Source organism: Rhizobium sp. PRIMUS64, from assembly GCF_023006465.1.
Lineage (GTDB): Bacteria > Pseudomonadota > Alphaproteobacteria > Rhizobiales > Rhizobiaceae > Rhizobium > Rhizobium leguminosarum.
The window spans coordinates 1-55275 of sequence record NZ_JALBGX010000015.1 but is presented as its reverse complement, the minus strand read 5'-3'; the positions used below and the strand labels follow the sequence as shown (position 1 = coordinate 55275).

Sequence of the window (55275 nt, the reverse complement as noted above, 5' to 3'; positions counted from 1 at the left end):
CGACATCATTTTTGGTCGGCTGACCCCCGGACAAAAGTTGAAGCTGGAAAGCTTGAAGGAGTCCTACGAGACCAGCATCAGTACACTTCGAGAAGTGCTCAATCGGCTGTCGTCCGAGGGGCTTGTCGTTGCCGAGGGACAAAAAGGTTTCGAAGTGTCTCCAGTGTCCGTTTCGGACCTCAAGGAGACTGCGGCGCTGAGGCTTCTGCTGGAAACACATGCGCTAGAGCAGTCGTTCTTGCATGGCGACGTGGAGTGGGAAGCTCCGCTGGTATCGGCGCATTACAAATTGGCGCGGATGGAACAGGTGATGGCAACCGGCGACACCAGCAGGGCCGAGGACTGGAAGCGCTACGACTGGGAGTTCCACCAAGCGCTGATATCCGCCTGCGGGTCGAAACTACTGATGGAGACGCATTCGGTGATCTTCGACAGATATCTCAGATATCAGATGGTTGCCTTGTCCTATCGAGGCGATGTCGCGGCCAATGAACATCAGCAGCTTTTGGATGCGGCATTGCGACGTGACGCGGAGACGGCCAAGCGGGTGCTTGTGCTGCATATCCAGGGCGGGGTCGAACATGCGCTGGCAAGAGGGACGCTGAAATAGAAATGATCCGGACGTTTCTCATCGAGCTTTAGGTCCACCACGTAAATTGCATTTCGGCGAAACCAGGAAAAGCCATGCTCAAGCAAGTCCATGACCCGGCTGAAACAGTAAGCGATGTCGTCTTCCGGCAAATCCGCGAGGATATCATTTCAGGGACATTGCCGCCGGGGGCCAAGATCAAGCTGGAGCAGGCAAAGGAGCGCTACTCCATCGGCATTTCATCGCTGCGCGAAATTCTGAGCCGCCTGACCACGGAAAACCTCGTTGTCGCCGAGGGGCAGCGTGGCTTCGAAGTCAGCCCTGCTTCGCGCCGCGAACTTCTGGAGCTCGCCGACCTCAGGATCGTTCTTGAAACACATGCGATCGGCCTTGCCTTCGCTGCGGGAAATCTTGAATGGGAGGGGCGCATCGTCGCCGCACATCACCGACTGGCTGCTGCTGAACGCAAGCTCCTCGCCGGCGATGTCTCGCGGACCGTCGACTGGGTCCGATACGACTGGGAGTTCCATCAGGCGATCGTCTCTGCCTGCAATTCAGCGACGCTGATGGCGACATTGTCATCCGTCTTCGACCGCTTTCTTCGTTACCATATGCTGGCGGAGAGTTTTCGCGGAAAGCCTGTTGTCGATGACCATAGACTTCTGTTTGAACTTTCCATTCAGCGTGACGTTGCCGGCGCGACCGACGTCGTCAGACGGCACGTTCAAAGCGGCGTGGACCATGTGCTCAAGAGCGGCCGGATTGCTTAGAGCAATTCCAGGAAAAGTGCGACGCGGTTTTCCGTCCGGAATGCGCAAAACAAAAGGTTAGAGCGGCCTGCGCTTTCATGAAAAGCTGAGCCGCTCCTAAACAATAACTCAAGAGGCGTCTTTCGGAATTCCTTCCGGACGCATCTGTTTCTTCAGAGCGGCGATCCGGAAAATAGCGTTCGGCGCGCCGTATCCGCGGTAGCCGCGGCGCTCGACGATCTCGAAAAAGAAACCCTCTCCATATGTTCCGCTATAGAGCTGGAAATATTCGCCATGCTCGTCTCGGTCATAGAGGATGTTTTCCGCCTTCAGCCGCTCGGTCATTACAGGATCGAGGCCGAAGCGCGCTTCGACGTCGTCGTAGTAGTTCGGCGAAATGTGCAGCGATCTGAAACCGCAAACACGAAGGCTTTCGGCGGTTGCAAAGATATCGTCGGTCAAAAACGCCAGGTGCTGTATGCCGGCCCCAAATTTCTCGGCAATGAAATGCCCCGCCAGGGTACGGCGATTCTCGGCTCCGTTCATGGTAATGCGCAGCGCGCCGGACTCGTTTTCGACAACTTGGCTGCGGACCACCCCGGCTGGATCGATGATATCGACCATAGGGGTCTTCCGCGTGTCGAAAATGGACGTATAGAACAAAAGCCAGGTGAGCATTTCATCGTAGCCGACCGTCTGGGCGACGTGATCAATGCGCAAAAGGCCTGCCGACGGCGCGTCGCTGTCGTCCGTAACCGGCTGAAAGTCGATTTCGGAGAAGCGACCCAATGCGCTGTTGTCGTCGATGAGATAGATGATCCCGCCTCCCACGCCCCGAATGGCAGGCAGCTCGAGCTCACCCTCCGCGACGGGCTGGGTGAATGGCTCGGCATCCAAGGCGAGCGCGCGCTCATATGCCTTGACGGCATCGTCGACGACCAGGGCCATGGCATATGCAAAAGTACCGTGAACGGCGTAGGCCGCATTCGCGAATCCTGCCTGATCGACATTGACGAGGATCCGTATCTCGCCCTGCTCGAAAAGAGAGACCTTTTTCGTGCGGTGGACCGCAGTCCTCTTGAACCCGAGGGTGCGCAGCAATGCAACCAGCTCGACTTCATCCTGTTCGTCCGTGGCAAACTCGACGAAGCCGACTCCCTTTACGGAGGGCCTTTCCGGCATCGCCGCTCCGGTCATGCTGCCGATGCCGAGATGGCGGCGCACCTGATCGCCAAGATAGATCAAGGATCGATGGCCATCGGCCGCAATCGCACGCGACAAACCGCCTCGAAACTGATCGTTGAAGATCTCCAGGGAGAAATATCCATCATAACCGGTTGCCGCGACGGCTTCGGTGAACGCCGTGACGGGAAGGTCGCCTTCACCTGGCATGTTTCGGAAGTGGCGGCTCCAATAGAGCAGGTCCATGTCGATCAATGGAGCATCGGCAAGCTGGACGATGAAGATTTTCTCTTTGGGAATCGAGCGGATGGAATTGACGTCGATCTTGCGTGACAAGGTGTGGAAGCTGTCGAGGATAAGACCGACATTCGGATGATCGGCGCGACGCACGATCTCCCAGGCGTCGCGGTGGTCGCTGATGTGGCGACCCCAGGCAAGCGCCTCGTAGCCCACCCTCAGTCCACGCCTGGCGGCACGTTCGCCGAGTTCACGGAAGTCGTCTGCTGCCCGGTCGATGCCGCCGATGGCTGCCGGCGAGACGTTTGAACAGACGAGCACAAGGTCCGTTCCCAGCTGCTGCATGACGTCGAACTTTCGTTCCGCACGGTCAAATGTCCGGCTTCGCAGCGGCTCCGGCATGCCCTCGAAATCACGAAATGGCTGAAACAGGGTGATCTCCAGGCCATGGTCGCGGACGAGTTTCCCGACATCAGCCGGGCTTCCGTCGAAGGCAAGGAAGTCATTCTCGAAGATCTCGACACCATCGAAGCCCGCCTGGGCGATCGCCTCGAGCTTCTCCGGCAGTTCGCCGCTGATCGTTACAGTCGCAATCGAGGTCCTCATGTCAAAGCCCTTCCGATATCCGTGCGAGATTGAACGAGCGCCGAACACGACGATGCGTCCAGAAAACCGCTCGCGACTATTATGGCAAATGTCGTGAGGAATTCAAATAGCGTGTCTTATTATAAATTCTCATATGATTTTGAAAAACTCTGTTGATTTGAGTGCTCGTCTCTGGCAATCATTCCTCTCACAGTCAAAAGGTGAGGTGGCTGTCCGGTCGAATGACCGCCAAAGGAGGAGGTATTACATGTTCAAGTCTTTGCTAACGCGCCGAAATGCGATGCTCGGAGCCGCGGCCCTGGTGGCTGCCGTCACCTTGGCGCAACCGGCCGCCGCCGTCACGCCTGACGAAATCAAGGCTCGCGGCAAGATCATCGTCGGGATTCAGGGCGACAACCCGCCCTGGGGCTTTGTGACCAGCGGCGGCAAACAGGACGGCCTCGATGCCGACATCGCAACGCTGTTTGCAAAGGAACTGGGTGTTTCCGTCGAGTTCGTGCCGCTTGAAGTCAACAACCGCATTCCCGCACTGACCGCCGGCCGCGTCGACGTTTTGTTCGCGACGATGGCGATGCTGCCAGATCGCGCAAAGGCCGTGCAGTTCAGCAAGCCCTATGTTGCCAACGCCATCGTTCTGATTGGTCCGAAATCCGCAGAGATCAAGATGAATGCCGACATGGCCAAGTACACGGTCGGCGTGGCCAAGGGTGCAGCTCAGGACACGCAGGTCACCAAGAACGCACCGTCAGGCACGACCATCCGACGCTATGACGGAGACGCCGCAAGCGTCCAGGCGCTCGTGTCCGGCCAGGTCGAGACGCTTGGTGGCAACATCTTCTATATGGACCGGGTGGAGAAGGCCCGTCCGGGCGAATTCGAAAACAAGCTTGAGTTCCAGAAGCTCTATAACGGTGCTTGCACGCGTCTCGGCGAAAAGGAAATCAATGCGGCGATCAACACCTTCATCGACAAGATCAAGGCCAACGGCGAACTCAAGGCAGTCTACGACAAGTGGATGAAGGTTCCGGTCCCGGAATTCCCAGCTAGCCTCGAGGGCATTCCGTTCGCCGCAAACTGAAAGCTCCATAAACCGAGCATTTAGCCGTGGAGGCGGGCGTCCCTAGTGATGCCCGCCAACGCTACCATCATGTTTCGAGACCGGCTTCGGCCCGCGTCCGGGAGCGCGATCATGAACAAGTCAATCTTTGTGCTCAATGGACCGAACCTCAATCTTCTCGGTCAGCGCGAGCCGGCGATCTATGGAACCACGACGCTTGCCGACATCAGGCAACGCTGCGTGACTAAGGCAAAGGCGCTCGGATTCGACGTCGAGTTTCGGCAGACCAATTTCGAGGGCGAACTCGTCGAAAGCGTGCACCAAGCCCGGACTGACGCCTGTGGTATCATCATCAATCCTGCCGCTTATACGTTCACATCGATCGCCCTTCTCGATGCGTTGAAAATGTTCGACCCGCCGAAAATCGAACTGCATATTTCGAATGTTCATGCGCGCGAGAGCATCTACCACAATTCGCTGATCTCGCGCGTTGTCACGGCCATCATGATCGGCTTTGGAGCCGACGGCTATGAACTCGCTGTCCAGGCGATGGCAGGCATGGTCAAGCGGGACTGAACTTTCAGGAAGACGGACCGAAGGATCGCCATGAACTATAAGTTGGATTTCACCCCGGTCATAGATGGCCTGCCGAGCCTTCTGCTTGGCTGCCTCGGGACATTCTTGCTTGCCATTTGTGGGATGCTGCTGGCGATCATCATCGGAATTGGCGGCGTTGCGCTGCGCGACTCTGCGCTCAAGCCGGCGCGATGGCTGGTCATCGCCTTCGTCGAATTGATCCGCAACACGCCTTTTCTGGTCCAGATCTTCTTCATCTATTTTGCGCTTCCGCTCACCGGCATCAGGCTGGATCCGACGCCGACGGCGATTATCGCGCTCGGCATCAACGGGGGTGCCTACGCAATCGAAATTATTCGCGGTGGCGTTCAGTCGATCCCGAAGGGACAGATGGAAGCGGGTCTGGCCCTTGGTCTGCACAAGGCTCAGGTTTTCCGGCTGATCATCCTCAAGCCGGCATTGCGGGCGATCTATCCGTCCCTGACCAGCCAGTTCGTCCTCCTCACGCTGACCACCAGCATTGCATCGGCGATTTCGGCCTACGAGCTGACTTCCGTTTCGCAGCGCATCGAGTCGGAGAGCTTCCGCAGCTTCGAGGTCTACTTCACGGTCACGATTTTCTATTTCGTGATCTCCTGGCTGATGATGCGCATCTTCGCGCTGTTTTCGGCGCGCTACTTCAAATATCCGGTCAAGTAGGAGGAATTCCATGGGTCACGACGAATTCGTCTTCCTCCTGATCGGCTTGAAGTGGACCGTGGTCCTGTCCGCTGTCGGCTTCGTCTGCGGCTGCATTGCAGGGCTCGGCGTCGCCCTTGCGCGCGCCTCGGGCATACCGCTGCTGGAACGCCTGACGGCCGGCTATATCGCTATCTTCCAGGGAACACCTCTGCTGATGCAGCTTTTCGTCGTCTATTACGGCCTGGCGCTGGTGGGGCTGATGCTCGATGCCTGGGTGGCCGTTGCCATCGGCCTGACCCTGCATGCAAGCGCCTATCTGGGCGAGATATGGCGCGGCTCGATCGAAGCGGTTCCGCGCGGCCAGACGGAAGCGGCAAAGGCTCTCAGCCTCAGATATGTGTCGCGCATGAAGGATGTCATCCTGCCGCAGGCGCTGCGCATCTCGCTGCCTGCCACGGTCGGTTTCCTCGTGCAGCTGATCAAAGGTACCTCGCTTGCATCGATCGTCGGCTTCACCGAGCTGACGCGGGCCGGCAACATCATCTCCAACCAGATCTTCCAGCCGCTGACGGTCTTCGGCATCGTCGGCATTCTCTATTTCCTGATGTGCTGCCCACTGACGATTCTTGGCGCGCGCCTCGAACGAAAGTTTGCCGTTTCTGCGCGCTGATCCGCATCCCTGTTCTTCGATGCGATCCAGCCGCCAACGTGGAGTTCATATGATGACCAGTCCCAATCCTGCTCAAGGCGCAGAGACCATGATCACCATGGAGCGGGTGGAGAAGTGGTATGGCGCTTTTCAAGCCCTGCACGACATCAACATATCGGTTCGCAGCGGCGAGAGGATCGTCTTGTGCGGGCCTTCCGGCAGCGGGAAATCGACGCTCATTCGCTGCATCAACCATCTCGAGACCTACGAGAAAGGGGAAATCCGCGTTGGCGGGATTCTTCTCGGTAACCAGGCCAAGACCATCGATGCGATCCGCCGTGAGGTCGGCATGGTCTTCCAGCAGTTCAATCTGTTTCCGCATCTGACCGTGCTGCAGAACTGCATGCTGGCGCCGATGAAAGCTGTCGGCGTCGGCAAGGCGGAGGCCGAGGAACGGGCACGCGGGCTGCTCGAGCGGGTCAAGATCCTGGAGCAGGCCGACAAATATCCGGTGCAGCTTTCTGGTGGCCAGCAGCAGCGGGTGGCCATCGCCCGCGCGCTTTGCATGCGGCCGAAAGTGATGCTGTTCGATGAGCCGACGTCGGCGCTTGATCCGGAGATGGTCAAAGAGGTGCTGGATACCATGATAGCGCTGGCCGATGAGGGCATGACGATGATCTGCGTCACGCACGAGATGGGCTTTGCCCGCCAGGTCGCCGATCGCGTGATCTTCATGGCCAGCGGCGCGATCGTCGAGGAAGCCCCGCCCGCCGAATTCTTCACAAACCCACAGCATGAGCGAACCAGGAAATTCCTCGGAGAAATCCTGCGGAAGTAAGGCGTCTCAGGGTCGATGCGTCTGGCAAATTATGGGAGCCGGCAATGAAGCCGCTAGAGATTGCAGTCATGGGAGCCGGCCTCATCGGCAGGCGCCACGTCGAGCGAATTATCTCAGAGCCGGGAACCGTTCTCTCGGCGGTGATCGATCCTTCTGCCCCCGGTCGCGACTTTGCCGAGAATGTCGGCGCCCGATGGTACCGGAGCTTCCTAGACATCCGCGTCGAGGACAGGCCTCACGGCGTCATCGTGGCAACACCGAACCAGCTCCACGTTGAGAACGGAACGGAGATCGTCGCTGCCGGCATCCCTGTTCTGATCGAGAAACCGATCGCCGACGATGTCGATGCTGCAGGGGCACTGGTTGCCGCCGGCGAGAAGGCAGGCATACAGGTGCTGGTCGGCCATCACAGGCGCCACAATCCGATGATCCAGGCGGTCAAGCAGATCGTCGACGGCGGAAGGCTTGGCCGGATCATCACGGTGCACGGCACGTTCTGGGTCGCCAAGCCCGACGAGTATTTCGACATCCCCTGGCGGCGCGAAGCGGGCGCCGGCCCTATCTTCGTCAACCTGATCCACGATGTCGATCTCTTCCGATATTTCTTCGGCGAGGTCGAAGCCGTCCATGCGATGGAATCCCACGCCGTGCGGAACCATGCTGTCGAGGATACGGCTGTCGTGACGCTGCGTTTCGAAAGCGGGGTGCTTGCCACTCTCAACGGCAGTGATGCGGTGGCGGCGCCCTGGAGCTGGGAGATGACCACCGGGGAGAACCCTGCTTTTCCCCGTTACGATCAATTCTGCTACCAGATCGGCGGCACCAAGGGCTCGCTCGGAATTCCTGATCTGACACTGTGGACGAGCCCTTCGAGGCCCGATTGGCTGGAGCAGCTTGCCCAGGAGCGGGTGCCCTACGCAGCAGCCGATCCCCTTTGCGTTCAGCTCAGACATTTTTGCGACGTTATCCGTGGTGATGCCACGCCTCTAGTGAGTGGCCGGGAGGGCCTTGCTACTCTCAGGGTCGTCGAGGCGATCAAGAGATCGGCGCGCTCGGGGCAGATGATCCACCTCGCCAAGGCCAGCGCCTCTTCCGATCCCCAGAAAGTCTGACCACATGATCACCGGGACGACCAAACTCATCGCTCACCTCGGCTATCCGACGGAGTCCTTCAAGGCGCCGCTGATCTACAATCCTTACTTTCAGAAGACCGGAATTGATGCCGTCGTCGTGCCGATGGGCTGCAGGCCGGAGGACTATCCGGCGTTTCTGAAACTTCTGTTCCGGCTATCCAATATCCACGGCGCTCTCATCACGATGCCGCACAAGATTTCGACGATGGCGCTGCTCGACGAAACGTCGACCAACGCGAAAGTCGCCGGCTCGTGCAATGCAGTCCGTCTCGGTTCGGACGGCAGGCTGATCGGTGACATGTTCGATGGCGAGGGCTTCGTTCGAGGCGTGTTGCGCAAGGGCAAAAAGGTTGAAGGAGCCCGTGCGCTCATCGCCGGTGCCGGCGGTGTCGGCTCGGCGATCGCGGCGTCGTTGGCACAGGCGGGCGTCGCCCATCTTGCGATCTTCGACGCCAACGAGACGACCGCGACCGCGCTGCTGGACAGGCTGAAGAAATACTATCCGCATCTTGAAGTGACGGTCGGCTCCGCCGATCCGACAGGTTTCGACATTGTCGTCAACGCAACGCCTCTCGGAATGCGACGGGGTGACCCGCTGCCAATCGATATCGACCGCATCTCCCCATCGACCTTCGTCGGCGAAGTCGTGATGACGAAGGAGATAACCCCTTTTCTCGAGGCCGTGCGGGCGCGCGGCTGCGCATTTCAGGTTGGGACCGACATGTTGTTCGAACAGATCCCCGCCTATCTCGAATTCTTCGAATTCCCGACAACGACGGCCGATAACCTGCGTGCCATCGCCAAACTCGGATGATGCGAATTCAGAGCGTGATGCCGAAAAGTGTGAGCGGTTTTCGGACGACATCATGCTCTAACCATATAATATAGAACAGGATTCAGATTTAGGCCGATCTGGCCTAAAATCATCCTGTTCTAGAGCGAGGCGGTGATGCCGCCGTCGACGGTCAGCATGTGGCCGTTGACGAAGGAGGAGGCATCCGAGGCTAGGAAGACGGCAGCGCCGACAAGCTCCTTGACCTCGCCCCAGCGGCCGGCCGGCGTGCGGTTTTCAAGCCAGCCGGAAAACTTGGGATCATCGACGAGCGCCTGATTGAGTGGGGTGCGGAAATAGCCCGGCGCGATCGCATTGATCTGCAGGCCGTATTTCGCCCAGTCGGTCGCCATGCCGCGCGTGAGGTTCTTCACCGCGCCCTTGGTGGCGGTATAGGGCGCGATGCCGGGACGGGCGAGTTCGGCCTGGACGGAGGCGATGTTGATGATCTTGCCGCGGCCGCGTGAGATCATTGCCTGGGCGACCGGCTGGCTGACATAGAATAGGCTGGAGACGTTGGTCTTGAAGATCTCGTCCCATTTATCGACCGGGAAGTTCTCCAGCGGTGTGCGAAACTGCATGCCGGCATTGTTGACGAGGATGTCGATCGGGCCGATCTCCGCCTCGATATAGGTGATGGCGGTGCGGCTGGCCTCGGCATCGGTGACGTCGAAGGCGGCGCTGACGGCATGGCGATGGCTGCGACGGATATCCTCGGCGGCGGCTTCCGCCTTCTGCGCGTTGCGGCCGTTGATGATGATCGAAGCGCCATGCTCGGCAAGCCCGACCGCCAATGCGCGGCCGATGCCCTGACTGGAGCCGGTGACGAGGGCGCGGCGGCCGGAGAGGTCGAAGAGGGGAAAGGTCACAAGGCTGCTCCTGATTTCGTTGCACTCTGCATAACCGGTTTCCGGCACTACATGCAAAGGTGCTGGATCAGGCCCTTCCAAGCCTCTTGATATTTCCTGCAAGCTCCCCGGCGAGCCGCAGGCTGGCGGCGGTTGCCATCGTCATTTGCGGCAGGAGCAGCCATTCGAGCGTCCAGGCAGCACCGGAGCGTTCCTGTTCGTGGACGAGGGACTGGTGGATGCCTGATAGAACAGTGGCGTTGAAGCGGGCGAGCGAGACGAGGACTTCGGCCGAAACGGGGTTCTGCTTGTGCGCCATCGCCGACGAGGTGCCGCCGCCCGAGATTTCGATCTCATCGCCGGCCTGGGCAAGCAGCGCGATATCCTGCCCCATCTTGCCGAGACTGCCCGATATCGACGCGAACAGGCCGGCAATATCGGCGATCGGCAGACGCCCGCTCTGCCATTGGTGTGCGTCCGTGAGGCCGAGTTCCTGGGCCAGCGAAGCGCGGATTGCGGAGGCGTGCGATCCGAGCTTGTCCAGTGTGCCGGCCGCACCACCGAACTGGACGGGAAAGCTCTGCTCGGTCAGGCGGTCGCGATAGGTCGTCAACGGTGCGCGCCACGCATTGAGGCGATCGGCGACGGTGATCAGGATCGCCGCCTGCATGCGGGTATGACCCATCAGCTGGTTCCGGCCGAACAGGCGGTCGAGCGCATCGAGTCCTGCGGCAATAGTGGAAAGCCGGCCGGCAAACAGGAAGACGACGGCCTTCAGGCGGATCATCAGGCTGGTATCGATGACATCCTGGCTGGTCGCGCCGAGATGCAGGCTTTTTGCCGCCTCCTCGCCGACATCAGCGCGCAGCTGCTTGATGAGGTCGGGAACGACGACACCGTCCCTTGCCGTCGCCGATCGAAGACTGGGCACATCGGCTGAGAAGGCAGCGCAGGTGTCAGTGATACGCCTTGCCGCTTCGGCAGGGATCAGGCCATGAGCGGCTTCCGCCTTGGCGAGCGCGGCCTCGAAGGAGAGCATGGCTCGGATATCCGCCGCGGCGGAGAAATAGGGCGCGATTTCATCGTCGCCGAGCAGGCCGGAGAGGAAGGGGTGGTCGAAGGGCGATGCGGTCATGAGCGTCTCGGTTTGTGGTGGCGGCCCCCTCATCCGGCTGCCGCCACCTCTCCCCTCGGGGAGAGGGTAGGGTGAGGGGGACGCTACCTACACAGAGCCCTGTGAACAAGCGACTTGCGCGGCTGGCCCTCAGATATCCAGAAACACCGTTTCCTTCGGACCCTGCAGATAGATGTCGAAATGACAGGTCGCGCCGTCGCGCGTGGCGATCATTGTTGCGACGCGCTCGCGATGTTCGATGCGGGAAAGCAGCGGATCGGCGGCGTTGGCCTCCGTCTCCTCCGGGAAATACATGCGTGTGTGCAGGCCGATATTGATGCCGCGGGCGACGATCCAGAAGGTGATGTGCGGGGCCATTTTGCGACCGTCCTTGAAGGGAACGCGGCCGGGCTTGACGGTCTCGAAGCTGTAGACGCCGTCCTCAGCGCGGGTCGGGCAGCGGCCCCAGCCGGTGAAATTGGGGTCGGCGGCGCCGCGCATTTCCGACGGGCTGTTGTAGAGGCCGGCGCTGTCGGCCTGCCAGATCTCGATGACCGCATCGCGCACCAGCGCCCCGGCGCCGTCGAAGATCCGGCCGGTGACGGTGATACGCTCGCCGAGCGTCTTGTCGTTGACCATCTCGATGCCGAGATCGGTGTCGTAGACGCCCGTTATGTCGCAGAAATTCGGCGTCAGGCCGATATGGACATAGGGACCGGCCGTCTGCGACGGGGTTTCCTTGAGGTAGCCCAGCTGCTGCATGGTCAGTTGCCCTCCAGTCTGTTTTCGAACATCGTCGAGCGACGGCCGCGCAGCACGATATCGAATTTATAGGCACGTGAATCCATTGGAATGGTGTTGCCCCAGTCGAGCGGCGCGATCAGTTGCTCGATCGCCGCCTTGTCGGGGATCGTGCCGACGATCGGACATTTCCAGATCATCGGATCGCCTTCGAAATACATCTGGGTGATCAAGCGTTGGGCAAAGCCATGCCCGAAGATCGAAAAATGGATATGGGCGGGACGCCAGTCGTTGATGCCGTTCGGCCAGGGATAGGCGCCGGGGCGGATGGTGCGGAAATGGTAGCGGCCGTCCTCGTCGGTGATGGCGCGGCCGCAGCCGCCGAAATTCGGGTCGATCGCCGCCAGATAGGTTTCCTTCTTGTGGCGATAGCGGCCGCCGGCATTGGCCTGCCAGAACTCGACCAAGGCGCCTGCAACCGGCCTGGCGCGCTCATCGAGCACGCGGCCATGGACGATGATGCGTTCGCCGATCGCACTTTCGCCGGGCTGCGCGTAGTTCAGGATCAGGTCGTTGTCGAGTTCGCCGATCATCGCATGGCCGAAGACCGGACCGGTGGTCTCGGAAATCGTGCCGTCGAGAGAGAGCAGCGCGCGCTGCGGCGCGCGCAGCACCGAGGTCTTGTAGCCGGGGGTCAGCGCTGGCGCATGCCAGGCGCGGTCGCGGGCGAAGAAGCCGCCGGTCTCGGGCTTGCGGTTCGGTCGTTCGGACATTTTTCTCCCTCAGGCCGCCTTTTCGGCGTCCATCTGTTCAAAAGCCTGCTTTGCGATCTTGATCGCGTGATTGGCGGCGGGAACGCCGGCATAGATTGCAACATGCAGCAGCGCCTCGCAAATATCCTCGCGGGTTGCCCCCGTATTGGCGGTGGCGCGCACATGCATGGCGACCTCGTCGTCCTGGCCGAGGGCCGCGAGCAGAGCGATCGTGATGATCGAGCGCTCGCGCTTCGTCAGCGCCGGGCGCGACCAGACATGGCCCCAGGCAGCTTCGGTGATCAGTTCCTGGAAGGGGCGGTCGAACTCCGTCGATGTGGCGGCGGCGCGGTCGACATGGGCGTCGCCAAGCACGGCGCGGCGGGTCGCCATGCCCTGGCGATAACGTTCGGAGGAGGACGCGGTCTCATTCATGGGCGGACTTCTCCAGGCGGAATGGATGTGAGGAAGGCGCGGATGATCGCCGTCAGCGCCTCCGGCTGCTCAACGCAGGGAATGTGCGCGCAATCGCGGATCACTTCGTAGCGAGCGCCTGATATCAGCTTCGCGGTCGAAAGCACGAGATCGGGCGGCGTCGAGCCATCCTGGTCGCCAACGATGCAGATCGTCGGCACGGTGATCGTCTTTGCGATTTCGGTAAAGTCGGCATCGCGGATCGCGGCGCAAGCGGCGACATAACCCTCGACGGGCTGGCGCGTCAGCATGTTGCAATAGCCGGCATAGGCGGTGTTCTCGGGCCGGCGGAAGGCGGGTGTGAACCAGCGTTCCATGATGGCGTCGACAATGCTGCCGATACCGTTTTTCTCGACGGCGGCGATGCGGGCGTTCCAGCTCTCTGAAGTGCCGATCTTGTGGGCGGTATCGCAAAGGATCAGTGCGCCGACCAGGTCGGGTCGGCGGTGATAGAGCGACTGGGCGATGAGGCCGCCGACGGAGAGGCCGCAGATGACGGCATCCTTGACCGACAGCAGATCGAGAAGGCCGGCGAGATCCGTCGCATGATCCTCGATCGATGAGGGGAGCTGGCCGACATCGGAAAGGCCGTGGCCGCGCTTGTCGTAAAGCACGATGGCAAATTCACCGGCAAGCCGTACCACGACGTCGCGCCAGATGCGGAAGTCCGTTCCGAGCGAATTGGTAAAGACGATCACTGGCCTGTCGGCGGGGGCGCTGATGACCTGATAGTGGATCGTCACGTCGTTTATGCGGGCGAATTGCACGTCACTCTCCTCCTGAATGGTGAAATTGACTGGTTGATCCGGTTAAGTAAAATGATATTTATTGGCGTTTCGATAACCTTGGAGTTATGCGAACGATGATCGACAGCCGGGTCAAGTTCCGCCATCTGCAAACCTTTGTCGAGGTGGCGCGGCAGAAGAGCGTCATGAAGGCCGCCGAATTGCTGCATGTCAGCCAGCCGGCAGTCACCAAGACGATCCGCGAACTGGAACAGGTGCTGGGTGTCGATGTTTTCGAGCGCGATGGCCGCGGCATCAAGATCACCCGGTACGGCGAGGTCTTCCTGCGGCACGCTGGCGCTGCGCTGACCGCGCTGCGCCAGGGTCTCGATTCCGTTTCGCAGGAGCAGTTCGCCGATGCGCCGCCGATTCGTATCGGCGCACTGCCGACGGTGTCATCGCGCATCATGCCGCGGGCGATGGAACTCTTCCTCAAGGAGAAGACCTGGAGCCGGGTGAAGATCGTCACTGGTGAGAACGCGGTACTGCTGGAACAGCTTCGCGTCGGCGATCTCGATATCGTCGTCGGACGTCTGGCAGGCGCCGAGAAGATGGCGGGCTTTTCCTTCGAACATCTTTATTCCGAGCAGGTGGTGTTTGCCGTGCGCGCCGGCCATCCGCTGCTCGACGGCCGGCAATTGCTGTTTGCCGGCTTCGGCAACTATACGGTGCTGATGCCGACGCGGGGGTCGATCATCCGGCCGGTGGTCGAAAATTTCCTCATCGTCAACGGCGTCTCCAGCCTGCCGAACCAGATCGAGACGGTGTCGGATTCCTTCGGCCGCGCTTTCCTCAGGGCAAGCGATGCGATCTGGATCATTTCCAACGGCGTGGTGGCCAACGATGTCGCCGACGGGCGGCTGGCGCTTCTGCCGATCGATACCGGCGAGACCAAGGGGCCGGTCGGGTTGACGATGCGCGCCGATGCCGTGCCGTCGTTGCCGCAATCGATCCTGATGCAGACTATCCGAGAGGCGGCAGGTGAGGTTTCCTGAAGTAGCGGAGATCGGACCAGGATCAGAAGAAGGATCTGGGCGACGGAAGCGACAGTGAAATTCGTCCCTGCCTTTGCCGGAATTGCTGCGCGGCTGCTGGACGAGGAGAAGCATCTGACAAGAGACCTGCCGGGTTATGACGAATACCGCCGCAAGGTCCGGTACCGGCTGCTGCCTGGATTATGGTGACGGCTAAATCGGTGGTCAGCAGAACCAGCTCTTTAAATTCGCTTGTTGAGTGCCCAGATTTGGACTATGTCTAATTCAAGACAGGAGGCCCTTATGCAACATGCGCGACGGGAGCAACGAGAAGGCCAGCGGCCACAGCGGCTGGAAACCGAGCGGTTTGCTCCGGCAAACCGCAAGAGGCTGAGCGCCCCGGCCCTGCGAACCTTTCTGGCGATCGCCGATCTCTGGGGGCTGACGGAAGAGCAGCGTCTGCTCGTGCTCGGTTATCCCTCTAGGTCGACCTACCACAATTGGGCCAAACAGGCGCGCGAGCACGGCGCTTTCACGCTCGATGTCGATACGCTGACCCGCATCTCGGCCGTGCTCGGCATCCATCAGGCACTCGGCGTGCTTTTTTCGGATGAACGCGCCGGCGTCGCCTGGCTGCGCACTCCGCATCAGGCGCTCCTTTTCAGCGGGCATCCGCCGCTTGATATTCTGACGAACGGGACCCAGGACGGGTTGATGACTGTACGCCGCTTTCTCGATGGCGCGCGCGGTGGTCTCTACATGCAGCCAAATATGCTCGACGAAGCCTTCACGCCTTACGAAGATACGGACATCGTCTTCCGGTGAGGGATCGTTTTGCCCAGGCGCCGCGTCCATCGTACCGGCTGATCCCCTCGCAATTTCCGCCTATCGGACTTTTTGAGACGGTGACGAGGGTGGCCGATCTCGAAGCCGTGATGGAGCTCGTCGGCTGGACCAACGACCGGCTCGTCGCCGACCGCATCCAACGGCTTCCCGAGGACCAATGGGTCTATGGCGTTGCCAATGCCAGTATTGTCATGGCGGCATTCCTGCATGTTGCGCCGGGAGGAATGCGCTTCAACGGCCCTGATCTCGGTGCCTGGTATGCAGCCGACGATCTCCGCACAGCCGCCGCCGAAGTTGGCCATCATCTCAGGCGCGAAGCGCTCGCGCGCGGCGTCGCGACGATGGCGCGCACCTATCGAAGCTATTCGGCCAACCTGATTGGTGATTACCTCGACATTCGCGGCGAAGAGAGGCTGCGGCCCCATGTCTATGACGGCACCAGCTATGCGGCGTCGCAAGTGCTGGGGGAAGAGGTGCGCTCGAGCGGCGGCGCCGGTATCCTCTATGACAGTGTCCGGCTGAAAGGCGGAGTGGCCATCGTCGCCCACCGCCCGCGCAATATTCGCGACGTGGTGCAGGCCGACCACTTCGAAATCACCGTTTCCGCCACTGACCGGCGCATCGATGTCAGGAAGCTTGCTGCCTGACGACGGCGCCTGCCGGCGCCGGGAATGGTGATGCTCAAACCGGCAATCGTTCGGCCCATGCCTTCACCGCCTTCGCCATCGTGGCGAGGTGATCGGCACTGGAGAAACCGGAGATCGTCTTGCGCGGCTTGAGGTCGTGGTCGCCATCCTGGAGCCAGAGGATCTCGATTCTGTCGGACAGATCGTAACCCGGCACCTCGTCCCGCGTGCCGAATTCGTCGCGTGTTCCCTGGCAGATCAGCGCGGGCGTCGTCAGCCCGGTGAGATGGCCGGTGCGCAGTTTCTCCGGCTGGCCGGGCGGATGGAAGGGATAGCCGAGGCAGAGCAGGCCGGCAATCTTTCCCCGACGATGAAGATCGTCGGCGATCATGCTGGCAACCCGGCCGCCCATCGACTTGCCGCCAATGATAAGCGGGCCGCTGGCGCCGAGCTCGGCAATGGCCGCCTCGTATTCGGGATTGAGCGTTTCGGCCCGCGGCGGCGGCTTGCGGCCTTCCGAGGTGCGGCGGGCGGCCATATAGGCGAATTCGAAACGGGCCACACGGAAGCCGGCGTCGGCGAGCGCATTTGCCGCTGCTGTCATCGATGCCGAATCCATCGGCGCGCCGGCACCATGCGCCAGAAGGATCGTGAAGCGCGCATCCTGAGGCCCCTGCGATAGAAACCTGTCAAGCATCGGTAATCCTCCATACCATCGTCGGAACCATGTCGATGGCCGTGACTTCTTGCTGGAAAGGAGACTGACAATGTCGACGAATGATCAAAACGTAAAGCCCGAGCAACGGCGCCCCAAAGATGTCGGCGCCGTTCCCGACAAGCCGGAGCCCGCAGACGCAGAATCGATGGCGCCGCCGGCGGTGCAGCCGGCTGGCGTCAGGGACAAAAGCGAACGACCTGTGGTCAATCCGCTCACCGGGGTCGCCTCTTGATCGACTAGAGCATGATGGCGAAAAGTGTGAGCGGTTTTCGGACGACTTCATGCTCTAACTCTTTAATTTAGAACAGGATTCAGATTTTGGACGGACCCGGCCTAAAATCATCCTGTTTTGGGGTCAATTGTCGTGCAGAACCGCCTCTTGAAACCCCGGCGGAAAGGGTCCATATACCTGCCCTGCCTGAAAAATGGATGCGCGCGGTATCGACGTCGTCGAATTGTTCGTTGTCCGACAGGATAAGGGCGCTCCCCGCAAGGGTCGAGCGCCCTTTTTGCTTTACAGCCCTTGCGCCCATTCTGGCGCGTTCTGAACGTTCCGGCCGGAAGTGGCGGGCGCCTCATAACCAGGCCGCAGGTTCAATTCCTCCCCCGCAACCAAACTCAGGTACTTGGCCTAGATGAGCTGCCCTCGCGGGCAAAGGGAATCCCACGTATTTCCGGAACTCGGTCAATAGCAGCTTTGGCCTTGAAATATGCGGCAAGACCGAGGTTCAAAGCATTGGATGAAAATCACCGACGCCCGATAAGCGTCGGCCGCCAGTAACACGTACCTCACGATCAATCAGTTGCCCCAGCCAATTTGGAACCGATCAAATCGAACCTCGCTCAACGGCTTGTTGGAGGGGCTCAGCCTTACCGAACGAAGAACGAGACGAAGCTCGGGGGAATAGTATTGTTCAAAAATAATCGGAGGCAATTCCGTCAGTTCGAGACGGCTGTTGATGGCCCAAACTTTGTAAGAACAAGATGCAATAGTTTCCTCTCCCCAGCCGTCGAACCTAATAACAGTAGCGCCCGAAACGGATTTTTGGCCATTAATGAACAGTGTCGTCTCGGATTGCCAGTTCTTCTTCTTTGGTAGATCCTCTAACGCAATCGCATTCGCGTATTTCAGCTCATGCGTCCCGCTGGCACTAACCCTCTTTTCGACGAGCAAGGGGTGCAAATATACAGCCGACACCGGCTGCAGTGAATGGTTACGCTCCATCAGCCGTTGTTCGGTGAGACCCGGACCGTCCGGCTTGTAGAACACGGAATAGAAAGGTACTTCTCTGGTAAGCAGCACGCCCTGTTTGGTTTCTTTAGCGCTCAAACAACTGCTAGAGGCAGGCGCCGCCAATGTTATTCCAGCCAACAGCGACAAACTTCTCAGCAAGATCGACATTCCAGAGATCCCTCATCCAAATCCGCTACCGTGGCGCTTGGGCGAAATTCCATTCTCTTGCGCATGCCGTCCCCTACATCGCCATCTTCCTCGAGATCATGTAGCCTCATGCCTAAAGCTTGAGGTGACACATGACGAAAATCGGTTATGCCCGGGTCAGCACCATTGATCAGGATTTCGAAATACAGCAGCAACGGCTCTACGCCCAGGGGTGCGTGATCGTTCGGTAAAGTCTTTGGCGCGAGCCGTGAGGGCCGAACGGAGCTCGCAACCATCATTGAGTTTCTGGCAATTCCTTTTCGTTCCAAGCGGTTAAGACGCAGCAGAATCTAAATTTCAAGGCTAGGCCCGCAGGTCGGAATGGGCGAGATACCCCTTTTTGATAAATGTTCGCCATACGCGAACGCGGCTACGATATTTCGCGCGAAATGGCGGAGATTGGGGGCATGCGTCCGGCTTATCGCAATCAGCAGAAGAAATCGGTGCTGTTCAAGGCGCCGGGCTTATTCATCGGCGCCCTCGCGTTTGGTGCAGCCGGCGGCTGGACCGCGAGCGACTTGCTGGCCTCATGGAGCGTCTCAGGCGGCTCGGGACAATCGTGCAAAATCAAGGGCAATGTCAGCATCGCCACCGGCGAGCGCATCTTCCATGTGCCGGGGCAGCGACGCTACGCAGAGACGAAGATCAGCCCCAAGTATGGAGAGCGGTGGTTCTGCTCGGAATTTGAAGCGTGGGCGTCGGGCTGGCGGAAATCGAAATCGTGATGCTTTGGCGTGGGACGACCTAAGGTCAATAGGCAATGGCTACCCCTCGCTTCCTACGCCCGGCAAGACGGGTGCGATTTTGAGCGTCCAATTGAATGAGCATGTTCATCGACGCTCGCCAAGGAGCATCTCGGAAGGTCGAAAACATTGCACCGATACAACATACTACCTCGGAGCAGTTGGACGCCGTCGATGTGGCACTCTCCTGGCACGACGGCGATTCGCGCGCCACGATCGAACCGCTTTTGCAGGAGAGAAGCCAACTAGCGGTCGCGCACTCATTCCTTAGCAGAGGGGGCTACCCGTGGTTGGATCCCGAAACCAGAACGAGACGCCCGTCGTGGTAATCTCAACGAGCGCTCATGAACAGACGCTCGTCGTTCGCCTAGGTCATTCCATTGAAATTTGATCCAAGTTATGGTTCGATCAGTCCGTAAAGTGGTGCATCGAGTCTAACGTCGGACCCCAAGGACTTGCGCGGCTCTGGTCGGTCGGAAAGTTCCCCTATTGTATAACCCGGATTATCTAGTCATATTACTTAAGAGCTAATTGATTTATTGTTGCATGGATTTTAGTATCCCCAATCCGGGAAAATAGCCAAGGCAGCCCATACAAAGCTAACCATTTCTACGTCTTAGTGTCGCGGCAGCGGACTGAGCGACACTGCAAGCTTACTACATCACGTTGCGCCTCGGCCCCAGTTCGGCTAGGGCTGCGAACGATTTCATCGATGGCGACGCGGTCGGCGACCCGACGAAACCGCCCCTACAGGCGTTCTATGGTGGGCTTGGCATCGACACGGCAGTGTCCCACGGCCTCCGCGCGCAATATAAGATTGAGCCGCCGATGTCGCTGATGAATTCAGGCTGATGAATTCCGGAGGCGCAAGCGGAATGGACGTCGATGCAGACGATTGAGGATTGGCTCCGTCAACTCGGTCTCGGCCAGTACGCTGAAGCCTTCGTCAAGAATGACGTTGATCTTCGGGCGCTTCCTCATCTCGCGGAATCCGACCTCCAGGAGCTCGGTGTCTCGCTTGGTCACCGGAAGATTATTCTAGCTGCTATCAATGGACTTGCGCAGCCACGCCTAGCCGAACAGCCCCCTGCTTCAGCCGCTTCCGAAACCGCGTCCGAAGCTGCGGCTGACCGGCGACTGCTCAGCGTGCTCTTCTGCGATTTGGTCGGATCGACAGCGCTGTCTGCGCAGCTCGATCCTGAAGACATGCACGAGTTGATACGTCGTTACCAGGATAGCGTTGCCAGCGCAGTTACGCGGTTCGGAGGCTACGTCGCCAAATATCTCGGAGATGGCGTGCTTGCCTATTTCGGATGGCCTATGGCTTACGAGGATCATGCTGAGCGTTCAATCCGGGCCGGCCTCGAAGCAATGGCCGCCGTCGACGCCCTGCAGTCTCCGAACGCGCAGCAATTGAAGGCTCGCATCGGCATCGCATCCGGGCACGTGGTCGTTGGCGACACCGACGGCAGCGCGAAGGAGCGTGCATCGATCGCGGGAGACACTCCAAACCTGGCAGCACGCCTGCAGGGCGCAGCCGCCCCTGGCCAGATCGTGGTCTCAGACACCACCCGCCGCCTCGCCGGGCAGTCGTTCGATATCCGGAGCCTCGGCGGGCAGGACCTCAAAGGCTTCGTCTCACCCATTGCGATGTTCGAAGTCCGAGGTCAGCGAGCGGTGGATAGCCGTTTCGAAGCCGCGCATGCCAGCGGACTTTCGAAATTTGTCGGCCGCGTTAGTGAGATCGGCCTTCTGCTCGAACGGTGGGAGTTGGCGAAGTCGGGGCAGGGCCAAGCGGTCTTTCTGTCGGGAGAGGCTGGCATCGGGAAATCGCGCCTTGTCGAAGCTTTTGAAGAGCGCCTGCAAGGGACGCAACATGAACTCATTCGATTGCAGTGTTCACCCTATCACGCGACCTCGGCCTTCTACCCGATTGTCGAGCGACTGAGCCGGGTCGCTTCGTTCGACCCGGCAGATGACCGGTGCATTCGTCTCGAAAAGTTTCGCGCCCTAGTTCGCCGCTATGGCGAAAGTCCCTCCGAAGTTGGCGCGATCTATGCTGAGCTGCTGTCGCTCGACTTGGGCGACGAGTTCAGACCGCCGGATCTCTCCGCGCACCAACGCAAGGAACTTCTCGTCCGGACATTGGCTAATCGTTTGCTGCTTGCGGCCAAGATCGCACCGGTGCTCCTGGTCTTCGAAGATGCGCATTGGATCGACCCATCCACCAGCGAAGTGCTGCGGGAATTCGTCAGCCGGCTTCATGGCATCGCAGCCCTAGTCGTCGTGACCCATCGCCCGGAATGGAGAGCGGATTGGGCGAGCGGACTGGCGCAGGCGACGACGCTCTCCATCGGGCGCCTGACCAGGCAGCAAATGCACGAACTCATCGAATCAATGGTATCCGACATTCCCGAACAGCTTGCCGAAAGGATCGCGGAGCGAACCGACGGCGTGCCGCTGTTCATCGAGGAGCTCACACGCTCTGTCGTGGAGAGCGGAAAGGCGTCGTCGCTCAACGCTGAGATCCCGGACAGTCTGCAGGGCTCGCTGATGACACGTCTCGACCGTTTAGCGAAGACGACCAAGGAGATTGCGCAAATTGCCGCCGTGATAGGCAGGGAATTTGATCGGGGCCTTCTCTCAAAGGTCGCAGGCGTCGACGATCGAACGCTCGAGAAGGCGCTGAATCAGCTTGAGTCCAGCCAGATCGTCGTTGAAGACGGCGTCTTGCAGGATGCTCTGGTTTTTCGCCACGCGCTCATTCAGGATGCAGCCTATCAATCACTTCTAAACCGCCGCCGTCGACATTTCCACGAGGAGATCGCACGGGTTCTCGTCGACCAGTATGACGACGTCACTGCCACCCAACCCGAGCTCATCGCCCAGCACTACGAGAAAGCGCAGCGGACTGAGCTCGCGTTTCCCTTCTGGATGAGGGCTGGAGAACGTGCCCTTGCAAGGTCAGCCAACTATGAGGCGGTCGACCATTTCCAGAATGCCCTGGCGATCGCAGAGCGAATACCCAAGGGACCTGTCCGGCGAACGAATCTCCTCGCCGCGATCCTCAGGCTCGGGGACGCCCTTTTTGCTGCTGGCCGGATGACGGATTCGCTGGCGCAATACAGGCTGGCTGCGCAATTGGCACGCGAAGGGGCCGACACGCAGGCCTTTGTTCGCGCAGTCATCGGTCTCGACGGCTCCAAATTCCTCTCCTCGAACTCGCTTGCCGAAACCGTGCCGCTTCTCAAGGAAGCCCTGACGATGGTTCAACCAGCAGATGAGAGTTCCCGGTGCCAGCTTCTCAGCCGCCTTGCGCGGGGATACACCTACCTGAGCGACAGCAATAACGCCGCAAAATACGTTGTAGAGGGAATCGAACTAGCCCGACGGGTCGGAGATAAAACTGCGTTAGTGGAGCTCTCCGCTCTGCCATTCCTAACACCGGCACCGGTTAAGTCCGTCAGGGAGAGAAACGACCGGCTCGCTCGCGTAGATGAAATAAGACGCCTCGCGGATGAGATAGACGACGACGATGTGAAAAGCCGTGCGCTTTCAGTTGAGGCGTACGTCTCTACCGAGCTCGGCGATCGCGCCCGAGCCGATCGGGCGGTTGACGCACTAGACGAACTTGGGACCAAGCGGCAGCATCTCAACATCCAGTTCTACGCTCGTATCGCAAGAGCGATGATGGCTATCCTCGATGGACGATTCACCGCCGCAGAGGCGCTTGCTGACGAAGCTCTGATGCTGGGCATGCGTACTCTTGGCGAGGCGGCCGAGGGCGTCTATGGAATGCAGATGTTCGCGATCCGGCGGGAGCAGAGCCGCCTGTCGGAGGTCGCACCGATCATGAAATTGTTGATCGAGGAGAATCCGGAGGAAGTCACGTGGTTACCAGGCTTTGCGTTGGTCGCCTTTGATCTGGGCTATCGGGAAGCGGCCCAGCGGAGGCTGAGCGAGCTCGCCCGCACCCGCTTCGCTCTTCCGATTGACGGTAAACGAAGCGCGTCTCTCTCGTTCCTGACGGAAGTCGCCGCCGGTCTCGGCGACGCGGATGCTGCTCAGACCCTCTATGAGCTTATGCTCGACTACAAGGAGATGACCGTCACAATAGGTATGGCAACCGTCTGCTTCGGCGCGGCAAGCCGCTATTTGGGAGTGTTGGCCGCCGCGCTGGGTGAATTCGACAGAGCGCCGAAGCACTTTGAGCACGCGCTCGAGATGAACTCGGCCATCGGCTCGCGGCCGTGGCTCGCGCACACACAGGCAGATTATGCGGACTTCCTAATGAAAATTGGTAGCCGGGCCGCAATAAAGAGAGCAATGTCTCTATTCGAGCATGCCCGGTCAACCGCGGCCGAACTGGGAATGGTCCGGCTGCAACAGCGACTGAAGCCAACGATTCATTAGGACCAGCAGTTCGCTGCTTTTAGTGGGAAGAAGGTCTCGTCATGCCACGCTACATCATTGAAAGAAACTTCGCAGAGCAACTCGATTTATCGAAAGAAGGGGTCGAGCAAATCAACCTGATCAACGACCAGGAAGGAGTGAAGTGGATTTTTTCCTTTCTCAGCGCGGACCGGAAAAAGACTTACTGCCTTTACGAGGCGCCCAACACTGAAGCCATTCTCGCCGCCGCCGGGAGGAACCATGTTCCCGCAGATGTGATCATCGAGGTTAGCGGGGAGATCGGCCCCAACATGTTTGCATAGCTCTCCTCGGCCAAGCACAGCTCGGGGTGAGGCGGCTGGGATCGTCCGGGCTGCCTTCGGCCGGAGTGTGACTTTTTTATTCGCGAGGACTTTGAAGGGCCCTGCAAAGCTATGATTGCCAAAGCTCGTTTGCCTGGGGCAGGCCCGCGGCACGATTTCGCAAGGGCAACGATACGCTGACAGACGAGTATTAGTTTGAAATGAGGACCTGCCTAGGATCGCGCCGACGCGACTGGTCTCCGCACGGGCACTGGCTGCTGGACGACGGTTAGAGCTGTGATACCCGCCTCATCGGCCGCACGCAGGAATGCGACCCGAAATTGCTCTGGAGCGATCTTACCGCTGATCGCGTCGACGCAAGCCTTCACCGCAGTGACGTATTCTTCGCCGTCATCGGTGGGCCAGTCCTTGAGCAGCATATATGCCGCGTCGCCGAGGGTGCGGACTATCCTGTGAACTGGCTGGCCGCGCAGAACCAGCCCGACGGGTGCGAATGCAGAGGTTGCGTCCCAGTCCATGTTCTCGACCGCCCAAGGCAGGGATCGCAATCCCCAAAGAGCACCATACGCGTATATTCGGAATCCGTAATTGACGATTGGTTACCTGACGTGACCAGGCGTGAAGGTATACCGTAGGAAAGGAGCGGGCGCTCTACGATTTGACATCGGAGCGCCCTAAGCTGCATCGGCCTTTGTTGCGATGATGGCCGATGGCTGGATGCCCTAATGATGAGATTCTGATGAGATTTCAACCTCCAGTGCGGCAGTTTCTGGTTGGATCGGAACAGGGACTCGGCGAAACATTCACTTTCACCGCCCATTTACCAGCTTTCATGCTGAACGCAGGTTCGTCTTGGAGGCGTTGGTTGTTTTGTTTAGAATGAAAACACTAACAAGGGTTGTGCTCGGTGCTATTCATTTCGATTGGACTTCTCATAGCCCACGTTGCCATTGTCGCAGCGATTTTCGCTCTTGTCGGCCAGCATCGATGGATGATTGCGCTTTTGCTAAGCTGGTATGGCATCGTCATGATAGGGGTCATCGCGGCCATTTGGGTTCACTATAAGAGATCGACCCGACGCGCGGAGCCGTCTCACTAAAATGCGGGGCACCTCAAACTCGAAGCCGGGTGGCGCGGTACTCGTTCTGTTCGAGACGGAACATCTCAAAGGCAGCATTCGAACTGCGCTCGCCCAGGCAACACTCACTCCGTGGCAACGGAACTTCCTGTCGGACGTGCTCGCCAGGTTGGAGAGGTGTGGCAGCAAGACGCGCTTGAGCGACAGGCAGTTGTCCAAGTTACACCAAATTCTCGGCGGTGAAGGTGCGGGTATTCGAGGAGCGCCGCAGAAACAGCGAACGACCCTGGACAGCAGGCGCTTCCAACGTCACGCACGGTCGTTCCTGTCACGAGAGGCCGCATGGTGGCGCAGGAGAATTCTCCGCGACACGATGATCGTGGCTGTCGTTGCGTCAGCTGGGCTCCTCTATTCATTATTCGAGATGGGCGAATTCGCATTCGAAGGCGCGTCCCGGCCGTCACCCATTGCGTCGGTCTTGGCCAAGCAGGTATTCACGATCACTGATGGCGATACAGTCCACGTTTCGGGAGAGCGGGTAGGGACGCGCCTGGTTGGCTTCAACACACCGGAGAAGTTCTCGCCCCAATGCGAATACGAGCGCCAACTGGGGGAGCGGGCATCGGCACGGCTTCGGGAGCTTGTCGCCCATGGCAGTGCTCGGCTTACCAAAGTCGCATGTGCCTGTGCGCCGGGCACCGAGGGTACGAAGATATGCAACCATGGGCGCTACTGCGGGACCTTGCTTGTCGATGGGAGGGACGTCGGGAGCATTCTGATCAGCGAGGGCCTTGCCGTGCCGTTCATTTGCGGAGAGACCAGCTGCCCGCCAACGCCTCGGCCGTGGTGCAAGGCGTAGCCCAGTTTGAAAACCGGGATTTAGAATGCCTTTATTCCATGGACATCGGGGTATGCGATACAGCCGCGTCCCCTGGAAGTGGTAGCGGTACCTGCGATCGTCCGGTGGCGAGACTACTATCGCCAGCGTGAGGGAATCGCTGAACCCGATCCAACTTGGGTTCCTAGTGCAAGCCCGAGCCGTTTAGCTTCCAAGATCCATCTGCTGGACAAGCGACACCATTGAACCGAGTCACGCCCTCAAGACTCTGCTTGCTTGTGACGAAGTCGCGGCATCCGTCTGGATTGTTTGTGCCTGGCCGGACTTGCTCGATAACCCCAGCGCTGCCAGTGGACGGGTTAGCCCACGCTAGCGGATCAGAACCGACCGTGGCCCGTCCCACGGTTTCGGCAATCACCATTTGGTCGGTGATCGGAACTGCCGTCGAAGCGACCGGAGCAATTGTGGATGTCTGAAGCGGCTCGGGGTGTGAGCAAGCGGTAACCACCAGCACAAGCGACACAAGGGTAGTCACGATCAGTTTTGAAAGCATAGAGTGACAAACCAGCCATTCGGATCTGCCTATTGACATCGCATTGTGACCAGATGCGGGCGCCATCCCTTATCTGTTGTGGATGATGACGCTTTGCGGTGCGGTACTCTCGGCAGGTTGTGCTGGTTTCGCAGCATATCTAATCTCGATGCTTCGAGGTGCTCACTCTGCACGAACTCCAGCGATGTGGCATGGATATTAACCGTGCGAGCTGGGTCATCATGCCCATCTTGCCGCGGCTCGCTTGGTCCAGCGGCCGAACGACTGTTCTCCGTCGCTCTTCAAGCTTGGAATTCTACTGTACCGCAAGTTGACATGGCGATTAGGTATCGACTCCTTGGTTCGTCGTGGGGCCACGCTGACTACGAGCTGAAGCGATCCCAGTTAGCGGTAGGTCGCGGCGAACGTGGTAGGCTTGGCCCTTCAAAGGTGAACGTTTCGGACCAAGGTCTTGTGATCCTCCGAATAAATTCTTAGGTCACCCATAGGTCGTTGCATTCTGCGAATCCCTGACTAAGAGACCGACATGATCCTTACCCTCTCAGGCGTCAGAAAATCCTACACCACGGCCGAGGGGCTAATCGAAATACTAAAGGGGGTCGACCTTCAGGTGGCCTCTGGCGAAAGCGTGGCCCTGACGGGAGAGTCCGGCAGTGGCAAGAGTACGCTGCTGCACCTGGCTGGCTGCCTGGATCGCGCGGATAGTGGATCCATCGTCATGAACGGAAGGGACATCCGGCAGCTTAATGAGAATGAATGCGCTCATTACCGTAGAACCCAGGTGGGCTTGGTTTTTCAACAGTTTAATCTCATCCCTTCGCTGACGGTCGCTGCCAATATCTCATTCCACGCAAAGCTCGCCGATCGATTTGATCCTGCTTGGGAGATGGAGCTGATTGGCAAATTGGGGCTGCGTGATTACATCAGCCGCTACCCCGAGCAACTATCTGGAGGTCAGCAACAGCGCGTTGCGATTGGGCGGACCTTGGCCGCGCGGCCGCCACTCATTCTCGCGGATGAGCCAACGGGCAACCTGGATGAGCAGACCGGAGACAGGGTCCTAGATCTTATGGTCAGTCTGTCACGGACCGCGAGGTCCGCTCTTCTGCTTGTGACTCACTCCGCAAGGCTTGCAGGCGGTCTGGATCGAATAGTGGTTCTTCGCGGCGGGAAGATTGTCGAATGAACCTCGTCGCCTTCGCAGCGCTGCTGTCGCACTGGCGCCGAAAGCCGCTTCAGCTGCTCACCTTGGTCATGGGAATAACCCTCGCAACGGCGCTTTGGTCCGGCGTCCAAGCAATCAATGCAGAGGCTAGGGCAAGTTACGCACGGGCATCATCGGTTCTCGAGCAAGGAAGCCTTCGGCAGATCGTTGCCAAGGAGGATGATGGTATTGCGACCGCGGTATATGGACGCCTTCGCCGAGCAGGCCTGAACATTTCGCCTGTCATCGAGGGCAACTATCGCTTTGGGCCGGTGCGGATAAGAATGGTCGGCATCGAGCCGCTGACCATGCCCAGGGGTAGTTCGGGCGTGACCATCGCAAACGGTGCGGAGCTCTCCGGCTTCTTTTCCACCACTGGGCTTCTTTTGGTATCCGCCGCGACTGCCGAGCGGCTGCGTGGCAACACGGAAATGGCCGTCAAAGTCCACGGCAACGTCCCAGACGGCGCTGCCTTCGTGGACATCTCCGTAGCGGACAAATTGCTTGAAAAACATGGAAAGATCGACCGTCTGGTCATAGCTCCCGAGCAGCGGGTTACAGTTCAAGCTCTCGAACAAATAGCGCCGGGGCTGACCATTCGCGAACCGGCCGACCAGCCGGATGTCTCTCGCCTCACGGACAGCTTCCACCTTAACCTGACCGCTTTCGGGTTTCTGTCGTTCGTCGTCGGTCTGTTCATCGTTTACTCCACAACAGGCCTGACCTTCGAACAGCGTCGCGGTACCCTTCGAACACTGCGATCTCTTGGTGTTTCCCTTCGGACTCTGGCCGTCATGATCGTGGTTGAACTGTCGATACTGGCCCTGGTTTCCGGCGTTCTCGGGGTTATTCTCGGCTACATCATCGCCTGGCTCTTGATGCCGGGTGTCGCTGCCACCTTGCGGAACTTGTATGGGGCGAATGTGTCGGGCTCGCTGTCAATTCGGCCCGAATGGTGGCTAGCGGGACTGGCGATCGCTCTTGGAGGGACCGGCGTTTCCTCGGCACAGAGCCTTTGGCGCGTCTGGACACTGCCGATCCTCGCAGCGGCTCAACCAAGGGCGTGGGCGAGAGCATCAGCGCGCTCGCTGGTTTATCAGGCTGGAGCTGGCGGATCGTTGCTAATATTGGCAGCCCTCCTTGCAATAGCCGGGTCCGGCCTTGTCGCGGGCTTTGCAGTACTCGCTTGCCTGCTTCTCGGAGCGGCACTGATACTGCCAGGGCTTATTGCCGTTACCCTGATCACGGCTCAACAGTTCGCAAGAAGCGCTCTTATGGAATGGTTCTGGGCAGATACCCGTATACAGCTGCCGGGGCTGTCGCTGGCCCTAATGGCCCTTCTTCTAGCATTGTCGGCAAACATTGGTGTCAGCACGATGGTTTCCAGTTTCCGATTGACGTTTATCGGATGGCTTGATCAACGCTTGGCCGCAGAGCTATACGTGACCGCCAAGGATGACGACCAGTCCGAGCGACTGCGGACTTGGCTTCAGCGGCACGCCACAGCAGTCCTTCCGATCTGGAGCGTCGACGGTGAGGTCTCAGGTGAGCAGGTCCAGATTTTTGGCGTCGCAGATGATCCGACCTATCGGGAGCACTGGCCACTGATCGCTTCCGATAAGGACGTGTGGGGAAAGGTTGCTAACGGGCAGGGCGCTCTCGTCAACGAGCAGATGTGGCGTCGTGGTCAAGCTAAGATCGGCCAGCCTTTGGTTATGCCGGGTGGGTGGACTGCTACCGTAGTTGGCGTTTATTCAGACTACGGAAACCCCATCGGGCAGGTAATTGTTGGCATCGATACCTTGGTTGATCATTACCCGAATGTGCCGAAGCACCGATACGGCGTCCGCGTGCCTCCCGAGCAAGCCCAGGACCTGAAACTTCAGCTAGTCGCGGAATTGGGTCTGCCTGAGACAGCGATCGTCGACCAGGCTTCACTCAAGCGACAGTCGCGAGCCATCTTCGACCAGACATTTAAGGTGACAGGTGCACTGAACGTCCTCACGCTGGCGGTGGCGGGATTTGCCATGTTCTCAAGCCTCTTGACCCTCTCTGGAATTCGGCTTCCGCAGCTTGCACCAGTCTGGGCGATCGGTGTGCGGCGTCGAGATCTGGCTCTATACGAAATTGCCCGGACACTGGCGCTGTGGCTCGTGACATTTCTGGCGGCGATTCCGGTCGGTCTTACTCTGGCATGGGTGCTGCTTTCGATTGTGAACGTGGAGGCTTTCGGGTGGCGCTTGCCGATGATGGTCTTTCCGATCGACTGGCTCTGGCTGGGAGCGATTGCGCTGCTGGCGGCGTTCTTGTCGGTGCTGGTGCCCGTCAGGCGCCTGGCCACGATCAATCCTGCAGACCTGCTTAGGATTTTCGCGAATGAACGTTAGAAAAGTTTCATCCGCCTTTGTCGCAGTGGCTATGGTCTCTCTGGCTGAACAGGCGTCGGGGCAGGGGTTCGCCGGACTGGGATCGGATGCACAGGGCTTTTCGATCCCGGAGCGTGGACGCGATCTCTCGTTTCCTGCCGATCATGGCGCTCATCCGGATTATCGGATTGAGTGGTGGTATGTCACCGCCAACCTCAAGGGTCAGGATGGCAAGCGGTATGGGGCGCAGTGGACATTGTTTCGATCCGCTCTGGCTCCGGAAGAAAGGCCAGGCTTCGCAGATCCCCAGCTATGGATCGGGCATGCGGCGATTACCACCCAGTCTCACCAGTTCGTCGCCGAGCGCTTGGGCCGGGGCGGCGTTGGACAGGCAGGCGTCGAGGCCACGCCGTTTCGGGCATGGATCGACGACTGGCAGATGACTGGTTCCACTGAGAGCGCCTTTGACCTTAGGGATCTTTCGGTGACTGCGAGCGGGACGGATTTCAGCTTTGGCTTGAACCTTGGCGCCGACGGCCCGCTCGTGCTGCAGGGTGATAACGGGTTTTCTGTGAAGTCATCAGGCGGGCAGGCGAGCTACTACTACTCGCAACCGTTCTACAAGGTCTCCGGCGCAATCACGATCTCCGGATCCCCGGTGAAGGTCACCGGGAGAGCGTGGCTGGATCGGGAGTGGTCGTCTCAGCCGCTCGCCTCAAACCAGACAGGCTGGGACTGGTTCTCATTACATTTCGACTCTGGCGAGAAGCTTATGGCCTTTCGCCTTCGCGATGATAAGGACGGCTTCATCTCCGCGAACTGGATATCCTCGGACGGGCGAACGACACCCCTGTCGAAAGAAGAGGTTCAACTGGAGCCTTTGCGGAAGGCAACAGTCAAGGGGCGAGAGATACCGGTGGAATGGCGAATACGCGTTCCAGGTAAGTCGCTCGATATAAGAACCAAACCGTTGAATGACCAGTCCTGGATGGCGACATCGACGCCATACTGGGAGGGGCCGATAGATCTCAGGGGTTCAATGTCAGGCGTCGGATATCTCGAAATGACAGGATACTAGTCGTGGGGCGGACTCTTATGGACGCACAACGTCGTACGGCAATGTGACCGCGGTATTGGACAAAAGGCTCGGCCGAAATCAGGCTTGGGTGCTAAGGCGACCTGAACATGTACGATATAATGCTTCTTTTCCTTGCTGGCTTGTTAGCAGGCAGCATGAATGCGTTGGCGGGCGGCGGGTCGTTCGTATCCCTGCCGGCGCTGATATCGGTCGGAGTGCCGTCGGTAGCCGCAAACGCGACAAGCACCTTAGCCCTGTTCCCCGGCGGTATGGCGAGCTCGTGGGTCTACCGTGATGGGGTTAGGAGTGTGTGCGGCGTCAATGTCGTGCCCATTGCTGTCGTGACGGTGATGGGTGGTGTGGCCGGAAGCATTCTATTGCTGCTAACCCCTTCGAGGATTTTCGATGGTATCCTGCCATGGCTTTTGCTGGTGGCGACATTGATGCTCGCTGCAGGTCCGAGGCTCAGCGCCCAGTTGCAGACGCAGGCACGTCCGAGTGTTCTGGCGTTCGCAACGGTTCAGTTCTTTCTCGGTCTTTATGGCGGCTATTTTGGCGGCGCGGTGGGTCTCATGATGCTTGCGGCGTGGAGCGCGCTCGGGGGCGGGGACATCAAGAGCCTGAATCCGACAAGAATGGTGATGGTAACCGCCGCCAACGCAGTCGCCGTCATCGTCTTCGTACTTGCCGGGGCAATCGTATGGCAGGAGTGCATTCCCATGACGATTGGAGCCATTATCGGCGGGTGGATCGGAGCGCATATCGGACGAAGGCTGCCATCATCGGTGGTTCGGCTGCTAACTCTCGCGGTGGCCTTTTTAACGACGGCGGTGTTCTTTTCGCGAGCTTACCTTTGAGCGGAGGTACTGTGCCCCTCAGGCTCTCAGTCAATAATTTGCAATTGAAGGAGCCGAAGCCCCGCAAAATGCTCAAGGGGCTCGACGAATGGGTCGCGGGAAAGCGTCGATCCAGCGGATTTGATTGAGAACACGCGAACGATCGTCATTGCCGCCGAATATTGGCGGCACGCAGATGAGCTTGTGCCCTGTGTTCGCCTTTCCAAATGCGCGGATTTGCTGGTTCGTGGGCGAGAGGCGCGATCCCGGGCTGCTGGATCACTCAACTAGCGCCCGCAATGCGGCGGGCGCGTTCTCGAAGGCGTTGGGATTGAGGAACTGGCGTCGCCAGTTTCTTGTCTAGCGGTGAAAGCCGGGCTTCCGATCGAAAGCGATCAGCGCCCATGTCCAGAACGAACCGAAAGGGAGGCTCTGGGGATAAACCCGCAACGTCGCAGGAAATAGATACACCCGTTGGTGGTATAAGGCCTTGAAGGAAAAGGCCATGACCAGGAAAAACGCCACCGATACCCATACCCGCGCCGTTAACTTGAGGGTTCGTGAGGACGTTCGCGTCCTGATCGACCGCGCCGCCAAGGCCCACGGGAAAACCCGTTCGGATTTCATGATCGACGCATCGCGCCGTGCCGCAGAAGACGCGCTTCTCGATCAGACATTGGTGCGGGTCGATCCTGACAGCTACAAACACTATCTCGCCGTCCTCGACCAGCCGCCAGATAGCGAAGGCTTCGAACGGTTGATGAAAGCTCCCAAACCCTGGCAGCCGTAATGTTGTCTGCACCGACGCTTCTCGGCGAAGCGCACGATCTCCAGCGATTCGACAGCGGGCACGACAGCCTTGATGAATGGCTGCGCCGCAGGGCGCGGGCCAATCAGGTCAACGGCGCATCGCGAACCAATGTGGGCTGCGAGGGCGAGCGCTTTGTCGGTTATTACTGCCTCTCATCGGGAGCGCTGGCGGTTGCGGACGCTCCGGGAGCGATCCGGCGCAACATGCCCGACCCGGTTCCCATGGCAGTCCTTGGCCGTCTGGCCATCGATTGCAACTGGCAGGGAAAAGGAATCGGAGCCGCGCTGTTGCAAGACGCCATATCATGGGTATTCGCGGCCTTCTGGTTCACGCGATCTCCGATGAGGCCAAGGCCTTCTATGAGCATTTTGGATTTGCAGCGTCGCCTGCGAATCCTATGGCCTTGGTGTTATCATTGAAAACTCAAGTAGGCCTGATCGGTGAAAACAGTCGCTCGTCTGACAACCCAACGACGGTCGGCTCGATCGAGCTGCCAGGCCGACAAGCAACCGATTCTGGACGAGTTCGTCGCTGGCAGAGGTGATCGATCTTATGCCTGCAATCATCAAGCGGATCTGCCCAAGGACGAGGAGCTCACTCCCATCAGAAAGAACGTCGCATGATCTCAGTCAGCAGCATGCACCTGAACGCCGCGGCAGAGCAGTCCCCAAGTCGGGCTTCGTTGGGCCTCCTGGGCGTCAGCTTGCGTCATCGGATCGTCGCCGTCGTCTGGCTCGGGGCCATCAGGCGGCGGAGTCTCTCCAGGATCTCGCTCAGGTTCGGGATTGCCGATCGGCGGCGCTGGCGGCGGAACGATAGGCTCGTTGGGTACGGACATGATTTCCTCCATACTGGAAAACTCGCCTGTCCTTCCGTTTATTCAAGAGTGGTGCCGTGATGAGATGCTTTTCTCGAGCAGCGAACCGACCGCCGCCGGCGGTCTCGGGCCATGGCCCACTCCTTGATAAGGAAGGGCAAGGGTACAAACGTCAAAAAAGCCTGCGCCCTCGCGGAGAAGACGGACAAGGCGATCCGACGGTGGTGCAAGCAGTACGGCATCGGCCGCTCCATGCCTGGCTCGCCGATCGACATATCCGTGCCGGCTTTGGACGGTGAAACATGGCGACGTGGCAGTGCTGGAGCCGGTCCGGCAGGGGCATCGCGGCCATCCTCGGATTAAGCGGTATCGATGATGTCGGCGTTGCGGAGTAATTCGGGGCGTTCGACTCGCGAACATGTCGGCGGCCATGGTGGCTTCAGCACGGGTAAATGAGGCTGGCGCATTTCCCCGCCAACAGGTGCCTATGCTGACGTTGGCGATGCTGAGGCGACTGAAGCGCCGTTAAGACATGGTCTCCTTTTCATGATGCGGCCTTCGAAACGAGCTTTGGCAGAAGATCACGGAACAGTTCTTGCACGGTTACTAATATATTTACCGTGGGAGAACTAAAGTCATGAAATGGCACACATCCGCAGAGTTTACCCCTCTGATGTTCGTTGTAAGCGGGTCGGAAAAATACAAGCTTGTCGCGACCCTTTTCCAGGCTGCCGAAATGTTGACGGCTAGCTGGCCGATCGACGATGGAGAAGAATATCTTATAGCGATCAGAGCGTGCCGGAACGCAATTCATGGGGAAATTCCGGCTCAGGATGCGCGAGCAGCGCTTATCCGTGCCGCCGATGAAGCTGGTATTCCGGTGATCACCGTTCACTGAGCACTTTCAGCCCGCGCTCGGCCACCAGTTCTTTTTAGCCTCTCTTTGGCGACAAGCGCCAGCTTCCTTTCCTTCATGCACTGCTTGCGATCCTATCTCCGGCGTGTCGACGCGATGCCACAGACTAAGGGAACACCCTCCCCCAGCAATCGCATGTTCCGCTCGTCGCATTTACCGTGCCGCCGTCGCCGACGGTCAGCGATGAGCGGATGATCAGCCCTGCAATCATTGAATGATACTCCCACGCCCAGCCGCCTCGAGCTTCCGCCTTGGTGCCTGTTCTTATGGGTACGTTTTACGCGTGACGTCTCTTACCGATTCAGTATCGCAGCAGATTTACACATGATTTGGCCCGCCCTTGCAGGATGAGGCAGGTTGTCAGCCGCCTGCCGTTCCGCCTCTGAAGCGAAGGTGGCCACTGAATTGTCATTATGAATCCTCATTAATCTCTCTCTGTGAACCAAGTGCGTTCCACTGAAATTTTCAATAAGCAAACGCTACAACTTCCTCGCACGGCTCTCCATGGACCGAAGATCGGGGCGTTGTTGGGATTCTTCAAACCCGTGAAACGGGGGCGCAAGGGCGCCAGAAGCGGAGTGGCCTTTGTTCATCGGAGGTTCATTCAGCAGGTGTAAGCGTTTGTGGTGTACGGCGAATAAACCAAGGGGAGTGTCATGGGGCTTTTCGATGGTTTAGGCAGTATCGTCAGCGACGTCTTGAACGGTAGGCCAGTCAATCTTCTGGCGGTCGCCGAAGATGTTTTCCAGAATGCCGGCGGACTCGATGGCGTTCTCACGCAACTCAACCAAAGCGGGCTTGGCCATCAGGTAGCCTCCTGGATAGGCTCGGGCGATAATATCCCGATCACCGCGGACCAAATTCGCGCAGCGCTCTCGTTGGAGCAGCTACAGGGCCTCGCCTCCAAACTCGGCATCGATATCAGCAAGGTACCCGAGCTGCTCGCGGAGCACCTTCCGACGGCCGTAGATCAGGCAAGCCCCAATGGAACCCTCCCGTCGTCAGCGTCCTAACGCCGAGGCGGAAGCGAAGACTGAAACGTTAACATCATCGACGGAGGCCAATCATATGTCACACAAACTGCTTCTATCTGCTGCCGGCTCGCTGGTTGCTGCTTTTATCATGTCGTCGCCGGCGCATGCGTTGACGATGAAGGAGTGCAGCACAAAGTATCAGGCTGCCAAGGCCGACGGTTCCGCCAAGGACGTGAAGTGGAACGACTTCCGCGCAAAGTTCTGCGGCGCGGACGCTGCTGCTGCCGACAAGGCTGATGAGGCGGACGTTACCGCCACGAGCGAGAAGGAACCGGCAAAGCCGACGACTGCGGCGCCGAAGAGCGTCAAGTTCCCGAAGGCGATCGACAAGAAATATTCGAGTGAGACGCCCGGTAAGGCCCGCCTGCACACCTGCGTCGACTCCTACCATGCCGCCAAGGATGCCGGCACGCTCGGCGACCTTAAGTGGATCCAGAAGGGCGGCGGCTATTGGAGCCTCTGCAACACCAGCATCAAGGCCGCTGGCTGATCGAATCCAGTCTCCAGCAACAGTAAAGGCCGCATCCCTAGCGGCCTTTTTCTTTCGCCAAACCGAGGTGCGAGGCACCGCGGGCCATAGCCGATGACGATGTTGGCGTGCACGCTCATCGTCTTTTACGGCTTCGCCGATCGGCTGCTCACGCGCGATCTTGATGTGCTGGGTTATGGCGAACCGGACGCCGAGCCGGACAAACCGCGGGGCGAATATTTTCCGTCGGCACTGTCGATTTTCGCATCAGCCGATCGTCCTTGTCATGATGTGCTGGCACCCCGGTCGTGGCTTCAGCACGTTCTCAGGCAACAGAAGGAGCTATTGTCATGGATAATCAGCATCTGGCACCCGCCGCCGTGCTTGCGGCCAAGAACGGCGTCCGGTTTCCCAACGAGAGCGAGGCGTATCGCAGCGCCCGCGACGCGCTGCTGGCCGAAGAGATCGAGTTGCGCCGGCACATCGAGCGTGTGGCAAGACAGCGCCGGGCGCTGCCGCCGGGCGGCGAGGTGACGAAAGACTACCGCTTCGAGGGCAGCGATGGGCCAATATCCTTCAGCGAGCTCTTCGCCGACAAGGAGACGCTGATCGTCTACAGCTACATGTTCGGCCCGCAACGCGAGCGTCCATGCCCGATGTGCACCTCGCTTCTGTCGGCCTGGGATGGCGAAGTGCCTGACATCCAGCAGCGCGCAGCGCTTGCCGTCGTCGCCCGCTCGCCGATCGAAAAGCTGCTCGCCTTCAAGAATGAACGCGGCTGGCATCACCTGCCGCTCTATTCCGATATGACGGACGACTATAGCCGCGACTATCACGCGATCGGCACGGATGGTGGGGATGGTGCCGCCTTCAACGTTTTCACGCGACGTGACGGCACCATCCGCCATTTCTGGAGCCAGGAGATGGGCGAGGTGACGGCTGATCCGGGCGAGGATCCGCGCGGCGCGCCCGACCTGATGCCGCTTTGGACTATTATCGATTCGACGCCCGAAGGCCGGCCGGCGGACTGGTATCCAAAGCTTTCCTATTAATAGCCGGCGTCGCCCGTCGTCAGCCGGTGGAGCGGTTTCTGGAGGCTTCGACCCATTCGATGCTGGTGACCGCGGCATCCGGCAGCGGCGACGGATCGATGTCGTAGACATAGCCGCTGAGCATGTCGGCGGCGCGTTCCGTCGCCTTTATCTTCGCCTCGGTTTCCGCGACCGCCTTGGAGATTGCTTCGATGCGGGCGCGAAACATGTGGGCGAGCACATCGCGGCCGGACTGTTTTTCGAGCCGTTCGAGATGCAGTCCGACGCGCGAGGCGTGGCGCTCCAGCTCGCTCTTGCTGAAACGCGCCTTGCGCAGTTCTTCGGAAAGGCTGTCCTGCATGACGGCGACAGGATCGAAACTTCCCGGTGCGCGCTCGTCGAGCACTGCGTCGGTGACGAGCTTCTCGATCATCACGAGCGCCTGCAATTCGGCCGCATCGGCGAATTCAACGTCGTAGCCGGTATCGTCGTAGACCTTGCGCCGGACCGGATCGAGAAGCAGCCCATAGGCTTTCTGCAGATTGGCAAAGGCTTCCGAATCACCACCCGAATCGGGGTGGGCAACCTTTGCCAGGCGCCGATAGGCGGCCTTCAGCTGCGCCTCGTCCGCATCGCGTTCAACGCCGAGAATATCGTATGGATCCGTCACGCCTGCTCCCTTGCTCCCCGGCACGTTGCGGGCAGTCTAGGTCTTCTTCTGCATCAGAAGGGCGAAGTTTAGACCGAAACGAGGATTGACGTCCATGGCCCGAGATGGCGACGGTTTATGCACATGCCTCGCCAAATCCTCGATTGTTTAATATTTTCAATTCGTTGTTCGGCAATCAGCCTGTGGTGATCGAAGCGAGATAACATCTGGCTTCGCCATCGATTTCCAGCACGGTTGCGGTCGCGTCCTCGATCAGCAGCGCATCGCCGGCCGCAAGCGCGCCGGTCTTGCCGTCCTTTCGGAATGATAATGCGCCCTGATGACAGAGAAACAGGCATGTCGAGGGCGGTAGCGGCACGGTCTTGCCGCCATCGACGTCGATGCGGATCAACCTGTGGGCGAGCCCGACACGGCGTGTCATGACGTTGAGATCGGTGATTGATCCATCCTGGAGCCTGGCCGTGACGGGGACATCCGCGGGGAAGGCTAACGGATCGCTTGCCGTTGTCAGCAGCACCGGCGCGCTGCCTTCCACTTCGAGCACCATGCCGTTGCCATCAAGGATCGCCAGCGTGCGGTCGATGCCGGGAAAGATCGAAAACGGGCCGTCCTCTGCGACCGTCGCCATGCTGACGCGCCAGTCGAAGTCGTCGATCGAAGCGTGAGCTGGAAAGACGGCGATCTCCACCGTCTCTCCCTTGCCGTTTTTCCAGGGCATGCGTTTATGATCGCCGGCGCGCAGGATCCTCACTGGGTTCAGTTCCCGAGAATGCCGGGCAGGCGCAGGCCCTTTTCCTTGGCGCAGTCGATGGCGATCTCGTAGCCGGCATCGGCGTGGCGCATGACGCCGGTCGCCGGATCGTTCCAGAGCACACGCTCGAGACGCCTTGCAGCATCGTCCGTGCCGTCGGCGCAAATGACCATGCCGGAGTGCTGCGAGAAGCCCATGCCGACTCCGCCGCCGTGATGCAGCGACACCCAGGTCGCACCCGATGCCGTGTTGAGCAGGGCATTGAGAAGCGGCCAGTCGGAAACGGCGTCGGAGCCGTCCTTCATCGCTTCGGTCTCGCGGTTCGGCGAGGCGACGGAACCAGAGTCCAGATGGTCGCGGCCGATGACGATCGGGGCGGAGAGTTCGCCCGTTCTCACCATCTCGTTGAAGGCGAGGCCGAGCTTGTGGCGGTCGCCTAGACCTACCCAGCAGATGCGTGCCGGCAGGCCCTGGAAGGCGATGCGCTCCCTGGCCATGTCGAGCCAGTTGTGCAGGTGCTTGTTGTCGGGCAGCAGCTCCTTCACCTTGGCATCGGTCTTGTAGATATCCTCCGGATCGCCGGAAAGGGCCGCCCAGCGGAAGGGGCCGATGCCGCGGCAAAACAGCGGACGGATATAGGCCGGCACGAAGCCCGGGAAGGCGAAGGCGTTTTCGAGGCCTTCGTCCTTGGCGACCTGGCGGATATTGTTGCCATAATCGAGTGTCGGCACGCCGGCATTCCAGAAGGCGATCATCGCTTCGACATGCTCGCGCATCGAGGCGCGCGCTGCTTTTTCCACTGCCTTCGGATCGCTTTCGCGCTTTGCCTTCCACTCACCCATCGTCCAGCCCTTCGGCAGGTAGCCGTTGATCGGGTCGTGGGCCGAGGTCTGGTCGGTGACGATATCGGGGCGGATGCCGCGGCGGACCATCTCCGGCAGGATTTCGGCAGCATTTCCAAGCAGGCCGACGGACTTCGCCTCGCCGGCCTTGGTCCAGCGGTCGATCATCTCAAGCGCTTCATCGAGCGTCTCGGCCTTGGCGTCGACATAGCGGGTGCGCAGGCGGAAATCGATCGAATCGGGATTGCATTCGACGGCCAGGCAGCAGGCGCCGGCCATGACGGCGGCGAGCGGCTGGGCGCCGCCCATGCCGCCGAGGCCGCCGGTCAGGATCCATTTGCCCTTGAGATTGCCGCCGTAATGCTGGCGGCCGGCCTCGACGAAGGTCTCGTAGGTGCCCTGCACGATGCCCTGCGTGCCGATATAGATCCACGAGCCGGCCGTCATCTGGCCGTACATCGCAAGGCCCTTCTTATCCAGCTCGTTGAAATGATCCCAGGTCGCCCAATGCGGCACGAGGTTGGAATTGGCGATCAGCACCCGCGGTGCATCCTTGTGGGTGCGGAATACGGCCACCGGCTTGCCGGATTGGACGATCAGGGTTTCTTCTTCCGTCAGCGTCTTCAGCGTCGCTACGATGCGGTCGAAATCCTCCCAGGTGCGGGCGGCGCGGCCGATGCCGCCATAAACGACGAGCTCGTTCGGATTTTCGGCGACGTCAGGGTCGAGATTGTTCATCAGCATGCGCAGCGGCGCTTCAGTCATCCAGCTCTTGGCATTAAGATCGTTGCCGCGGGGCGCGCGGATTTCGCGGATATTGTGGCGTGGATTGTTCATGGCGGTTCCCCTGTCGAGTGATCGTTATCGTTTCAGGCCTGGCGCAATCTGTTCGATGCGCACCAGAATGTTTTTGAGATGGACGCGAAGTCTGTCTGCCTTGGGGGCATCGTAGGCGAAGGGCGTCGCCTCGGTTTGGAGATGCGTCGATTGCGCGAGCTCCATCTGGATCGCGTGCACACCAGTGTCGGGCCGACCATAGTGGCGTGTCGTCCAGCCGCCCTTGAAGCGACCGTTGAGCACACTGTCGTAACCTTCGGCGGCTTCGACGACGGTGAGCGTCGCCTGCTCGATCGCGCTGTCGCACGTCTTGCCCATGTCGGTGCCGATATTGAAATCCGGCAACTTGCCTTCGAAGAGGAAGGGGATGTGGGAGCGGATCGAGTGGCAGTCGTAGAGAATTGCGACGCCATGGATGGCTCTCACGCGCTCGATCTCGGCGGCGAGTGCGGCATGATAGGGAGCATGGAAGTCCCGCAGCCGCGCCGCGATGTCGGCTTCGTCAGGCGCCTGCCCATCCTTCCAAATCGCCTTTCCGTCGAAATCCGTCTGCGGAATGAGGCCGGTGGTGTTCTGGCCGGGATAGAGGCTGACGCCCGCCGGATCGCGGTTGGCGTCGATCACATAGCGGTGGAAGGTGGCGCGCACCACCGTGACGTTGTCCAGCAGGCCGTCATAGAGCCTGTGGATATGCCAGTCGGTGTCGGCCAGCATCCTGCCATTGTCGTTGAGCCGGTCGGCAATCTCAGCCGGCACGTCGGTGCCGGTATGGGGGAAGCCGAGGATGACGGGGGAGGTGCCTTGGCGAATTTCGCATGGGGAGGAGACTTTTTCCGTCACCATCATCTCAGCCCTCCAATACCGGCAATATGCCAGATGAAACCGAGGCGTTCAGTGCGCCCGTTGCCACCAGTTCGGCGGCGGCGGCGAGGTCGTTTGCCATGTAGCGATCGGCGTCGAGGCTCGGAGCTTTGCTGCGGATAGCGGCGATCGCCTTGGCAAGCTCCGGGCTCGTGGATAGCGGCGCGCGCAGTTCAACGCCTTGGGCGGCGGTCAGCGCCTCGATGCCGATGATGCCGAACAGGTTCTCGGTCATGGCAAGCAGGCGGCGGGCGCCATGGCAGGCCATCGAGACATGGTCTTCCTGGTTGGCCGACGTAGGTGTCGAATCGACCGAGGCCGGGTGCGACATCTGCTTGTTTTCCGACATCAGCGCCGCCGACGTCACCTCGGCGATCATCAGGCCGGAATTCAAGCCCGGCTTCTTGGCGAGGAAGGCCGGCAGGCCGTAGGAGAGTGTGGGATCGACCAGCAGCGCGATGCGGCGCTGCGAAATCGCGCCGATCTCGCAGACGGCGAGCGCGATCTGGTCGGCGGCGAAGGCGACGGGTTCGGCGTGGAAATTACCGCCGGAGACGACGGAATTGTCCGAGAGAACCAGCGGATTGTCGGTGACCGCATTGGCCTCGATTTCAAGGGTGCGGGCAACCGAGCGCAACAGATCGAGGCAGGCGCCGTCGACCTGCGGCTGGCAGCGGATGCAATAGGGATCCTGCACGCGCTCGTCGCCCTCGATGTGGCTCTGGCGAATGATGGAATTTTCCAGCAGCGCGCGAAGCGCGGCTGCCGTGTCGATCTGGCCCTTATGGCCACGCAATGTGTGAATATCCGGATGGAAGGGCGCCGAAGAGCCCATGGCGGCATCGGTGGACATGGCGCCGGTGATAAGAGCTGCCTGTGCGGCACGATGGGCGCGAAACAGGCCGGCCAGCGCCAGCGCCGTCGAGGTCTGGGTGCCGTTGATCAGCGCCAGGCCCTCCTTGGCGGCGAGCACGACCGGTCTGAGACCAGCCCTTTCGAGGGCTTGCGCACCCGAGAGGCGTTCGCCGGCGAAGAAGGCTTCGGCCTCGCCCATCATCACTGCCGCCATATGGGCGAGCGGGGCGAGATCGCCGGAGGCGCCGACCGAGCCCTTTTCCGGGATCAGCGGGATGACGCCTTTTTCCAGCATGCCTTCGATCAGCCGCACCAGCTCCAGCCGCACGCCGGAGGCGCCGCGCCCGAGCGAGACCAGCTTCAGCGCCATGATCAGCCGCACGATATTCTCAGGCAGCGGCGCGCCGACGCCGCAGCAATGCGACAGGATGAGATTGCGCTGCAAGGTGGTCACATCGGCGCTGTCGATCTTGATCGAGGCGAGTTTGCCGAAGCCGGTATTGATGCCGTAGACCGGCGCATTGCCGGCGGCGATCTCGGCGATACGGGCAGCGGCCTTGGCGATCCCGGCATCGAAGGCGGGATCGAGCCTTGCCGGTGCGCCCGTCCAGTAGATGATTTCCAAATCCTTAAGCGAGACGGAGCCCGGGTGGAGCGTGATGGTCATCGACCGTTCCTTTCGCCCTTGAAGACGCGTGTGTGAAGCGGATTGAAGCCGATGCGGTAGACGAGCTCGGCAAGGCTTTCGATATTCCAGATGGCGAGATCGGCGGATTTGCCGGGTTCGAGCGTTCCTGTCTTGTCGAGCAGACCGAGCGCGCGCGCACCTTCGCGGGTGGCGCCGGCGATGCATTCCTCGACGGTCAGGCCGAAAAGTGTGGCCGACATATTCATGGTGAGCAGCATCGAAGTGAGCGGCGAGGTGCCGGGATTGCAATCAGTGGCGATCGCGATCGGCACGCCTGCCCGCCGCAACGCCTCAACCGGCGGCTTCTGCTTTTCATGGATCGCATAGAAGGCGCCGGGCAGCAGCACGGCGACGGTGCCGGCTGCGGCCATCGCCGCAACGCCATCTTCATCGAGATATTCGAGGTGATCTGCTGAAAGCGCGCCATAGGACGCGGCGAGCTTGGCGCCGCCAAGATTGGAGAGCTGCTCGGCATGCAGCTTGACAGGCAGGCCGAGCGCCTTGGCCTTGTCGAAGACGCGCGCGATCTCGGTCGTGGAAAAGGCGATGCCCTCGCAAAAGCCGTCGACGGCATCGGCAAGACCGAGGTTATGCATGTCGTCGAGACCTGGCAGGACGACATCATCGAGATAATCGCCGTTGCGCCCCTTATATTCCACAGGCGTCGCATGGGCGCCGAGATAGCTGGTGGCGACGCGGACCGGTCTGATATGGCCGAGCAGGCGGGCGCTCTGGAGCATCTTCACTTCACCGGTTCGGTTCAGCCCGTAACCGGACTTGACCTCGATCGTCGTGACACCTTCGGCAAGCAGCGTGTCGAGCCGCGGCAGAGCCGCGGCGACGAGTTCCTCGACCGACAGCGCATTGGTCGCCTTCACCGAGGAGACGATGCCGCCACCGGCACGCGCGACCTCCTCATAGGTGGCGCCTGCAAGGCGCATTTCGAACTCGCGGGCGCGGTTGCCGCCGTGAACGATATGGGTGTGGCAGTCGACGAGGCCGGGCGTTACCCAGCGGCCTTCCAGATCGACGATTTCGGAGTGTTCGATGGCCGATGCCGGCAGGTCGCTTTCGGCGCCGGCAAAGGCGATGCGGCCGTTTTCGATCAGCACGGCGCCCTTTTCGACGATGCCAAGCCCTTCTTTATCGGGCGCAAGCGTGGCCAGCCGCGCATTGCGCCAAAGCGCCGGACGGGCGTCGGCGGACGAGGTTTCCTCTGAAAAATTGTTCCCGGTCATCAGCTTTGCGCCTTTCCTTATGCCAAAACATGTATATACATAATCGACAGGTGACAAGAGAAATTTTGTGCGCTTTTCTGGAAAAGAAAGATCGGCGGCACGGCAAAGGAGAGGGAAGGCCATGGCCACACTTCACGCAGATACGGCGCTGACCCCGCAAGGCTGGCAGAAGGATGTGCGGCTGACGCTCGAAGCCGGGCGTATCGCACGGGTGGAAATCGGCACTTCTCCCGGGCTCGGCGACGAACGCCACGCTCTGCTCGTTCCTGCCATGGCGAACCTGCACAGCCATGCTTTCCAGCGGGCGATGGCCGGCCTTGCCGAAGTGCGCGGCCCGGCCAATGACAGCTTCTGGAGCTGGCGCACTGTCATGTACAAATTTGCTCTGGCGATGACGCCGGCGCATGTCGAGGCGGTGGCGGCCAAGCTTTATGCGGAAATGCTGGAGGCCGGTTTTTCCCGCGTCGGCGAGTTCCACTATCTCCACCACGACAGGGATGGCGGCACTTACGCCAATATCGCCGAGCTTGCCGAGCGCATCGGGGCGGCGAGTGAAGAGACCGGTATTGGCCTGACGCTGCTGCCGGTCTTTTATGCCCATTCCGGCTTCGGCGGTGCTGCCCCCATCGACGGTCAGCGGCGTTTCATCAATTCGCTCGAAAGCTTCGAAAGGCTGATGGAGGGATGCCGGGCGGTGACCCGCCGGCTCGACGGCGCCGAGCTCGGGCTGGCGCCGCACAGCCTGCGCGCCGCGACACCGGACGAGCTTATGAGGCTCGTGCCGATGGCGGGCGAGGGTCCCATCCATATCCATGTCGCCGAGCAGGTGAAGGAGGTCGAGGACTGCATCGCCTGGTCCGGCGCGCGGCCCGTGGAGTGGCTGCTCGATCATGCGGCGGTGGATGAGCGCTGGTGCCTGATCCATGCGACCCACATGACCGAGGACGAAACGCGGCGGATGGCAAAAAGCGGCGCGATCGCCGGCCTCTGCCCGATCACCGAAGCCAATCTCGGCGATGGCGCCTTTGCCGCACCGCTCTTCCTCGAAGAGGGCGGGCGTTACGGCATCGGCTCGGATTCCAACGTGCTGATCTCCCTGCCGGAGGAACTGCGCCAGCTCGAATATTCGCAGCGCCTGGCGCTTCGCGCCCGCAACGTCGTCGCAGCGCCCGGCGGTTCGACGGCGCTTTCGCTGTTTACACATGCGCTTGCCGGCGGTGGCGCCGCGCTGAAGTCGCCGGCCGGGCTCGTCGAGGGCCATCACGCCGATATCGTTTCGCTCGATACGACGGCCATTCCCTATCTCACAGGCGACCAGATCCTCGATCACTGGCTGTTTGCAGGCGGCATGTCCGTCGATTGCGTCTGGGCGCATGGCCGCAAGCAGGTGGAGGGCGGCCGCCATCTCAGGCGCGATGCCATCGACCGGCGTTTCCTCGCTGTCATGGGCGAACTGCTTGCTGCCTGAAAAAGAGCTTTTCCTGTCCAGACATTCGAATTAGAGCAGTTCCAGCAAAAATGTGTAGCGGTTTTGCGTTCGGGATTGCGTAAAAACAAAGAGATAGCGGGAGACCAATCGGAACGTGGCGATGAACCAAAGCAGGGATCCCACCTTGCATCAGCGCATCCTCAGCGACATCGAGGGCCGTATCGTCTCGGGCGATTGGCCGCCGGGGCACCGCATTCCCTTCGAGGTCGATCTCGCCACGCAGTATGACTGCTCGCGCATGACGGTGAACAAGGTGCTGACCCAGCTCGCCAAGGCCGGCCTTATCGAGCGCCGCAAGAAATCCGGCAGCTTCGTCACCCAGCCGCAGGCGCAATCGGCTGTTCTCGAAATCCACGACATCAAGGCCGAGGTGCAGTCGCTGAACCTGCCCTATTCCTATGCGGTATCGAAAAAGACGAGCCGCAAGGCCAAGGCAGAAGACAGTCGAAGGCTGGAACTGCCTATGGCGTCCTCGGTCGTCGAGGTCGTCTGCATCCACAATGCCGGCATGCGGCCCTTTTGCCTGGAGGAGCGGCTGATCAGCCTTGCGACGGTTCCTGAAGCCGCCGATGCTGACTTCCAGACGATGGCGCCGGGTCCCTGGCTGCTCAACCAGGTGCCGTGGAGCACGGCCGAACACCGGATCCACGCCGTCTCGGCCAATGCCGAAGTGGCCGCCGTCTTAGACATAGCACGCAACACCGCTTGCCTCGTGGTCGAACGCCGGACCTGGAGTGGCGCCGGCCCGGTAACGCATGTACGCTTCACCTATCCGGGTGATCGTCACGCGCTGGTGGCGCGTTTCACGCCGGCATCCTAATTAACCCGATCTAACCGGCCGTTGCCGCTGCATCCGTCGAAACCCAGCCCATGCCGCGGGCGGAACCGCCGGGCATGGTGGCCAGCATCATCACCGTCCGCCTTCCCCAGCGATCCGGTAGTGTTGGCCATCACGGAGTATCAGCTCCTCGGCGCTGTCGTCCGGAACGTCCGCCGTCAGCCGGTCGATCCGCAAGGTTCCATCCTCGATGCTGCCATGCGGGATCGTGCCGTTGCGCGCCGCTTGCGCCAGCCGCTTCAGTCCATCGGCGAGGCGCGTCTTGCGGTCAGACATGCTTCGGATCGAGCGGCACGGCCAGTTTTGCATTAGCCTGTGCCGTAATCATCGGCACCAACACTTGCTTCAGGTTACCGTAGCGGCGAGAGTGGTCGAGCCAGACGTCGCCGGAGCGGAAAGCATCGCGCAAGTGGAACAGAACCGCTACCTCCCAAAGGCGGTTGTCATCTTGGCCCTGGGCTTGCAAATGACGGTGCCACTTCGAAGCTGAAGAACGTTGTGGGAACACGGCGGCAGAGGATGCGGAAGTGCATTTCTATCCTTGCGTATCGATGGAGAAAATCGCCTCGTGATCTATGTTCTTGCGGCAGGGACAGCCTTCAATCACCACCGGAGAAGCAGATGTCGGGATGTAAGCATGTCGCAGGTGTGCGATCCGTGACGCCAAGGACGCTTGGTTGCGAAGAATGCCTGGAGATTGGCCAGGAATGGGTGCATCTTCGCCTGTGCCGGGAATGCGGCCATGTCGGATGCTGCGATCAATCCATAGGCAAGCATGCGACGGCGCATTTTCACGCCTCGGGACATCCGATTATCGAGGGCTATGACCCGCCCGAAGGCTGGGGCTGGTGCTATCTCGACCAGATCATGGTGGAGCTTCCCGATCAGACGCCGCAGCGCGGCCCGATCCCAAGCTTTTACTGAGGGCTTCGACATGACCGCCGATAATCTGGAATCCCGCCGCTATCAGATGTTTCCGGTGCTGAGCGCCGCGCAGGTTCAGATGGCGAGGCGCTTTGCCAGCGGCGGGCCGCATACATTTGCTCCCGGTGAGGTTGTCTACCAGATCGGTGACCGGAATGCGCCGGCATGGCTGGTCCTTTCCGGCCGCCTGGATGCTTTCCGGCATGACGGACTGTCGACGCCGGAAGTCTTGATCACCAGCCATGGCGAGGGGCAGTTTTCAGGAGAGGTCAGCCAGCTCTCCGGAAGGCCGCTGCTTGCCGGCGGGCGTGCGGGGCCGGAAGGATGTGTGGCGCTGGCCTTCGATGCTGCCCATCTGAAGGCGCTGATCATTGGTTCGGCCGAGATCGGCGAGATCATCATGCGCGCCTATATCCTGCGGCGCGTGGAACTGATTCAGTTCGGCGGCGCCGGCTCGATCCTGATCGGCCATCCCGGCGAGCGCGATCTCACGCGGCTGCAGGGCTTTCTGTCCCGGAGCGGCTATCCGCATGTCGTGCTCGATGCCGCCTCCGACCATGAGGGCCGGGCATTAGTAGAGAGGCTCGGCATCCTGCCTGTCGATCTGCCGCTGATGGTCTGCCCGAATGGCACCGTCCTCAAACACCCAACCGATGCGGAAGCCGCCTGCTGCCTCGGCATCATGCCGGAGCTCGATCCGGCCATCCTCTATGATGTGGCGATCGTAGGCGCCGGACCTTCGGGACTGGCGGCTGCCGTCTATGCCGCGTCCGAAGGGCTGCGCGTCATCGTCATCGATGCGCGGGCGATCGGCGGGCAGGCCGGCAGTTCCTCGCGCATCGAAAACTATCTTGGCTTTCCGACCGGAATTTCGGGCCAAGCGCTCGCCGGCCGCGCCTTCAACCAGGCGCTCAAGTTCGGCGCGGAGATCGCCCTGCCGCTCGATGTCAGCGAGCTGGTCCCGGCGGCGGCAGGCCGGCGGGCAATCGACCCGATGATGTTGCGCCTCGATGGAGACAGGACGGTGAAGGCGCGAACCGTCGTCATCGCCTCGGGTGCCCGATACCGCAGGCCTACCATTCCCGACATCGCCCGTTTCGAAGGAGCGGGAATTTCCTATTGGGCCTCGGCAATCGAGGCAAAGCTCTGTGAAAACGACGATATTGCGCTTGTCGGCGGCGGCAATTCGGCCGGCCAGGCTGTCGCCTTTCTGGCGCCGCGGGTCCGGCGCCTGCATCTCCTGATCCGCCGAAGCCTGGTGGAGACCATGTCCACCTATCTGATCGAACGCATAGCTGCGCTGCCGAATGTGGAGATGCATGTGGGATGCGAACTGACGGCGCTCTCCGAAGAGCAGAATGGCCGCCTGACGGCCACCGTCACGAATTTTCAGCAGCGGAGCGAGACAAATTACGACCTTCGCAAGGTCTTCATGTTCATCGGCGCAGATCCCAATACCGACTGGATCAAGTGCCGCATCAAGACCGATGACAAGGGCTTCATCAGGACCGGCACGGGATTTACTCCCGATGTCGAGACGGAGCTTGGGCGGCCCTCGCTCGCGCTTGAAACCAGTCTGCCGAACGTCTTTGCGATCGGCGACGTGCGCGCCGGGTCGACGAAGCGGGTTGCGGCGGCGGTGGGCGAGGGTGCTGCCGTCGTCAGCGATATTCATGCCGCGCTGAGACAGTCCGCGCTCATGAAATAGGCTGCATTCCTTTAAGCGGGTGGGGCGACTTTCATTGGTGCAGCGGCGCCAGCTTTTATGAGATCGTGCGCATGGGCGGGCTACGCCAATTCGCATATCTGGTTTCCGTCTTGCCTTATGCGCTCACCTGGCGGGCAAGCCAGTCTTCGTAGCTGCCGGAGCCGAGGCGTGCGGATTTACCTGTCGTCAGTGACTGGTCGTTGAGGGCGATGCCGAAATAGCGAGCGTAGACGTCAGGAACGATCTTGCGCGGGTCCTTGGTGATGCGCACGAAGCGGCGGATTCAGTTCGTCGAGCGGCAGGGCTTCCGGACCGCCGACTTCGACAATGCCGTTGACGGATGCCGCGACTGCCGCGTCAGCGACGGCTGCGGAGACATCGCCGGACCATATGGGCTGGATCAGGGCGGGAGAAACGCGGATTTCCTCGCCTTTCGTCGCCTCCTGCGCGATGCCGCCGACAGGGTTTTGCTGATCTATCGAATACCGCGCGTAGGTTACCATCATAGAAACCCAGCTTGATCTGGGGGTTTCGTATATCGCATCGCGTGGTTGGAAACTTTGCGGGGGACATTTGTCGATGCTGGTGTAAGCGGCGCTAGTTTTGAAACACGGCCCCGGCCCCAGTCCACAGGAGAGCCGCCGATCATAAAGCAAAGTTAAAAGTTCAGGGTTGAAATCAACGCCTCGGACGCTCTACTTTTCGACCGTCTGGGAGCAATGAGCCGGTCAAGGCCCTCCACCGGCCGCTGCCATGCCGCAGCCATCAGGCTTGGATTATTCCTTCGGCGGCCCGCCCCGCCGCTCCAGCGCCGTCTTGCGGATGGTCTCCGCGATCTCCGGACTGCTGCTCGACAACATCTGGAAATCCACGGCGTAGAGCGACAGCAGCGATACCTCGGTTGCTGCGCTGACCGTCGCTGAGCGAGGTTCGCCACTGATTAGCGCCATCTCGCCAAAGAAGTTTCCGGCACCGAGTTCCACCGGATGGTCGGGTGTCGCCACGGTGACCCGCCCCTCGACAATGAAGAACATCTGATCGCCAACATCGCCCTTGCGGCAGATCACGGCACCCGCGGGGACAATGCGCGTTCGCAGCGCCCGAACGATCTCTATCAGTGCAGCGGAACCAAGCTTCTGGAACAGGGGTACGGCAGCGACCAACTGCCAATTGCGAACGAAGTCTTGGCGGCGAACCTCTTCGTAGAAGCCGGTGGCGAGGATGCCGGCCCAAAGTGCAAAAATACCGATCCCGCTCATCATCACCAATCCGGCCAGAACGCGACCTGCGAGGGTCTGCGGGATCTCGTCGCCGTAGCCGGTCGTCGACAGCGTCACGACCGCCCACCACATCGCCTGCGGAATGCTGCCGAACCTATCGGGCTGGACGTCTCGTTCGATGATATAACCGGCCAACGCAGCACCAAAAAGAACGATGCCGAACACCGATGTCACGCCAAGCAGATTGCGCGATTCATTCGCGACCACCTTTGCTAGCAGCCTGAAAAAGGTCGAGTCGCGCAACGGCTTGAGAAGCCAAATGGCGCAATAGAGGTTTCGATCACGGGACTCGACGAACAAGAATGCAGCAGCCGGAACTAGAACCGCGAGAAAATCGATCACGAGGGCCGGCATCCCGCCCGACAAGCGGTCTCGCCGTGAAAGCAATGTGCCGCTCAATTGGAGGACATAGGCCAGCCAAATTGCCGCAAGTAGCAGCTCAAAGACAAGCCTCTCCTGTCCAGTAAGGCCCTGCGTCGTCAATGCGGCAACGACCAGGAGACCGATTGCAGCGAACAGCGCGTTGAGCGGCGTCGAAATCTTTGAGAACGGCACTGCCGACATTACCCACTCCCAACCACCCGGCATTCGTCGACAATAGATACCTTCCGGCCACACGCAAGGGAACGGGGGACTGATGCAGGTGCCGCCCGAGATCCCGCGACTCACGAGGCCAAGGGCGCCAGCCCTAGTCCGATCTCGAGCAAGACTATCCGTCGGGCTTCAACTAGGCATGCCCGGGGCCCGACGCAACAAGGAGAAGAAGATCCGACCTCCGTCGAAACGGACAATCATTGGCGTGCGGCGGTTGCCCACGCCTTGTCCATGCGTTATTGCCGAGCTTGTAAAAAGTCTCCTCCGCTTATTTTCACACGCCATGATAAGTCTCCGCCAAGGACGCTGTTTCCTCGGTCAAGCAGTGCGGCCGCTGCCGTTTACACCCGCTCCTGGCGACGGCGCGGCTTACACGGTCCCATATACAACATGACGGGTGTTTTCATTCCTCGAACATCTTGCCACTACGGGCTTCCAAGCGATAGCGGTGGCCTGGATAGACGAGACGTGCGGTCGAGACCACCTGCTTTGCCGACCATGTGCGGCGGCGGATCGTCAGGCACGGTTCGGTCTTCATGATGGTCAGCAGCTTGCATTCCCAGGCCTGCGGCATCGCCGCCTCGACAACGTGCTCGGAGCCGCTCAGCGGGGCCGCAGCCGTCAGATAAGCGTTCGGCGTCAGCGTCGAAAAATCCTGGTCGAGATATTCAGGCGCGGCCTCCGGGTGGACGAAGCGGTCCTCGATCTGCACGGGAACGCCGTTTTCGCTGTGGACGATCAGCGAATGGAAAACCGCAGCGCCAATCGCAAGTTCCAGCGCGTCGGCAACCTCTGGAGAGGCGGTTTCCTGGGCGAGAACAACGACGGAGGCCTCGTGGACATGACCGCGTTCGGCGATTTCCTCGGCAATGTTGCGGACCTCGAACAGTGCCGAATAACCCTTGCGCTCGGCAACGAAGGAGCCGACGCCCTGGATGCGGACGAGTTCGCCTTCGTTGGCAAGTTCGCGCAGCGCCCGATTGGCGGTCATCTTGCTGACGCCGAGCTCGACGACCAGCTCGTTTTCCGAGGGCACGCGATATTTCGGCGGCCATTCGCCGCTCTGGATGCGGTCGAGGATCACCTGCTTGACGCCGGCATAGAGCGGGGTGCTATCATTCTGCGCCAGTTCGCGCTTCATCTCGCCGGGACGCTTCATTGCCTATTCCTTTTGCACGAATGGAATTCGCCACACAATTCGACTTTCCTCTTGCATATCACAAAATATCTCATATGGTACCATATACAACCTCCCAATCGGTCCTCGAATAAGAAATAGGACAGGAAAGGGCAAGCCGGCGAAGATCGGCCGTGGTGCCGCAAGGTCTGTTTCAACTCCAGAGGAGAATTCACACATGAAATTCAGCGCAATCCTGCTTTGTGGCGTGGCGGCCCTTTCCGCCTTCGCCGCACCTGCCTTTTCCAAAGACTGGACGAAGGCGACCATTACCCTCGAAGGCGCCTATGCGCCCTGGAACCTCACCAATGCCGATGGCACCCTCGGTGGCTTCGAACCGGAACTCGCCAAGGTGCTGTGCGAACGGGCCAAGATCGAATGCACGCTTGTCGCCTCCGACTGGGACGGCATGATCCCGGCGCTCAACGCCGGCAAGTTCGACGTCATCATGGATGCACTGTCGATCACCGATGAGCGCAAGCAGGTCATCGACTTTACGGTTCCCTATGCCGCCACTCCTGCCGCCTTTGCTACCGCCAAGGACAGCCCGCTGGCCAAGGCCGCCGGCACCGGCACTACGATCAAGATGACGCCCGGCCAGACCGGCGTGAAAGAGATCGACGCGCTGAAGGCCGCCTTCAAGGGCAAGACGATCGGCATCCAGGCGGCGACCGTCTACGCCAAGTTCGTCTATGACAATTTCGGCGATATTGCCGAGATCCGCGAATACAAGACCGGTGCCGACCGCGACCTCGACCTGCAGAACGGCCGTATCGACCTCGGCTTCGACGATGCCGTCTATTTCAACAACGCCTTTGCGTCCGCCAACGGCGCGCTCGACTTCACCGGCCCCGAGATCGCCGGTTCGATCTGGGGCGAGGGCGAAGGCCTGGGTGTCCGCAAGGCCGATACGGACCTGCGCGACAAGTTCAGCGAAGCGATCAAGTCCGCACTTGCCGACGGCACCGTCAAGAACCTCTCGATGAAGTGGTTCAAGGTCGACGTCAGCCCGCAATAAGCGTTTCGGCCTTTCGGCCGTAAACACCGGTCTCCGGCTTTATCGCCGGAGACCGCATGCTATTGTCAATCCGCAAAACACTGCCACGGACGGGGAACGGACGATATGGCAAGCTTGGAACTTCTCGGCTTCGGCTCGACGGGATGGGGCGCGTTGCTTATTGCCGCCGCCTTGATGACGCTGGCTGTCACGGCGACGGCACTGGCGATCGGCGCAGTGCTCGGCGCGATTGTCGCAGCTGCGAAACTCTCCGGCAATCTTGTCCTCGTCACGCTCGGCAACGTCTATACGACCGTGTTTCGCGGCGTGCCCGAACTGCTGATCATCTATCTCATCTATTTCGGAGGCTCGTCGGCCGTCACCTCTATCGGCCAGGCAATGGGTTACGAGGGGTTCCTCGGCTTGCCCTCCTTTGTCGCAGGCGCGCTTGCCGTCGGCATCATCTCCGGCGCCTACCAGGCGGAGGTCTTCCGCGGCTCTTTCCTCGCCATCTCCAAAGGTGAGCTTGAGGCCGCCTCGGCGATCGGCATGCATCGCCGCATGCGCCTTCGCCGCATCATCATGCCGCAGGTGTTTCGCCTCGCCATTCCCGGCCTCGGTAACGTCTGGCAGCTCAGTCTCAAGGATTCGGCGCTGATTTCCGTCACCGGTCTTGCCGAGCTGATGCGCACCAGCCAGGTGGCGGCGGGCTCGACCCGGCAATATTTCCTGTTCTTCATTGCCGGCGGCTGCCTCTATCTGCTCCTGACCAGCCTTTCGGACCGCATCTTCAACGGGGCGGAGCGCCGCGCCAATCGCAGCATGCCGGCATCCGCCATGGGCCAGGCGTAAGGAGGCGACCATGGATTTCACCTTCATCGCCTCGACCATGGTCACCCTGCTCAAGGCCGTACCGACGACGCTCATCCTGTTTTCCCTGTCGATCGTCTCCGGCGGCCTGCTGGCGCTTGTCATCGTCTGGATGCGGACCAGCGGCAACTCAGTGCTTTCGGGCTTCGCCAAGGGCTATATTTTCGTCTTCCGGGGCTCGCCGCTGTTGATCCAGATGTTCCTGGTATTCTACGGCCTCGGCCAGTTCGGCGTCATCCGCTATTCCTTCCTCTGGCCGTTCCTGCGCGAGCCGATGGTTTGCGCCGTGCTGTCGCTGGCGCTCTGCACCGCCGGCTACACGGCGGAGATCTTCCGCGGCGGCATTCGCGCCGTCTCGCCGAAGGAGATCGAAGCGGCACGCTCGATCGGCATGTCCGGCTTCCTGCTGGTGCGCCGTATCCTGGCGCCGATCGCCTTTCGCCACGCGCTGCCGGCCTATTCCACCGAGATCGTGCTGATGATGAAGTCGACGGCGCTCGCAAGCCTCGTCACCGTCTGGGAAGTCACCGGCGTGGCGCAGCGGCTGATCTCGCAGACCTACCGCACCATGGAAGTCTTTCTCTGTGCGGCGATCATCTATCTCGTCCTTAACTTCATCATCCTGCAGGGCATGGCTCTGCTCGAATATTCGCTGTCCCGACATCGCCGCGCCATTCCGCAGGCGCTGAAGGCGTAAGCGGCCTAGAACAGGATGATTTTAGGCCGGGTCGGCCTAAAATCTGAATCCTGTTCTAAACTAAAGAGTTAGAGCATGATGTTGTCCGAAAACCGCTCACACTTTTCGGCATCATGCTCGTGACCCGATTGGAGCACCCATGCCAGGCGTAACCCGACTATCGGTCCGCAATATCCGCAAGAGCTTCGGTACGCACGAAGTATTGCGCGGCATTTCCCTCGACGCGGAAGACGGCGATGTGATCTCGCTGCTCGGTGCCTCCGGCTCCGGCAAGTCGACCTTCCTGCGCTGTATCAACCTGCTCGAAACCGCAAGCGACGGCGAGATCTGGGTCGACGGCGAACAGATCCGCATGGTGCACAAGGGCGGCACGAGCAAGCCGGCCAGCCAGAAGCAGGTGGACCATATCCGCTCCGAACTCGGCATGGTGTTCCAGTCCTTCAATCTCTGGTCCCATATGACGATCCTGCAAAACGTTATCGAAGGGCCGATCCATGTGCTGAAGCGACCGCGTGCCGACTGCATCGCCGAGGCCGAAGCGCTGCTGGAAAAGGTCGGCATCGCCGATAAGCGCCATGCCTATCCGGCCCATCTCTCCGGCGGCCAGCAGCAGCGCGCCGCGATCGCCCGCGCGCTGGCGATGAAGCCGAAGGTGATGCTCTTTGACGAACCGACCTCGGCGCTTGATCCCGAGCTTGTCGGCGAAGTTCTGCGCGTCATGCGCGCGCTGGCCGAGGAGGGCATGACCATGCTCGTCGTCACCCATGAGATGAGCTTTGCCCGCAACGTCTCGAACCGCGTCGTCTTCATGCGCGAGGGGCTGATCGAAAGCAGCGGCAAGCCGGACGACATGTTCACCGGCGGCGCAACGCCCGCGTTTCGCCAATTCATCGGCCATTTCGGAAGCGGTCAATGACAATCACGATCGAGTCCGTGCTGACCTGGCGCGATGTCGCGCGCGTCGGGACCGGAGAAGCGCTCGCGCTGTCGCCCACCGCCTTGGCGCGCGTCGAGCAAGCAAG

General features: G+C 60.3%; 56 protein-coding genes and 2 pseudogenes (1 of these 58 only partly in view). 35 read left to right on the top strand and 23 right to left on the bottom strand.

The genetic code is table 11. The annotated features are described in order from the left end of the window. Both MOV76_RS08985 and MOV76_RS08980 read left to right on the top strand, forming a co-directional pair. Positions 1–610 carry the 3' portion of a GntR family transcriptional regulator gene (locus MOV76_RS08985; protein ID WP_247264372.1) on the top strand. The gene continues 59 nt to the left of window position 1, outside the view, so 610 of the gene's 669 nt are visible here — the last part of the coding sequence; its start codon lies beyond the left edge, outside the window; the stop codon is at positions 608–610. 74 nt (positions 611–684) lie between these two features. Then, the gene (locus MOV76_RS08980; protein WP_222285181.1) at positions 685–1359 is read left to right on the top strand and encodes a GntR family transcriptional regulator; all 675 of its coding nucleotides are present in this window, start codon (positions 685–687) and stop codon (positions 1357–1359) included. Positions 1360–1467: 108 nt separating this feature from the next. Here the strand turns inward: MOV76_RS08980 and MOV76_RS08975 are convergent, their stop codons facing one another. Then, the gene (locus MOV76_RS08975; protein ID WP_247264355.1) at positions 1468–3363 is read right to left on the bottom strand and encodes a bifunctional sugar phosphate isomerase/epimerase/4-hydroxyphenylpyruvate dioxygenase family protein; all 1896 of its coding nucleotides are present in this window, start codon (positions 3361–3363) and stop codon (positions 1468–1470) included. 247 nt (positions 3364–3610) lie between these two features. On the opposite strand from MOV76_RS08975, the gene MOV76_RS08970 reads away from it, so the two are divergent. The 7 genes from MOV76_RS08970 (at position 3611) to MOV76_RS08940 (ending at position 9111) form a co-directional block, all read left to right on the top strand. Continuing rightward, the gene (locus MOV76_RS08970; RefSeq protein WP_247264354.1) at positions 3611–4441 is read left to right on the top strand and encodes a transporter substrate-binding domain-containing protein; all 831 of its coding nucleotides are present in this window, start codon (positions 3611–3613) and stop codon (positions 4439–4441) included. Between the two features lie 111 nt (positions 4442–4552). Further along, positions 4553–4996 (top strand): type II 3-dehydroquinate dehydratase, encoded by a 444-nt coding sequence (locus MOV76_RS08965; protein WP_247264353.1) that lies wholly within the window; start codon positions 4553–4555, stop codon positions 4994–4996. Between the two features lie 30 nt (positions 4997–5026). After that, positions 5027–5695: an amino acid ABC transporter permease gene (locus MOV76_RS08960; RefSeq protein ID WP_018246292.1), complete on the top strand. Its 669-nt coding sequence runs from the start codon at positions 5027–5029 to the stop codon at positions 5693–5695. 10 nt (positions 5696–5705) lie between these two features. Further along, a complete protein-coding gene (locus MOV76_RS08955) occupies positions 5706–6347 on the top strand; it encodes an amino acid ABC transporter permease (protein WP_183620542.1) in 642 nt (213 codons plus the stop codon). 52 nt (positions 6348–6399) lie between these two features. Further along, a complete protein-coding gene (locus tag MOV76_RS08950; protein WP_018246294.1) occupies positions 6400–7164 on the top strand; it encodes an amino acid ABC transporter ATP-binding protein in 765 nt (254 codons plus the stop codon). A 44-nt stretch (positions 7165–7208) separates the two neighbouring features. Then, positions 7209–8276 carry a Gfo/Idh/MocA family protein gene (locus MOV76_RS08945; protein WP_247264352.1) on the top strand — a complete coding sequence of 356 codons (1068 nt, stop codon included), beginning with the start codon at positions 7209–7211 and terminating at the stop codon, positions 8274–8276. Between the two features lie 4 nt (positions 8277–8280). After that, positions 8281–9111 (top strand): shikimate dehydrogenase, encoded by an 831-nt coding sequence (locus tag MOV76_RS08940; RefSeq protein ID WP_247264351.1) that lies wholly within the window; start codon positions 8281–8283, stop codon positions 9109–9111. Positions 9112–9230: 119 nt separating this feature from the next. Here the strand turns inward: MOV76_RS08940 and MOV76_RS08935 are convergent, their stop codons facing one another. From MOV76_RS08935 to pcaD, 6 genes are all read right to left on the bottom strand, one after another. After that, positions 9231–9998: an SDR family oxidoreductase gene (locus MOV76_RS08935; RefSeq protein WP_026188745.1), complete on the bottom strand. Its 768-nt coding sequence runs from the start codon at positions 9996–9998 to the stop codon at positions 9231–9233. 67 nt (positions 9999–10065) lie between these two features. Next, a complete protein-coding gene (locus tag MOV76_RS08930) occupies positions 10066–11112 on the bottom strand; it encodes a 3-carboxy-cis,cis-muconate cycloisomerase (RefSeq protein ID WP_247264350.1) in 1047 nt (348 codons plus the stop codon). 129 nt (positions 11113–11241) lie between these two features. After that, a complete protein-coding gene (pcaG, locus tag MOV76_RS08925; protein ID WP_018246299.1) occupies positions 11242–11853 on the bottom strand; it encodes a protocatechuate 3,4-dioxygenase subunit alpha in 612 nt (203 codons plus the stop codon). A gap of 2 nt (positions 11854–11855) precedes the next feature. Then, the gene (gene pcaH, locus MOV76_RS08920) at positions 11856–12605 is read right to left on the bottom strand and encodes a protocatechuate 3,4-dioxygenase subunit beta (protein WP_018246300.1); all 750 of its coding nucleotides are present in this window, start codon (positions 12603–12605) and stop codon (positions 11856–11858) included. 9 nt (positions 12606–12614) lie between these two features. Next, the gene (gene pcaC / locus MOV76_RS08915) at positions 12615–13019 is read right to left on the bottom strand and encodes a 4-carboxymuconolactone decarboxylase (protein ID WP_018246301.1); all 405 of its coding nucleotides are present in this window, start codon (positions 13017–13019) and stop codon (positions 12615–12617) included. Beyond that, on the bottom strand, positions 13016–13825 hold the full coding sequence (gene pcaD / locus MOV76_RS08910; RefSeq protein ID WP_130729819.1) for a 3-oxoadipate enol-lactonase: 810 nt from the start codon (positions 13823–13825) through the stop codon (positions 13016–13018). Before pcaD ends, pcaC begins: the two co-directional genes overlap by 4 nt. A 95-nt stretch (positions 13826–13920) precedes the next feature. Between pcaD and pcaQ the strand changes: the two genes are divergently transcribed. The 4 genes from pcaQ to MOV76_RS08890 all read left to right on the top strand — a co-directional run bounded on the left by pcaQ (position 13921) and on the right by MOV76_RS08890 (position 16310). Beyond that, positions 13921–14838 carry a pca operon transcription factor PcaQ gene (pcaQ, locus tag MOV76_RS08905; protein WP_247264349.1) on the top strand — a complete coding sequence of 306 codons (918 nt, stop codon included), beginning with the start codon at positions 13921–13923 and terminating at the stop codon, positions 14836–14838. Positions 14839–14892: 54 nt separating this feature from the next. Further along, positions 14893–15027: a hypothetical protein gene (locus MOV76_RS08900; RefSeq protein WP_018246304.1), complete on the top strand. Its 135-nt coding sequence runs from the start codon at positions 14893–14895 to the stop codon at positions 15025–15027. 93 nt (positions 15028–15120) lie between these two features. After that, positions 15121–15642 (top strand): MbcA/ParS/Xre antitoxin family protein, encoded by a 522-nt coding sequence (locus MOV76_RS08895; RefSeq protein ID WP_018246305.1) that lies wholly within the window; start codon positions 15121–15123, stop codon positions 15640–15642. Then, on the top strand, positions 15639–16310 hold the full coding sequence (locus tag MOV76_RS08890; RefSeq protein WP_018246306.1) for an RES family NAD+ phosphorylase: 672 nt from the start codon (positions 15639–15641) through the stop codon (positions 16308–16310). The genes MOV76_RS08895 and MOV76_RS08890 overlap by 4 nt, the downstream gene beginning before the upstream one ends. Before the next feature lie 34 nt (positions 16311–16344). Here the strand turns inward: MOV76_RS08890 and MOV76_RS08885 are convergent, their stop codons facing one another. Then, positions 16345–16986: an alpha/beta family hydrolase gene (locus MOV76_RS08885; protein WP_018246307.1), complete on the bottom strand. Its 642-nt coding sequence runs from the start codon at positions 16984–16986 to the stop codon at positions 16345–16347. A gap of 70 nt (positions 16987–17056) precedes the next feature. On the opposite strand from MOV76_RS08885, the gene MOV76_RS08880 reads away from it, so the two are divergent. Next, complete coding sequence (locus MOV76_RS08880) at positions 17057–17239, top strand: hypothetical protein (protein WP_018246308.1); 183 nt, start codon at positions 17057–17059, stop codon at positions 17237–17239. Positions 17240–17806: 567 nt separating this feature from the next. Here MOV76_RS08880 and MOV76_RS08875 read toward each other — a convergent pair. Continuing rightward, a complete protein-coding gene (locus tag MOV76_RS08875) occupies positions 17807–18409 on the bottom strand; it encodes a hypothetical protein (protein ID WP_018246309.1) in 603 nt (200 codons plus the stop codon). A gap of 386 nt (positions 18410–18795) precedes the next feature. Between MOV76_RS08875 and MOV76_RS08865 the strand changes: the two genes are divergently transcribed. The 3 genes from MOV76_RS08865 to MOV76_RS08855 all read left to right on the top strand — a co-directional run bounded on the left by MOV76_RS08865 (position 18796) and on the right by MOV76_RS08855 (position 23906). Continuing rightward, entirely contained in the window at positions 18796–19173 is a 378-nt protein-coding gene (locus MOV76_RS08865; protein ID WP_018246311.1) for a hypothetical protein, read from the top strand. Positions 19174–20076: 903 nt separating this feature from the next. Next, complete coding sequence (locus MOV76_RS08860; RefSeq protein WP_018246313.1) at positions 20077–23604, top strand: adenylate/guanylate cyclase domain-containing protein; 3528 nt, start codon at positions 20077–20079, stop codon at positions 23602–23604. A 41-nt stretch (positions 23605–23645) separates the two neighbouring features. Beyond that, a complete protein-coding gene (locus MOV76_RS08855) occupies positions 23646–23906 on the top strand; it encodes a DUF4242 domain-containing protein (protein WP_018246314.1) in 261 nt (86 codons plus the stop codon). A gap of 212 nt (positions 23907–24118) precedes the next feature. Here the strand turns inward: MOV76_RS08855 and MOV76_RS08850 are convergent, their stop codons facing one another. Next, on the bottom strand, positions 24119–24424 hold the full coding sequence (locus MOV76_RS08850) for a DUF982 domain-containing protein (protein WP_131704153.1): 306 nt from the start codon (positions 24422–24424) through the stop codon (positions 24119–24121). A gap of 1582 nt (positions 24425–26006) precedes the next feature. Continuing rightward, positions 26007–26243, bottom strand: a complete 237-nt coding sequence (locus MOV76_RS08845; RefSeq protein ID WP_245308411.1) for an RT0821/Lpp0805 family surface protein — start codon at positions 26241–26243, stop codon at positions 26007–26009. Positions 26244–26901: 658 nt separating this feature from the next. Between MOV76_RS08845 and MOV76_RS08840 the strand changes: the two genes are divergently transcribed. The 6 genes and pseudogenes from MOV76_RS08840 to MOV76_RS08815 all read left to right on the top strand — a co-directional run. Then, positions 26902–27561 (top strand): ABC transporter ATP-binding protein, encoded by a 660-nt coding sequence (locus tag MOV76_RS08840; RefSeq protein WP_018246323.1) that lies wholly within the window; start codon positions 26902–26904, stop codon positions 27559–27561. After that, entirely contained in the window at positions 27558–29966 is a 2409-nt protein-coding gene (locus tag MOV76_RS08835; RefSeq protein ID WP_247264348.1) for an ABC transporter permease, read from the top strand. The genes MOV76_RS08840 and MOV76_RS08835 overlap by 4 nt, the downstream gene beginning before the upstream one ends. Beyond that, the gene (locus MOV76_RS08830) at positions 29956–31023 is read left to right on the top strand and encodes a lipocalin-like domain-containing protein (RefSeq protein WP_130719159.1); all 1068 of its coding nucleotides are present in this window, start codon (positions 29956–29958) and stop codon (positions 31021–31023) included. The genes MOV76_RS08835 and MOV76_RS08830 overlap by 11 nt, the downstream gene beginning before the upstream one ends. Before the next feature lie 107 nt (positions 31024–31130). Then, positions 31131–31880 carry a sulfite exporter TauE/SafE family protein gene (locus MOV76_RS08825; RefSeq protein ID WP_065276505.1) on the top strand — a complete coding sequence of 250 codons (750 nt, stop codon included), beginning with the start codon at positions 31131–31133 and terminating at the stop codon, positions 31878–31880. Between the two features lie 484 nt (positions 31881–32364). After that, complete coding sequence (locus MOV76_RS08820; RefSeq protein ID WP_130653719.1) at positions 32365–32649, top strand: DUF1778 domain-containing protein; 285 nt, start codon at positions 32365–32367, stop codon at positions 32647–32649. Then, positions 32649–33091 (top strand): annotated as a pseudogene (locus MOV76_RS08815) (GNAT family N-acetyltransferase); the annotation flags it as partial. The gene MOV76_RS08820 and the pseudogene MOV76_RS08815, both read left to right, overlap by 1 nt. Positions 33092–33295: 204 nt before the next feature. Here the strand turns inward: MOV76_RS08815 and MOV76_RS08810 are convergent. Further along, positions 33296–33508 carry a hypothetical protein gene (locus MOV76_RS08810; protein WP_165403074.1) on the bottom strand — a complete coding sequence of 71 codons (213 nt, stop codon included), beginning with the start codon at positions 33506–33508 and terminating at the stop codon, positions 33296–33298. Positions 33509–34124: 616 nt separating this feature from the next. Here MOV76_RS08810 and MOV76_RS08805 point away from each other — a divergent pair. From MOV76_RS08805 to MOV76_RS08790, 4 genes are all read left to right on the top strand, one after another. Continuing rightward, the gene (locus tag MOV76_RS08805) at positions 34125–34385 is read left to right on the top strand and encodes a DUF982 domain-containing protein (protein WP_247264347.1); all 261 of its coding nucleotides are present in this window, start codon (positions 34125–34127) and stop codon (positions 34383–34385) included. 674 nt (positions 34386–35059) lie between these two features. Next, positions 35060–35416, top strand: coding sequence for a YidB family protein (locus MOV76_RS08800; RefSeq protein WP_065276509.1), 357 nt, complete (start codon positions 35060–35062; stop codon positions 35414–35416). Positions 35417–35471: 55 nt separating this feature from the next. Beyond that, positions 35472–35927, top strand: a complete 456-nt coding sequence (locus MOV76_RS08795; protein ID WP_018483799.1) for a hypothetical protein — start codon at positions 35472–35474, stop codon at positions 35925–35927. A gap of 329 nt (positions 35928–36256) precedes the next feature. Next, positions 36257–36958 carry a DUF899 family protein gene (locus tag MOV76_RS08790; RefSeq protein ID WP_247264346.1) on the top strand — a complete coding sequence of 234 codons (702 nt, stop codon included), beginning with the start codon at positions 36257–36259 and terminating at the stop codon, positions 36956–36958. Between the two features lie 19 nt (positions 36959–36977). Here MOV76_RS08790 and MOV76_RS08785 read toward each other — a convergent pair whose 3' ends face one another. The 6 genes from MOV76_RS08785 to hutI all read right to left on the bottom strand — a co-directional run bounded on the left by MOV76_RS08785 (position 36978) and on the right by hutI (position 43679). Further along, the gene (locus MOV76_RS08785; protein ID WP_065276511.1) at positions 36978–37607 is read right to left on the bottom strand and encodes a J domain-containing protein; all 630 of its coding nucleotides are present in this window, start codon (positions 37605–37607) and stop codon (positions 36978–36980) included. A 175-nt stretch (positions 37608–37782) separates the two neighbouring features. Next, a complete protein-coding gene (locus tag MOV76_RS08780; protein WP_131704777.1) occupies positions 37783–38358 on the bottom strand; it encodes a HutD family protein in 576 nt (191 codons plus the stop codon). Positions 38359–38363: 5 nt separating this feature from the next. Beyond that, positions 38364–40037: a urocanate hydratase gene (hutU, locus tag MOV76_RS08775; RefSeq protein ID WP_018246339.1), complete on the bottom strand. Its 1674-nt coding sequence runs from the start codon at positions 40035–40037 to the stop codon at positions 38364–38366. Between the two features lie 24 nt (positions 40038–40061). Beyond that, positions 40062–40883, bottom strand: a complete 822-nt coding sequence (hutG, locus tag MOV76_RS08770) for an N-formylglutamate deformylase (protein WP_247264345.1) — start codon at positions 40881–40883, stop codon at positions 40062–40064. Position 40884: 1 nt separating this feature from the next. Then, positions 40885–42420 carry a histidine ammonia-lyase gene (gene hutH / locus MOV76_RS08765; protein ID WP_018448831.1) on the bottom strand — a complete coding sequence of 512 codons (1536 nt, stop codon included), beginning with the start codon at positions 42418–42420 and terminating at the stop codon, positions 40885–40887. Further along, positions 42417–43679 (bottom strand): imidazolonepropionase, encoded by a 1263-nt coding sequence (gene hutI, locus MOV76_RS08760; RefSeq protein ID WP_112908536.1) that lies wholly within the window; start codon positions 43677–43679, stop codon positions 42417–42419. Before hutI ends, hutH begins: the two co-directional genes overlap by 4 nt. A gap of 121 nt (positions 43680–43800) precedes the next feature. On the opposite strand from hutI, the gene MOV76_RS08755 reads away from it, so the two are divergent. After that, positions 43801–45147, top strand: a complete 1347-nt coding sequence (locus tag MOV76_RS08755) for a formimidoylglutamate deiminase (protein ID WP_131704774.1) — start codon at positions 43801–43803, stop codon at positions 45145–45147. A 121-nt stretch (positions 45148–45268) separates the two neighbouring features. Next, on the top strand, positions 45269–45988 hold the full coding sequence (gene hutC / locus MOV76_RS08750; RefSeq protein WP_130653711.1) for a histidine utilization repressor: 720 nt from the start codon (positions 45269–45271) through the stop codon (positions 45986–45988). Between the two features lie 135 nt (positions 45989–46123). Here the strand turns inward: hutC (MOV76_RS08750) and MOV76_RS08745 are convergent. After that, positions 46124–46490: pseudogene (locus MOV76_RS08745) on the bottom strand (Tn3 family transposase); the annotation flags it as partial. A 137-nt stretch (positions 46491–46627) separates the two neighbouring features. Here MOV76_RS08745 and MOV76_RS08740 point away from each other — a divergent pair. Then, positions 46628–46930 (top strand): UBP-type zinc finger domain-containing protein, encoded by a 303-nt coding sequence (locus tag MOV76_RS08740; protein WP_130653710.1) that lies wholly within the window; start codon positions 46628–46630, stop codon positions 46928–46930. A 10-nt stretch (positions 46931–46940) separates the two neighbouring features. After that, entirely contained in the window at positions 46941–48638 is a 1698-nt protein-coding gene (locus MOV76_RS08735; protein ID WP_247264344.1) for an FAD-dependent oxidoreductase, read from the top strand. A 115-nt stretch (positions 48639–48753) separates the two neighbouring features. Here the strand turns inward: MOV76_RS08735 and MOV76_RS40050 are convergent, their stop codons facing one another. The 4 genes from MOV76_RS40050 to hutC (MOV76_RS08720) form a co-directional block, all read right to left on the bottom strand. Continuing rightward, positions 48754–48909, bottom strand: coding sequence for a hypothetical protein (locus tag MOV76_RS40050; protein WP_197729128.1), 156 nt, complete (start codon positions 48907–48909; stop codon positions 48754–48756). Continuing rightward, a complete protein-coding gene (locus MOV76_RS40045; protein WP_309506131.1) occupies positions 48872–49141 on the bottom strand; it encodes a hypothetical protein in 270 nt (89 codons plus the stop codon). Before MOV76_RS40045 ends, MOV76_RS40050 begins: the two co-directional genes overlap by 38 nt. A gap of 273 nt (positions 49142–49414) precedes the next feature. Further along, on the bottom strand, positions 49415–50482 hold the full coding sequence (locus MOV76_RS08725) for a cyclic nucleotide-binding domain-containing protein (protein WP_130719150.1): 1068 nt from the start codon (positions 50480–50482) through the stop codon (positions 49415–49417). Between the two features lie 433 nt (positions 50483–50915). Further along, positions 50916–51671: a histidine utilization repressor gene (hutC, locus tag MOV76_RS08720; protein ID WP_247264343.1), complete on the bottom strand. Its 756-nt coding sequence runs from the start codon at positions 51669–51671 to the stop codon at positions 50916–50918. 196 nt (positions 51672–51867) lie between these two features. Here hutC (MOV76_RS08720) and MOV76_RS08715 point away from each other — a divergent pair, with 196 nt between their 5' ends. The 4 genes from MOV76_RS08715 to MOV76_RS08700 all read left to right on the top strand — a co-directional run bounded on the left by MOV76_RS08715 (position 51868) and on the right by MOV76_RS08700 (position 55169). Continuing rightward, on the top strand, positions 51868–52707 hold the full coding sequence (locus tag MOV76_RS08715) for a transporter substrate-binding domain-containing protein (RefSeq protein WP_113544610.1): 840 nt from the start codon (positions 51868–51870) through the stop codon (positions 52705–52707). A 105-nt stretch (positions 52708–52812) separates the two neighbouring features. Next, positions 52813–53538: an ABC transporter permease gene (locus MOV76_RS08710; protein ID WP_247264342.1), complete on the top strand. Its 726-nt coding sequence runs from the start codon at positions 52813–52815 to the stop codon at positions 53536–53538. Between the two features lie 10 nt (positions 53539–53548). Continuing rightward, complete coding sequence (locus tag MOV76_RS08705) at positions 53549–54253, top strand: ABC transporter permease (RefSeq protein WP_112908542.1); 705 nt, start codon at positions 53549–53551, stop codon at positions 54251–54253. Between the two features lie 139 nt (positions 54254–54392). Next, positions 54393–55169 carry an ABC transporter ATP-binding protein gene (locus tag MOV76_RS08700; RefSeq protein WP_112908543.1) on the top strand — a complete coding sequence of 259 codons (777 nt, stop codon included), beginning with the start codon at positions 54393–54395 and terminating at the stop codon, positions 55167–55169. Positions 55170–55275: the final 106 nt, after the last annotated feature.

What these genes read in the sequence shown, in the direction of transcription:
- MOV76_RS08980 (WP_222285181.1), top strand. Translation starts at nt 685, where the DNA reads ATGCTCAAGCAAGTCCATGACCCGGCTGAAACAGTAAGCGATGTCGTC.
- MOV76_RS08975 (WP_247264355.1), bottom strand. Translation starts at nt 3,363, where the DNA reads ATGAGGACCTCGATTGCGACTGTAACGATCAGCGGCGAACTGCCGGAG.
- MOV76_RS08970 (WP_247264354.1), top strand. Translation starts at nt 3,611, where the DNA reads ATGTTCAAGTCTTTGCTAACGCGCCGAAATGCGATGCTCGGAGCCGCG.
- MOV76_RS08965 (WP_247264353.1), top strand. Translation starts at nt 4,553, where the DNA reads ATGAACAAGTCAATCTTTGTGCTCAATGGACCGAACCTCAATCTTCTC.
- MOV76_RS08960 (WP_018246292.1), top strand. Translation starts at nt 5,027, where the DNA reads ATGAACTATAAGTTGGATTTCACCCCGGTCATAGATGGCCTGCCGAGC.
- MOV76_RS08955 (WP_183620542.1), top strand. Translation starts at nt 5,706, where the DNA reads ATGGGTCACGACGAATTCGTCTTCCTCCTGATCGGCTTGAAGTGGACC.
- MOV76_RS08950 (WP_018246294.1), top strand. Translation starts at nt 6,400, where the DNA reads ATGACCAGTCCCAATCCTGCTCAAGGCGCAGAGACCATGATCACCATG.
- MOV76_RS08945 (WP_247264352.1), top strand. Translation starts at nt 7,209, where the DNA reads ATGAAGCCGCTAGAGATTGCAGTCATGGGAGCCGGCCTCATCGGCAGG.
- MOV76_RS08940 (WP_247264351.1), top strand. Translation starts at nt 8,281, where the DNA reads ATGATCACCGGGACGACCAAACTCATCGCTCACCTCGGCTATCCGACG.
- MOV76_RS08930 (WP_247264350.1), bottom strand. Translation starts at nt 11,112, where the DNA reads ATGACCGCATCGCCCTTCGACCACCCCTTCCTCTCCGGCCTGCTCGGC.
- pcaG (WP_018246299.1), bottom strand. Translation starts at nt 11,853, where the DNA reads ATGCAGCAGCTGGGCTACCTCAAGGAAACCCCGTCGCAGACGGCCGGT.
- pcaH (WP_018246300.1), bottom strand. Translation starts at nt 12,605, where the DNA reads ATGTCCGAACGACCGAACCGCAAGCCCGAGACCGGCGGCTTCTTCGCC.
- pcaC (WP_018246301.1), bottom strand. Translation starts at nt 13,019, where the DNA reads ATGAATGAGACCGCGTCCTCCTCCGAACGTTATCGCCAGGGCATGGCG.
- pcaQ (WP_247264349.1), top strand. Translation starts at nt 13,921, where the DNA reads ATGATCGACAGCCGGGTCAAGTTCCGCCATCTGCAAACCTTTGTCGAG.
- MOV76_RS08895 (WP_018246305.1), top strand. Translation starts at nt 15,121, where the DNA reads ATGCAACATGCGCGACGGGAGCAACGAGAAGGCCAGCGGCCACAGCGG.
- MOV76_RS08885 (WP_018246307.1), bottom strand. Translation starts at nt 16,986, where the DNA reads ATGCTTGACAGGTTTCTATCGCAGGGGCCTCAGGATGCGCGCTTCACG.
- MOV76_RS08880 (WP_018246308.1), top strand. Translation starts at nt 17,057, where the DNA reads ATGTCGACGAATGATCAAAACGTAAAGCCCGAGCAACGGCGCCCCAAA.
- MOV76_RS08875 (WP_018246309.1), bottom strand. Translation starts at nt 18,409, where the DNA reads ATGTCGATCTTGCTGAGAAGTTTGTCGCTGTTGGCTGGAATAACATTG.
- MOV76_RS08865 (WP_018246311.1), top strand. Translation starts at nt 18,796, where the DNA reads ATGTTCGCCATACGCGAACGCGGCTACGATATTTCGCGCGAAATGGCG.
- MOV76_RS08860 (WP_018246313.1), top strand. Translation starts at nt 20,077, where the DNA reads ATGCAGACGATTGAGGATTGGCTCCGTCAACTCGGTCTCGGCCAGTAC.
- MOV76_RS08855 (WP_018246314.1), top strand. Translation starts at nt 23,646, where the DNA reads ATGCCACGCTACATCATTGAAAGAAACTTCGCAGAGCAACTCGATTTA.
- MOV76_RS08850 (WP_131704153.1), bottom strand. Translation starts at nt 24,424, where the DNA reads ATGGACTGGGACGCAACCTCTGCATTCGCACCCGTCGGGCTGGTTCTG.
- MOV76_RS08845 (WP_245308411.1), bottom strand. Translation starts at nt 26,243, where the DNA reads ATGGTGATTGCCGAAACCGTGGGACGGGCCACGGTCGGTTCTGATCCG.
- MOV76_RS08840 (WP_018246323.1), top strand. Translation starts at nt 26,902, where the DNA reads ATGATCCTTACCCTCTCAGGCGTCAGAAAATCCTACACCACGGCCGAG.
- MOV76_RS08835 (WP_247264348.1), top strand. Translation starts at nt 27,558, where the DNA reads ATGAACCTCGTCGCCTTCGCAGCGCTGCTGTCGCACTGGCGCCGAAAG.
- MOV76_RS08830 (WP_130719159.1), top strand. Translation starts at nt 29,956, where the DNA reads ATGAACGTTAGAAAAGTTTCATCCGCCTTTGTCGCAGTGGCTATGGTC.
- MOV76_RS08825 (WP_065276505.1), top strand. Translation starts at nt 31,131, where the DNA reads ATGTACGATATAATGCTTCTTTTCCTTGCTGGCTTGTTAGCAGGCAGC.
- MOV76_RS08820 (WP_130653719.1), top strand. Translation starts at nt 32,365, where the DNA reads ATGACCAGGAAAAACGCCACCGATACCCATACCCGCGCCGTTAACTTG.
- MOV76_RS08810 (WP_165403074.1), bottom strand. Translation starts at nt 33,508, where the DNA reads ATGTCCGTACCCAACGAGCCTATCGTTCCGCCGCCAGCGCCGCCGATC.
- MOV76_RS08805 (WP_247264347.1), top strand. Translation starts at nt 34,125, where the DNA reads ATGAAATGGCACACATCCGCAGAGTTTACCCCTCTGATGTTCGTTGTA.
- MOV76_RS08800 (WP_065276509.1), top strand. Translation starts at nt 35,060, where the DNA reads ATGGGGCTTTTCGATGGTTTAGGCAGTATCGTCAGCGACGTCTTGAAC.
- MOV76_RS08795 (WP_018483799.1), top strand. Translation starts at nt 35,472, where the DNA reads ATGTCACACAAACTGCTTCTATCTGCTGCCGGCTCGCTGGTTGCTGCT.
- MOV76_RS08790 (WP_247264346.1), top strand. Translation starts at nt 36,257, where the DNA reads ATGGATAATCAGCATCTGGCACCCGCCGCCGTGCTTGCGGCCAAGAAC.
- hutU (WP_018246339.1), bottom strand. Translation starts at nt 40,037, where the DNA reads ATGAACAATCCACGCCACAATATCCGCGAAATCCGCGCGCCCCGCGGC.
- hutG (WP_247264345.1), bottom strand. Translation starts at nt 40,883, where the DNA reads ATGATGGTGACGGAAAAAGTCTCCTCCCCATGCGAAATTCGCCAAGGC.
- hutH (WP_018448831.1), bottom strand. Translation starts at nt 42,420, where the DNA reads ATGACCATCACGCTCCACCCGGGCTCCGTCTCGCTTAAGGATTTGGAA.
- hutI (WP_112908536.1), bottom strand. Translation starts at nt 43,679, where the DNA reads ATGACCGGGAACAATTTTTCAGAGGAAACCTCGTCCGCCGACGCCCGT.
- MOV76_RS08755 (WP_131704774.1), top strand. Translation starts at nt 43,801, where the DNA reads ATGGCCACACTTCACGCAGATACGGCGCTGACCCCGCAAGGCTGGCAG.
- hutC (WP_130653711.1), top strand. Translation starts at nt 45,269, where the DNA reads ATGAACCAAAGCAGGGATCCCACCTTGCATCAGCGCATCCTCAGCGAC.
- MOV76_RS08740 (WP_130653710.1), top strand. Translation starts at nt 46,628, where the DNA reads ATGTCGGGATGTAAGCATGTCGCAGGTGTGCGATCCGTGACGCCAAGG.
- MOV76_RS08735 (WP_247264344.1), top strand. Translation starts at nt 46,941, where the DNA reads ATGACCGCCGATAATCTGGAATCCCGCCGCTATCAGATGTTTCCGGTG.
- MOV76_RS40045 (WP_309506131.1), bottom strand. Translation starts at nt 49,141, where the DNA reads ATGGTAACCTACGCGCGGTATTCGATAGATCAGCAAAACCCTGTCGGC.
- MOV76_RS08725 (WP_130719150.1), bottom strand. Translation starts at nt 50,482, where the DNA reads ATGTCGGCAGTGCCGTTCTCAAAGATTTCGACGCCGCTCAACGCGCTG.
- hutC (WP_247264343.1), bottom strand. Translation starts at nt 51,671, where the DNA reads ATGAAGCGTCCCGGCGAGATGAAGCGCGAACTGGCGCAGAATGATAGC.
- MOV76_RS08715 (WP_113544610.1), top strand. Translation starts at nt 51,868, where the DNA reads ATGAAATTCAGCGCAATCCTGCTTTGTGGCGTGGCGGCCCTTTCCGCC.
- MOV76_RS08710 (WP_247264342.1), top strand. Translation starts at nt 52,813, where the DNA reads ATGGCAAGCTTGGAACTTCTCGGCTTCGGCTCGACGGGATGGGGCGCG.
- MOV76_RS08705 (WP_112908542.1), top strand. Translation starts at nt 53,549, where the DNA reads ATGGATTTCACCTTCATCGCCTCGACCATGGTCACCCTGCTCAAGGCC.
- MOV76_RS08700 (WP_112908543.1), top strand. Translation starts at nt 54,393, where the DNA reads ATGCCAGGCGTAACCCGACTATCGGTCCGCAATATCCGCAAGAGCTTC.